At 46.2% G+C, this 57,671-nt stretch carries 55 protein-coding genes, 1 tRNA gene and 1 pseudogene (1 of these 57 only partly in view); 35 read left to right on the plus strand and 22 right to left on the minus strand.

Annotated elements, in window-relative coordinates; genetic code table 11:
• From purL to FTT64_RS08415, 3 genes are all read left to right on the plus strand, one after another.
• A protein-coding gene (purL, locus tag FTT64_RS08405; RefSeq protein ID WP_168381678.1) for a phosphoribosylformylglycinamidine synthase crosses the window boundary here: on the plus strand, window positions 1–1,923 show its 3' portion. It extends 1,911 nt beyond the left edge of the window; only the last 1,923 of its 3,834 coding nucleotides appear in the window; its start codon lies beyond the left edge, outside the window; its stop codon occupies window positions 1,921–1,923.
• Window positions 1,924–2,049: 126 nt separating this feature from the next.
• Window positions 2,050–2,916: a carboxypeptidase-like regulatory domain-containing protein gene (locus FTT64_RS08410; RefSeq protein ID WP_180103844.1), complete on the plus strand. Its 867-nt coding sequence runs from the start codon at window positions 2,050–2,052 to the stop codon at window positions 2,914–2,916.
• 274 nt (window positions 2,917–3,190) lie between these two features.
• Window positions 3,191–3,508, plus strand: coding sequence for a hypothetical protein (locus tag FTT64_RS08415; RefSeq protein WP_005176621.1), 318 nt, complete (start codon window positions 3,191–3,193; stop codon window positions 3,506–3,508).
• 111 nt (window positions 3,509–3,619) lie between these two features.
• Here FTT64_RS08415 and FTT64_RS08420 read toward each other — a convergent pair whose 3' ends face one another.
• Both FTT64_RS08420 and FTT64_RS08425 read right to left on the minus strand, forming a co-directional pair.
• Window positions 3,620–4,411 (minus strand): nitroreductase family protein, encoded by a 792-nt coding sequence (locus FTT64_RS08420; protein ID WP_160243417.1) that lies wholly within the window; start codon window positions 4,409–4,411, stop codon window positions 3,620–3,622.
• Window positions 4,412–4,505: 94 nt separating this feature from the next.
• Entirely contained in the window at window positions 4,506–5,306 is an 801-nt protein-coding gene (locus FTT64_RS08425; RefSeq protein ID WP_104498629.1) for an enoyl-CoA hydratase, read from the minus strand.
• Between the two features lie 100 nt (window positions 5,307–5,406).
• Between FTT64_RS08425 and FTT64_RS08430 the strand changes: the two genes are divergently transcribed.
• Both FTT64_RS08430 and FTT64_RS08435 read left to right on the plus strand, forming a co-directional pair.
• On the plus strand, window positions 5,407–5,976 hold the full coding sequence (locus FTT64_RS08430) for a nicotinate-nicotinamide nucleotide adenylyltransferase (RefSeq protein WP_180182275.1): 570 nt from the start codon (window positions 5,407–5,409) through the stop codon (window positions 5,974–5,976).
• A 59-nt stretch (window positions 5,977–6,035) separates the two neighbouring features.
• Window positions 6,036–6,620 carry a YceI family protein gene (locus FTT64_RS08435; protein WP_180182276.1) on the plus strand — a complete coding sequence of 195 codons (585 nt, stop codon included), beginning with the start codon at window positions 6,036–6,038 and terminating at the stop codon, window positions 6,618–6,620.
• A gap of 75 nt (window positions 6,621–6,695) precedes the next feature.
• Here FTT64_RS08435 and FTT64_RS08440 read toward each other — a convergent pair whose 3' ends face one another.
• The 5 genes from FTT64_RS08440 to dapD form a co-directional block, all read right to left on the minus strand.
• Complete coding sequence (locus tag FTT64_RS08440; protein ID WP_104471274.1) at window positions 6,696–7,157, minus strand: peroxiredoxin; 462 nt, start codon at window positions 7,155–7,157, stop codon at window positions 6,696–6,698.
• A gap of 156 nt (window positions 7,158–7,313) precedes the next feature.
• Window positions 7,314–7,727, minus strand: a complete 414-nt coding sequence (locus FTT64_RS08445) for a hypothetical protein (protein WP_005176638.1) — start codon at window positions 7,725–7,727, stop codon at window positions 7,314–7,316.
• A gap of 16 nt (window positions 7,728–7,743) precedes the next feature.
• The gene (gene queC / locus FTT64_RS08450; protein WP_160241482.1) at window positions 7,744–8,412 is read right to left on the minus strand and encodes a 7-cyano-7-deazaguanine synthase QueC; all 669 of its coding nucleotides are present in this window, start codon (window positions 8,410–8,412) and stop codon (window positions 7,744–7,746) included.
• 98 nt (window positions 8,413–8,510) lie between these two features.
• Window positions 8,511–9,221, minus strand: a complete 711-nt coding sequence (queE, locus tag FTT64_RS08455) for a 7-carboxy-7-deazaguanine synthase QueE (protein ID WP_180182277.1) — start codon at window positions 9,219–9,221, stop codon at window positions 8,511–8,513.
• A 95-nt stretch (window positions 9,222–9,316) separates the two neighbouring features.
• The gene (dapD, locus tag FTT64_RS08460; protein ID WP_005176646.1) at window positions 9,317–10,138 is read right to left on the minus strand and encodes a 2,3,4,5-tetrahydropyridine-2,6-dicarboxylate N-succinyltransferase; all 822 of its coding nucleotides are present in this window, start codon (window positions 10,136–10,138) and stop codon (window positions 9,317–9,319) included.
• 303 nt (window positions 10,139–10,441) lie between these two features.
• Between dapD and carO the strand changes: the two genes are divergently transcribed.
• On the plus strand, window positions 10,442–11,170 hold the full coding sequence (carO, locus tag FTT64_RS08465) for an ornithine uptake porin CarO (RefSeq protein WP_075174740.1): 729 nt from the start codon (window positions 10,442–10,444) through the stop codon (window positions 11,168–11,170).
• Window positions 11,171–11,219: 49 nt separating this feature from the next.
• Here the strand turns inward: carO and FTT64_RS08470 are convergent, their stop codons facing one another.
• The 7 genes from FTT64_RS08470 to FTT64_RS08500 form a co-directional block, all read right to left on the minus strand.
• Complete coding sequence (locus FTT64_RS08470) at window positions 11,220–12,434, minus strand: OmpP1/FadL family transporter (RefSeq protein ID WP_180182278.1); 1,215 nt, start codon at window positions 12,432–12,434, stop codon at window positions 11,220–11,222.
• 273 nt (window positions 12,435–12,707) lie between these two features.
• Window positions 12,708–13,631 carry a CysB family HTH-type transcriptional regulator gene (locus FTT64_RS08475; protein WP_104471279.1) on the minus strand — a complete coding sequence of 308 codons (924 nt, stop codon included), beginning with the start codon at window positions 13,629–13,631 and terminating at the stop codon, window positions 12,708–12,710.
• A gap of 54 nt (window positions 13,632–13,685) precedes the next feature.
• Complete coding sequence (locus FTT64_RS08480) at window positions 13,686–14,747, minus strand: sulfate/molybdate ABC transporter ATP-binding protein (protein WP_005176652.1); 1,062 nt, start codon at window positions 14,745–14,747, stop codon at window positions 13,686–13,688.
• A gap of 11 nt (window positions 14,748–14,758) precedes the next feature.
• On the minus strand, window positions 14,759–15,652 hold the full coding sequence (gene cysW, locus FTT64_RS08485; protein WP_075167788.1) for a sulfate ABC transporter permease subunit CysW: 894 nt from the start codon (window positions 15,650–15,652) through the stop codon (window positions 14,759–14,761).
• Window positions 15,649–16,482 (minus strand): sulfate ABC transporter permease subunit CysT, encoded by an 834-nt coding sequence (gene cysT, locus FTT64_RS08490; protein WP_005176654.1) that lies wholly within the window; start codon window positions 16,480–16,482, stop codon window positions 15,649–15,651. The genes cysW and cysT overlap by 4 nt, the downstream gene beginning before the upstream one ends.
• 83 nt (window positions 16,483–16,565) lie before the next feature.
• Window positions 16,566–17,171, minus strand: a complete 606-nt coding sequence (locus FTT64_RS08495) for an alpha/beta hydrolase (protein WP_104472953.1) — start codon at window positions 17,169–17,171, stop codon at window positions 16,566–16,568.
• A gap of 47 nt (window positions 17,172–17,218) precedes the next feature.
• Entirely contained in the window at window positions 17,219–18,229 is a 1,011-nt protein-coding gene (locus FTT64_RS08500; protein ID WP_180103839.1) for a sulfate ABC transporter substrate-binding protein, read from the minus strand.
• A gap of 161 nt (window positions 18,230–18,390) precedes the next feature.
• On the opposite strand from FTT64_RS08500, the gene pabC reads away from it, so the two are divergent.
• The 5 genes from pabC to mtlD all read left to right on the plus strand — a co-directional run bounded on the left by pabC (window position 18,391) and on the right by mtlD (window position 23,871).
• Complete coding sequence (pabC, locus tag FTT64_RS08505; RefSeq protein WP_152342235.1) at window positions 18,391–19,203, plus strand: aminodeoxychorismate lyase; 813 nt, start codon at window positions 18,391–18,393, stop codon at window positions 19,201–19,203.
• 58 nt (window positions 19,204–19,261) lie between these two features.
• Window positions 19,262–20,263 (plus strand): endolytic transglycosylase MltG, encoded by a 1,002-nt coding sequence (gene mltG / locus FTT64_RS08510; protein ID WP_373685930.1) that lies wholly within the window; start codon window positions 19,262–19,264, stop codon window positions 20,261–20,263.
• A 2-nt stretch (window positions 20,264–20,265) separates the two neighbouring features.
• On the plus strand, window positions 20,266–20,877 hold the full coding sequence (tmk, locus tag FTT64_RS08515) for a dTMP kinase (protein ID WP_180182280.1): 612 nt from the start codon (window positions 20,266–20,268) through the stop codon (window positions 20,875–20,877).
• A 61-nt stretch (window positions 20,878–20,938) separates the two neighbouring features.
• Complete coding sequence (locus FTT64_RS08520) at window positions 20,939–21,358, plus strand: PaaI family thioesterase (RefSeq protein WP_045795123.1); 420 nt, start codon at window positions 20,939–20,941, stop codon at window positions 21,356–21,358.
• Window positions 21,359–21,726: 368 nt separating this feature from the next.
• Window positions 21,727–23,871 (plus strand): bifunctional mannitol-1-phosphate dehydrogenase/phosphatase, encoded by a 2,145-nt coding sequence (mtlD, locus tag FTT64_RS08525; RefSeq protein WP_180182281.1) that lies wholly within the window; start codon window positions 21,727–21,729, stop codon window positions 23,869–23,871.
• 105 nt (window positions 23,872–23,976) lie between these two features.
• Here the strand turns inward: mtlD and nadB are convergent, their stop codons facing one another.
• Window positions 23,977–25,623 (minus strand): L-aspartate oxidase, encoded by a 1,647-nt coding sequence (nadB, locus tag FTT64_RS08530; RefSeq protein WP_075174747.1) that lies wholly within the window; start codon window positions 25,621–25,623, stop codon window positions 23,977–23,979.
• Window positions 25,624–25,851: 228 nt separating this feature from the next.
• Between nadB and FTT64_RS08535 the strand changes: the two genes are divergently transcribed.
• The 11 genes from FTT64_RS08535 to FTT64_RS08585 all read left to right on the plus strand — a co-directional run bounded on the left by FTT64_RS08535 (window position 25,852) and on the right by FTT64_RS08585 (window position 35,098).
• Entirely contained in the window at window positions 25,852–27,237 is a 1,386-nt protein-coding gene (locus FTT64_RS08535; RefSeq protein WP_180006689.1) for a Do family serine endopeptidase, read from the plus strand.
• A gap of 115 nt (window positions 27,238–27,352) precedes the next feature.
• Complete coding sequence (locus FTT64_RS08540; RefSeq protein WP_163145962.1) at window positions 27,353–27,814, plus strand: thioesterase family protein; 462 nt, start codon at window positions 27,353–27,355, stop codon at window positions 27,812–27,814.
• A 174-nt stretch (window positions 27,815–27,988) separates the two neighbouring features.
• Window positions 27,989–29,806, plus strand: a complete 1,818-nt coding sequence (gene lepA / locus FTT64_RS08545; RefSeq protein ID WP_005176673.1) for a translation elongation factor 4 — start codon at window positions 27,989–27,991, stop codon at window positions 29,804–29,806.
• 23 nt (window positions 29,807–29,829) lie between these two features.
• Window positions 29,830–30,657, plus strand: a complete 828-nt coding sequence (gene lepB, locus FTT64_RS08550) for a signal peptidase I (RefSeq protein ID WP_180182282.1) — start codon at window positions 29,830–29,832, stop codon at window positions 30,655–30,657.
• A gap of 25 nt (window positions 30,658–30,682) precedes the next feature.
• A complete protein-coding gene (locus FTT64_RS08555; RefSeq protein WP_005176678.1) occupies window positions 30,683–31,054 on the plus strand; it encodes a DUF4845 domain-containing protein in 372 nt (123 codons plus the stop codon).
• A complete protein-coding gene (rnc, locus tag FTT64_RS08560; protein WP_005176685.1) occupies window positions 31,026–31,727 on the plus strand; it encodes a ribonuclease III in 702 nt (233 codons plus the stop codon). The genes FTT64_RS08555 and rnc overlap by 29 nt, the downstream gene beginning before the upstream one ends.
• Complete coding sequence (gene era, locus FTT64_RS08565) at window positions 31,724–32,752, plus strand: GTPase Era (RefSeq protein WP_016660033.1); 1,029 nt, start codon at window positions 31,724–31,726, stop codon at window positions 32,750–32,752. Before rnc ends, era begins: the two co-directional genes overlap by 4 nt.
• A gap of 21 nt (window positions 32,753–32,773) precedes the next feature.
• On the plus strand, window positions 32,774–32,962 hold the full coding sequence (locus FTT64_RS08570) for an NF038104 family lipoprotein (RefSeq protein WP_005176688.1): 189 nt from the start codon (window positions 32,774–32,776) through the stop codon (window positions 32,960–32,962).
• A 17-nt stretch (window positions 32,963–32,979) separates the two neighbouring features.
• On the plus strand, window positions 32,980–33,690 hold the full coding sequence (locus tag FTT64_RS08575) for a DNA repair protein RecO (RefSeq protein WP_016660035.1): 711 nt from the start codon (window positions 32,980–32,982) through the stop codon (window positions 33,688–33,690).
• A 13-nt stretch (window positions 33,691–33,703) separates the two neighbouring features.
• Window positions 33,704–34,429 (plus strand): pyridoxine 5'-phosphate synthase, encoded by a 726-nt coding sequence (pdxJ, locus tag FTT64_RS08580; RefSeq protein ID WP_016660036.1) that lies wholly within the window; start codon window positions 33,704–33,706, stop codon window positions 34,427–34,429.
• Between the two features lie 15 nt (window positions 34,430–34,444).
• A complete protein-coding gene (locus FTT64_RS08585; protein ID WP_005176696.1) occupies window positions 34,445–35,098 on the plus strand; it encodes a tRNA-(ms[2]io[6]A)-hydroxylase in 654 nt (217 codons plus the stop codon).
• 260 nt (window positions 35,099–35,358) lie between these two features.
• Here FTT64_RS08585 and FTT64_RS08590 read toward each other — a convergent pair.
• Window positions 35,359–35,434 (minus strand) — tRNA-Asn (locus tag FTT64_RS08590).
• A 236-nt stretch (window positions 35,435–35,670) separates the two neighbouring features.
• Between FTT64_RS08590 and FTT64_RS08595 the strand changes: the two genes are divergently transcribed.
• On the plus strand, window positions 35,671–36,129 hold the full coding sequence (locus tag FTT64_RS08595; RefSeq protein WP_168414577.1) for a hypothetical protein: 459 nt from the start codon (window positions 35,671–35,673) through the stop codon (window positions 36,127–36,129).
• A gap of 97 nt (window positions 36,130–36,226) precedes the next feature.
• Here FTT64_RS08595 and FTT64_RS08600 read toward each other — a convergent pair whose 3' ends face one another.
• A complete protein-coding gene (locus tag FTT64_RS08600) occupies window positions 36,227–37,462 on the minus strand; it encodes a pyridoxal phosphate-dependent aminotransferase (protein WP_005176698.1) in 1,236 nt (411 codons plus the stop codon).
• A 219-nt stretch (window positions 37,463–37,681) separates the two neighbouring features.
• On the opposite strand from FTT64_RS08600, the gene FTT64_RS08605 reads away from it, so the two are divergent.
• The gene (locus FTT64_RS08605) at window positions 37,682–37,864 is read left to right on the plus strand and encodes a hypothetical protein (RefSeq protein ID WP_005176699.1); all 183 of its coding nucleotides are present in this window, start codon (window positions 37,682–37,684) and stop codon (window positions 37,862–37,864) included.
• A 46-nt stretch (window positions 37,865–37,910) separates the two neighbouring features.
• Here the strand turns inward: FTT64_RS08605 and FTT64_RS08610 are convergent.
• A pseudogene (locus tag FTT64_RS08610) lies at window positions 37,911–39,359 on the minus strand (diguanylate cyclase domain-containing protein).
• Between the two features lie 160 nt (window positions 39,360–39,519).
• Window positions 39,520–40,299, minus strand: a complete 780-nt coding sequence (locus FTT64_RS08615) for a hypothetical protein (protein ID WP_045795109.1) — start codon at window positions 40,297–40,299, stop codon at window positions 39,520–39,522.
• 309 nt (window positions 40,300–40,608) lie between these two features.
• Between FTT64_RS08615 and uvrB the strand changes: the two genes are divergently transcribed.
• The 6 genes from uvrB (at window position 40,609) to FTT64_RS08645 (ending at window position 47,701) form a co-directional block, all read left to right on the plus strand.
• Window positions 40,609–42,630 (plus strand): excinuclease ABC subunit UvrB, encoded by a 2,022-nt coding sequence (uvrB, locus tag FTT64_RS08620; RefSeq protein ID WP_045795108.1) that lies wholly within the window; start codon window positions 40,609–40,611, stop codon window positions 42,628–42,630.
• 124 nt (window positions 42,631–42,754) lie between these two features.
• Window positions 42,755–43,342 (plus strand): lipocalin family protein, encoded by a 588-nt coding sequence (locus tag FTT64_RS08625; RefSeq protein WP_005176705.1) that lies wholly within the window; start codon window positions 42,755–42,757, stop codon window positions 43,340–43,342.
• 133 nt (window positions 43,343–43,475) lie between these two features.
• Window positions 43,476–44,405 carry an EamA family transporter RarD gene (gene rarD, locus FTT64_RS08630; protein WP_180103836.1) on the plus strand — a complete coding sequence of 310 codons (930 nt, stop codon included), beginning with the start codon at window positions 43,476–43,478 and terminating at the stop codon, window positions 44,403–44,405.
• Window positions 44,406–44,673: 268 nt separating this feature from the next.
• Window positions 44,674–46,131, plus strand: coding sequence for a glyceraldehyde-3-phosphate dehydrogenase (locus FTT64_RS08635; RefSeq protein ID WP_180103835.1), 1,458 nt, complete (start codon window positions 44,674–44,676; stop codon window positions 46,129–46,131).
• Window positions 46,132–46,303: 172 nt separating this feature from the next.
• Window positions 46,304–47,014, plus strand: coding sequence for an MFS transporter (locus FTT64_RS08640; RefSeq protein ID WP_373686614.1), 711 nt, complete (start codon window positions 46,304–46,306; stop codon window positions 47,012–47,014).
• Window positions 47,015–47,026: 12 nt separating this feature from the next.
• On the plus strand, window positions 47,027–47,701 hold the full coding sequence (locus tag FTT64_RS08645) for a hypothetical protein (RefSeq protein ID WP_180182284.1): 675 nt from the start codon (window positions 47,027–47,029) through the stop codon (window positions 47,699–47,701).
• Between the two features lie 13 nt (window positions 47,702–47,714).
• Here the strand turns inward: FTT64_RS08645 and FTT64_RS08650 are convergent, their stop codons facing one another.
• A complete protein-coding gene (locus FTT64_RS08650) occupies window positions 47,715–48,563 on the minus strand; it encodes an SDR family oxidoreductase (RefSeq protein WP_180103832.1) in 849 nt (282 codons plus the stop codon).
• Between the two features lie 115 nt (window positions 48,564–48,678).
• On the opposite strand from FTT64_RS08650, the gene FTT64_RS08655 reads away from it, so the two are divergent.
• On the plus strand, window positions 48,679–49,053 hold the full coding sequence (locus FTT64_RS08655) for a helix-turn-helix domain-containing protein (protein ID WP_180103831.1): 375 nt from the start codon (window positions 48,679–48,681) through the stop codon (window positions 49,051–49,053).
• Between the two features lie 505 nt (window positions 49,054–49,558).
• On the opposite strand, the gene FTT64_RS08660 is transcribed toward FTT64_RS08655, so the two are convergent.
• Window positions 49,559–50,746 (minus strand): MFS transporter, encoded by a 1,188-nt coding sequence (locus FTT64_RS08660; RefSeq protein ID WP_180182285.1) that lies wholly within the window; start codon window positions 50,744–50,746, stop codon window positions 49,559–49,561.
• A 266-nt stretch (window positions 50,747–51,012) separates the two neighbouring features.
• Here FTT64_RS08660 and cgtA point away from each other — a divergent pair, with 266 nt between their 5' ends.
• Together cgtA and proB are read left to right on the plus strand one after the other, a co-directional pair.
• Window positions 51,013–52,224: an Obg family GTPase CgtA gene (cgtA, locus tag FTT64_RS08665; RefSeq protein WP_180103830.1), complete on the plus strand. Its 1,212-nt coding sequence runs from the start codon at window positions 51,013–51,015 to the stop codon at window positions 52,222–52,224.
• 29 nt (window positions 52,225–52,253) lie between these two features.
• Window positions 52,254–53,387 carry a glutamate 5-kinase gene (gene proB / locus FTT64_RS08670; protein WP_005176735.1) on the plus strand — a complete coding sequence of 378 codons (1,134 nt, stop codon included), beginning with the start codon at window positions 52,254–52,256 and terminating at the stop codon, window positions 53,385–53,387.
• A gap of 83 nt (window positions 53,388–53,470) precedes the next feature.
• Here the strand turns inward: proB and FTT64_RS08675 are convergent, their stop codons facing one another.
• The gene (locus FTT64_RS08675; RefSeq protein ID WP_180046740.1) at window positions 53,471–54,175 is read right to left on the minus strand and encodes an SIMPL domain-containing protein; all 705 of its coding nucleotides are present in this window, start codon (window positions 54,173–54,175) and stop codon (window positions 53,471–53,473) included.
• Between the two features lie 468 nt (window positions 54,176–54,643).
• Between FTT64_RS08675 and FTT64_RS08680 the strand changes: the two genes are divergently transcribed.
• Complete coding sequence (locus FTT64_RS08680; protein ID WP_005176742.1) at window positions 54,644–56,017, plus strand: diaminobutyrate--2-oxoglutarate transaminase; 1,374 nt, start codon at window positions 54,644–54,646, stop codon at window positions 56,015–56,017.
• 3 nt (window positions 56,018–56,020) lie between these two features.
• On the plus strand, window positions 56,021–57,553 hold the full coding sequence (locus FTT64_RS08685) for an aspartate aminotransferase family protein (protein ID WP_005176744.1): 1,533 nt from the start codon (window positions 56,021–56,023) through the stop codon (window positions 57,551–57,553).
• The last annotated feature ends 118 nt before the right edge of the window (window positions 57,554–57,671 follow it).

Below are 57,671 nucleotides of genomic sequence, written 5' to 3' on the forward strand. Positions count from 1 at the left end.
CCGACCGTTGCTTCTAAATCATTCCTGATCACCATTGGTGACCGTTCGATTACCGGTATGGTGGCACGTGACCAGATGGTTGGCCCATGGCAAGTGCCTGTAGCGGATGCTGCAGTGACAACCACAAGCCTGGTAGGTTATACCGGTGAAGCGATGGCCATGGGTGAACGTCCACCAGTGGCGTTGTTAAACCCAGCCGCGTCTGCACGTTTAGCGGTGGCTGAAGCAATCAGCAACCTGATGTCTGCAAAAATTGACCAGATTGGCGACATTAAACTGTCTGCAAACTGGATGGCTGCTGCAGGTCAAAAAGGTGAAGACCAGGCACTGTTCGAAGGCGTAAAAGCCATTGGTATGGAAATGTGTCCGGCCCTGGGCATTGCCATTCCAGTCGGTAAAGACTCACTGTCTATGCGTACCACCTGGAATGATGAAGGTGAAGACAAATCTGTCACTTCGCCAATGTCAGGCGTGATCACTGCATTTGCACCTGTGACCGATGTGCGTAAGACATTAACACCAGAACTGAAAAATCTTGAATCTGTACTGGTACGTATCGACCTGTCTAAAGGCCAATTCCGTCTGGGTGGTTCGATTCTGGCACAAGTGTACAAAGCCATTGGTTCAGTGACACCAGATGTTGACAGCTTCGATGACTTCAAAGCCTTCTTCGCATTGGTACAAGACTGGAATAACCGTGGCTTAATCAAGGCTTACCACGACATCGGTGATGGTGGTTTAGTGGCCACTGTTGCAGAGATGATGTTTGCGTCACGCTTGGGTGTGGCACTGGAAGAGCAATCAGTTGCAGGTCTATTTGCTGAAGAAATTGGTGCGGTGCTACAAATCGCCAAAGCAGATTGGGAAGCATTACAAGCTGAAGTTGCAGCGTCGACATTGAAAGATGCAATTACGGTTGTCGGTACAGTCAACAACTCTGACCAGTTGGCCGTAAACGGTTTAGTGCTGGAACGTACTGACCTGCAACAGGCATGGGCAGAAGTGTCTTATCAGATCCAGCGTTTACGTGACAACGTTGAAAATGCCGATCAGGAATTTGCCTTAATTGCAGATAAAGCCCATCAGGGGATTATCGCACAGCCAACTTATGACCTGAACGAGCCGGTTGAAGCACCGTACATCAACACCCGTCGTCCAAACATGGCGATTCTGCGTGAGCAAGGTGTTAATGGTCATGTTGAAATGGCGGCTGCGTTTGATAAAGTCGGTTTCAACACCGTTGACGTACACATGAGTGACCTGCTGGCCGGTCGTATCAGCCTGGATGACTTTGAAGGTCTGGTCACCTGTGGCGGCTTCTCTTACGGTGACGTTTTAGGTGCCGGCGGTGGCTGGGCGAAATCGGTGCTGTTCAATGCCAAACTGCGTGACCAGTTCGAGAAATTCTTTAACCGTCAAGAAACTTTCAGTGTGGGTATCTGTAACGGCTGTCAAATGCTGTCACAACTAGCACCACTGATTCCGGGTGCAGAGCATTGGCCACGTTTCCATCGCAATACCTCTGAAGTGTTTGAAGCGCGTACTGTGAACGTGCGTGTAGAAAAATCAAACTCGATTTTGTTTGATGGTATGGAAGGTTCAATTCTGCCAATCGCGGTTGCGCATGGTGAAGGCCGTGCTGTGGCTAGCGCTGAAGACTTTGCCGCATTAAATGCGGGTAACCAGATCAGCCTGCGTTATGTCGACAGTCAGGGCAATGTGACCCAGCACTATCCACTGAACCCGAACGGTTCTCCAGAAGGGATTACCGGTGTGACCTCTAAAGATGGTCGTGCCACGATTATGATGCCGCACCCGGAGCGTAACTTCCGTGCCGTACAACATTCCTGGAAACCTGAAGAATGGACTGAAGATGGTGCATGGTTACGTATGTTCCGTAACGCACGTAAATTCATTGGTTAATTGACCTTATTTTGAAAAGCCACCTTCGGGTGGCTTTTTTATCGGCGTTTCATCCCAAAATGGGGATAGCTGATTTTGCCCGGCACCGTACAATAAACAGCATAATTATAAAAGTGGATAACAAAAATGCAGATGCGAACGGTCATTCCTATTTTTACCAGCTTGATTATGCTGAACGGTTGTGGTGGTGAGAGTGCCAAGATTCAAGAGTCTGTCAGATATGCTCAGCTACTACATTACAGTTTAACCCAGTCCCAGTCTGGTACGCAGCCACAAGGCGAAAAGTGGTCAGTTTCAGGTCAGGTATTTGATGCCAGCGGACAGCCTATCGCCCAAGCCAAAATCTATGTGCAGCTGGGCGAACACAACTATTACACCCATTCTCAGGCCGATGGCCGCTATACCTTATATCTGCCTCGTGAATATGATTATCCAGATCATATTGCCGGCACCGTCTGGATGGAGGGTTATCAACCGGAAATCCTGTTGCTGTCCTATCAGAACCAGCATTTATATATTGATCAGCATAGCCATCTGGTCCAGCTCAAACCTTTAACCGAAGCGCATGTGGTGTTTCAGCAGGGGCTACATTTAATTCATCTGGGTGATGATTCACTGGTGAAAAACCCGGAAACCCGAATTCAGACCGCGCCACAAGGACTGGTCTGGAGTGATGGTTTTCAGTATACGCAGGCACTGCAAAAACAGTATAACCAGCTCTGTATCCAGTTGTATGGCAAGGGTATTCAGAGCCAGTATGCCAATCAGGATAAAATTTCCATCTCCAGAAAAAATGACCTGCGTTTAAGTATTACCCAATTGCTGTCGGACAGTCCGAGTTCGGGCGCCTATAGTGCCAATGAGCACCGTTTTCCGTTAAGGCATTTTCAGGTGAATGATCATATTCAGGTGCAAATTAAGTCACATACCCTGGACACCGATCAGGATAATTTCGAGATGCTGAATATTGTAGGCGTCTTAAGAAAAATTTAAAGTAGATTACCTTGCTGAGATAAATAATGAGCTCAATGGAATAGCCTAAGCAAATAAAGGATCTGATCGATTTTGAAGATTCAATAATTCTAGCTATTCCATTGCCATGTTTCATCCAAACCCATAGCTAAAGCTGGGCAATTGTTTGGGATCAGTACTGTATCTATTCAAACAGATGTAGCGCTATTCAGGATTTAGGTCATTTCTTGCAAACAGCAGATGACAACAGGCCAGTCAATACGGTATGAAAGATAGATCAATACCGGGAGTGACTATGCTAAAACTGATTTTTTATGTGCCTGAATCGCATCTGGAAGCCACCAAAGCTGCTGTATTTAAAGCCGGTGGTGGGGGAATCGGCGATTATGAACACTGTGCCTGGCAGGTGCTGGGCACCGGGCAATTTAAACCCTTACGTGGCGCAGATCCGTATATTGGGGAAGTCGGCACGCTTGAAAAAGTAGAGGAATGGCGGGTGGAAATCATTGTACCGGAAGATAACGCAGCAAATGTAGCCCGTGCCTTAAAAGATAGCCATCCTTATGAAGAACCGGCATTCGAGTTTATTCAGATGATAGATGTGCAGTTTTAATTATTGAATATTGGAATATCTGACAGAGAGGGAGAGCCTTTTAATCAGCTCTCCCTTGTGCAGCAGTCCCGCTTCTCTCTTAAAGAAAAGTGGGACTTTTTTACATCTTGTTTAAACTTTCTGAATAAACAACTCCCGGTCAAACCGGTATTGCGGGAAGAACACGCCATCTTTCGCACGTTCACCGGCAGCAATTACCATCACCACATATTGCTGTTCATTCAGCTTTAAGATTTTACGCACCATTGGCTCATCAAAACCTTCCATCATACAGCTGTCAAAGCCATAAGCGCGTAAGGCCAGCACCAGATTTTCACAGGCCAAAGCGGTAGTTTTCGAGGCCCACAGTTTGGCATCGGCCGGATGAAATGCCGACACTGGCAATTGCTTGTCCAGGCTACGTGCCACTTTAAAGGCCACTTTTTTGAAATGACCGAAGGCATTGAAATAGCCAGTTTTATAATTATAGGGAATAAATTTATAGTATTTTTTTACCGGAGCCGGCGCTTCAGGAAACGGGAACTCGGAAATATTGAGTTTGGCCATTTCATCAATGCGGTCGGTGCGTGCTACACAAACAATCAGCTCGGCCGCAGTTTTGGCTGCCAGTTGACTCAGACAGGCTTTGACCAGCTGCTTTTTCTTGGCCGGATTCTGGACCACATAAAAGGTCCACGGCTGTAAATTGGAGGAGTTCGGTGCCAGTAAGGCTAAATCCAGGCAGGCATCTAAAATATCCGCTGGAATGGGCTTGTCGGTAAATTTACGTACCGAACGGCGGCTGGTGATGACTTTACGAAAGTTTTCGACATCAATATCTTGTGGTGCCGGTTCGTAATAGCGTTTTTTCTCGGTTGAAGATGATGCAGAGTTTAAAGATGAGGGATCTGACGAATTTGACATGGGAACCATCACAAAAGAGATAAAAAAAAGAGAAAACAGCTAAACCATAAAAACGTAGGTACAGTGACTGCACCTACGTTGATGAGCATAATACTTAATTAAACTGGGTAAAGTCAGGTTTACGTTTTTGCATAAAAGCCTGTACAGCTTCCATCATTTCTGGCGAGCCGACCCGTTTCATAAAGATTTCCGCTTCATGATCAATACAGTCAATAATTTCATCCAAATTGTGTTTCATTAGCGCTTTGGTCTGTTTGAGAGAGGCCAGTGGCAAGGCTGCCAAAATGTGCGCCTGTTGCTGGGCAGTGGCATATACCTCCACTTCAATGCTATTGACCAGACCGGCACTGAGCGCTTTGTCACTGTTAAACTTCTGTGCAGTCAGCAGCAATTCTGCGGCTTTATGGAAACCGGCTTGCTGTACCAGCAGTTTGCTGGACGCACCTTCTGGGGACAGGCCGAGGCTCACAAATGGAATCTGGAACAGGGCAGTGTTGTCGCTATAGACTAAATCTGCATGTAATAACAGCGTGACCCCGATGCCAATGGCTACACCACGCACCGCAGCAATTAGCGGTTTGGAAAAACGTGCAGCAGCTTTTAGCAATACAAAGGGTGGCGTATCGCCGGCTTTGCCTTGCAATGGTGTTTGAATAAACTTCATGAAGTCCTGCATGTCGTTACCGGCACTGAAATCAGCATCGGCTCCGCGTAAAATTACTACGCGGACGTCTTTATTCTGATCGGCTTCGTCCAGTGCCTGCGCAATCCAGAGATACAGTTCACCATACAGGGCATTTTTGGCTTCCGGGCGCTGAATGGCTAAGGTCAGTACGCCATTGTCTAAATTCGCATTCAAATGTGGATGGGGTTGTTGAATACAGCTCAGTGTCATCGTACTATCCTTGCTTTCAATTAATTTGAATTTATGGGCTTATTATGGCGAAAATTATTGTTGACGCCACAACTGGTGAGTTCATAAAAGTTGATGTGCTATGAATTATAAATTTGATTATCTTGTGTTTATTGGCCGCTTCCAGCCTTTTCATCTGGCACATATGCAGACCATTTTAATCGCGCTGGAGCAAAGTGAAAACGTGATTTTGGCACTGGGCTCTGCACAAGATGAACGCAATATCAAAAATCCGTTTACTGCCGCTGAACGCCAGCAGATGATTCTGTCCAACTTTAGCTCAGAGCAGCAGCAGCGGATCAAATTTGTGCATGTGGTCGATGTATATAACGATGAAAAATGGCAGAAACTGGTGAAAATGCTGGTGGCCACGGTGGCCGGACCAGAAGCCAAAGTCGGTTTAATTGGCCATTTTAAAGATGAGTCTTCCTATTATCTGCAATTTTTCCCGGAGTGGGAGATGGTCGAACTCGACAGTCTGGAAGGTGCCATGTCTGCTACACCGGTACGTGAAGCCTATTTTCGTGGAGAAATCTGGACTGATGCTTTCCCGCCGGGCACAATCAAATTTTTACAGAATTTTCAGCACACGCCGGTTTATCAACAATTACAAGACAAATATCATGCACAAGACCGTAGTAATCTCACCTAAGCTCGCCAGCTCCATCTTGTTAACAAGATAAAGCCAGTTGCGCCGCAAGGAGATAAGCGATGAACTTGAACCCGTCACATGTAGCAAGGTCAAAGACCAAATGCTTACTGGGTGCGGCTATTATGCTGCTGGGTATCAGCCCGGCCTATGCCGAGCGCTGGATCCTGACCTCAAAAAGTGAAGTCGGTTTTGAGATTAAATCAATGGGCGTGCAACTGGTTGCAGGGCAGTTTAAGCAGGTGCAGTCGGTCATGCATTTTGATCCAAAAGCACCGCAGCAGGCCTCGACCCAATTTGTGCTAAATGTGGACAGTCTGCAGCTGAGTAAACCCTCTTTAAGACATATGATTCTGGGCGAGGACTTATTCCATGCCCAAAAATATAAAACCGTCAGTTTTAAAAGCACGCGTTTTACTGCTTTAGGCCCTGATCAATATCGTATTGCCGGTAATTTAACCCTACGCGGCGTGACGCGTCCGGTTGTTTTTCATACCAGTTTAAAACCGAATACAGGAAACCCGAAATTGCTGGATGTGCAATCATCAACCCAAATTCAGCGCAGTGATTTTGGTATGAAAAAGGCGATGGGTGGTGTTGGAGAAAAGGTCAATATTCAGCTTAAAGGTCAGTGGCGTGTTCAATAATGAGATAACAATAGACGTGATGAGTGAATTAAAAGCCCGAGCTTACCTCAGGCTTTTTTCCGATCCAGCAATTGTTTAACTGTTGGCTTGTAAGGCTTTTAAATCTTCCAGTACCTGCTCGGCATGTCCTGCAGCCTTGACTTTACGGTATTCCTTGACCAGCTGGCCGTTATGGAAAATAAAGGTAGAGCGCTCAATTCCCATGACTTTTTTGCCATACATATTTTTTTCTTTAATCACATCAAAATGCTGGCACAGCACTTCTTCCTTATCACTGATCAGATCAATCGTCAGGTTCTGTTTGGCAGTAAAGTTCTGATGTGCTTTCACCGAATCACGCGACACGCCAAGAATGGTCGCACCCAATGCCTCAAACTGATCTTTCAGGCCAGAAAAATCTACCGCCTGCGTGGTACAGCCTGGAGTGGAATCCTTTGGATAAAAATACACAATTAACCATTCCGCCTGTAGTTCAGCCAGATTGATTTCCGCCGTGGTGGTCGGAAAAGTCTGATTCGGTAAGTTCAAGTCGCTCATGATATCGTCCTTTTACATTATGTTAGTTTTTAAATTGCCTCTATCATACCGAATTTCCTGCGTTTTCTCACAAATTACCGGTAGAGAAAAATGAACGCAGCAAACTGGGTAAAAAAAAGCCTGCAATGGATGCAGGCCTTTGGAGGAAATATATGATTATTTCTTTTGCTGCGCTTGCGCGGCTTTCATGGCTTCTTCAGTTAAGGTTTTTAATTTACCGGTTAACTGAGGACCAAAACATGCCTGTAAGTCTTTGTTTTGTTTTTGGACAAAAGCAAGGGTACTTGGGCTTTTCTTCTGGTTAATGGTACTTTGGATTTCCCATTTTTGTGCATTGGTCAGCTTGCCATCGGCTTCAACCGCACAGGTACAGTATTTGCTGACTTCAGCAGCGCTTAACTTTTTACCTTTTGCAGTTTCTTCTTTACAAACATTAATCAGCGCCGATTTTACATTGGTGCTTTTATATGCCTGTTGCAATTTGTCTGTGTTGGCCTGAGCAGATGTTGCAAATACGGCTACAGTAGACACAATCGCAGAAAGGATAATGTTTGATTTTAAATTCTTCATAGATTCTACCTTGTCATTACGGTATATAACGTGTTGGATCAGCCACACCTGCGTCTAGGAAACCCTGTTTACGTAAACGACAGCTATCGCATTTTCCACAAGCACGTCCTTGGTCATCTGCCTGGTAGCAAGACACCGTTTGACTATAGTCTACGCCATGATCAAGACCTAAGCGAATGATATTTGCTTTGGATAAATGTAACAAAGGTGTTTCAAATTTGAGTGATTTTCCTTCTACGCCCACTTTGGTCGCCAAACGCGCCATATTGGCAAAAGCCTCAATAAACTCAGGACGACAGTCCGGATAGCCGGAATAATCCACCGCGTTAATACCAATAACAATGGCTTCTGCATCAAATACTTCCGCTGCTGCCAGCGCATAAGACAGGAAGATGGTGTTACGTGCTGGCACATAAGTCACCGGAATACCATCCTGTTCCTGCTCGGGTACCTCAATATTATGATCGGTCAGGGCAGAGCCACCTAAGTTACCTAAATCTATATTAATAACACGATGTTCTACACCCGCACGCTGGGTTAAGGCTTTGGCAGCGTCCAGTTCGGTCGTGGAACGCTGGCCATAACGAAAACTGAGGGCGATACATTCATAACGCGCTTGCGCCCACGCTAAACAGGTTGTTGAGTCTAAACCACCAGATAACAATACAATGGCACGAGGGCGCATCAGAATCTCCAAAATAATAAAAAGCAATTTGAGCCGTGTATAAAGCTTTGCGTTTCGCAGCTTAATTTTGCAAACAGAGCAATTATATAGCAGCCTGATTAACGACCAGTTTCGTCATTCCACAGCAGTTTGTGTAACTGTAGCTGAAAACGAACAGGGAGATGGTCTTCTAAAATCCATTGGGCCAAATCACGGGCCAGTTGTGGCATGCGTGCGACACCATTTTCAACTTCAAAGGCAGGGGAAAACCAGACGGTACTGACTTTTTTATGCAGGTGATATAACTCTACTTGCTGCTTCGACCATTCATAATCTTCACGGTTACAAATCACAAACTTGATTTGATCGTACGCAGTCAAATAGTCCAGATTTGAAAGCAAATTCCGTGCAACTTCCCCCGAAGTTGGGGTTTTTAAATCTAAAACTTTGGAAACACGCGGGTCTACCTTAGACACATCTAAAGCACCGCTGGTTTCCAGAGACACTTCACAGCCTAAATCTGCTAATCGCTGCATTAAAGGCAGGGCATTCGGCTGTGCCAGCGGTTCACCGCCCGTCACGCAGACATACGGTGTGTTAAAGTCCAGCGTGGTCTGAATAATTGCTTCAAGCGACTGACGCTCGCCACCTTCAAAAGAATAGGTAGTATCGCAATAAGTACAGCGCAGCGGACAACCGGTTAAACGGATAAATACAGTTGGCAGCCCTGAGGTATTGGCTTCGCCTTGTAATGAATAGAAGATCTCCGTAATGCGTAAACCCGCAGACGGATCAGAAACAGGAATAGCGGAAGATCGAAGCGTACTCATAACAAATTAACCACCGGGTAGAAAAACAAAAATCTCTACGATCATTGCTAACCGTAGAGATGAGGAGCGATAGCTCCGCTTAAACTAAAGAAAAATTAGTCTTCGCGTAATAAATCGTTCAAGCTGGTTTTCGCACGTGTTTGCGCGTCAACTTTTTTCACGATAATGGCAGCATATAAGCTGTATGTGCCGCATTTAGATGGCAGGCTGCCAGAAACAACTACAGAACCGGCAGGAACACGGCCGTAGTGGATTTCGCCAGTTTCACGGTCATAAATCTTGGTAGATTGACCAATGTAAACGCCCATTGAAATCACAGAACCTTCTTCAACAATCACGCCTTCCACGATTTCAGAACGTGCGCCGATGAAGCAGTTATCTTCAATAATGGTCGGATTGGCTTGGAGTGGCTCAAGTACACCACCAATACCGACACCACCAGACAAGTGTACATTTTTACCAATTTGTGCACATGAACCGACAGTGGCCCAAGTGTCGACCATAGTGCCTTCATCTACATATGCACCAATGTTGACATACGATGGCATCAGCACCACATTTTTCGCCTGGAACGAACCTTTACGTGCAACTGCAGGGGGTACTACACGTACGCCAGCCGCTTTAAACTGTTCTTCAGTCCAGCCTTTGAATTTGGTATCGACTTTGTCATAGAAACGAAGATCACATGACTCAATTGGTTTGTTGTCGTTTAGTTTAAAAGATAACAAAACGGCTTTTTTCAACCATTGGTGTACAACCCATTCACCGTCAATTTTTTCCGCTACACGCAGTGTACCGTTATCTAAGCCAGCAATAGCTTCCTCTACTGCCTGACGGATTTCAGCCGGGCAGTCTGCCGCGGTGAAATTAGCACGATCTTCAAACGCTTGTTCAATAATCGTTGAAAGCTGAGACATGATCTTCCTTCCAAAAAAATTTTCAAGATTTTACACTAAATTGAACATGGGTTAGATGAAAATTGGCACTAAGATCGAAATTAATAATAAAGAAAAATGTTTTCGCTCAATAGAAGAAACATCTGCTTAAACTTTCGCCTCAAAAAAGAGTTATCTTTCAAAAAGAAACATAGATTTGTATCAAAAAATAACAAAAAATGAGCAAAATGTGCATAAAAACTGTGCGGGAACTTCTTTATATTGTGCTTATCAACAATAGTACTAAACATGAAAAATAAGTTTTTATTTTGAGGAGCACATTACATGAAATCTTTACATAAAATTTTAGCCATTTCCGTACTTGCTACAGCAGCAGGTTCAGCAATGGCGGCAGATCAGACAGTCGTGACAGATGAAGGTGTTTCAACTTTCTCTTTCTTTAAACCCGCTGCAGTTCGTGCTGAAGTTGGTACAACAGGTTATGGTGGTGCGATTTCTTGGAGTGCAAACCCATACGTAGGTGTAACTTTAGGTTATAACGGCGGCGATATTTCCTGGTCAGATGACTTATCTATCAATGGCTCCAAATATGATCTAGATATGGATAATAACCTGACATATTTAAATGCTGAAATTCGTCCATGGGCGAACTGGTTCTATATGGCAGCTGGTGTAGCTTATATTGATAATGACTATGAAGTTGATCGCCGTATCCGTGATGGTGAAACTTTTAGAGTCAATGATGTAGAATTCCGTGCAGAAGGCGATGCTCGTATTAACGGTAAAATGTCTTACAAAAATAATATTGCCCCTTATGTAGGGATTGGTTTCTCTCCAGCAATTACTAACCGTTGGGGTGTATTTGGTGAGATCGGTGCCTACTATAATGGTAACCCAACAGTTGAATTAACTCCTTCAGGTACTGCTGTAAGTACGGATGGCGTTATTGCAGATTTTGGTGATCAAGTTGAGCGTGAAGAGCGAAATATTCGTAATGACAATGAATACGAATGGCTACCAGTAGCGAAACTGGGTGTCAGCTTCCGTTTCTAAGTTTTAGTTGCATAAAAAAAACGGGCTTCGGCTCGTTTTTTTTGTGCTCTTAGAAATGATGGCCAAATCTTAGTCCATATACCCAGGCATGATTGCCCCGATTGACCGAGGCTAGACTGGAAATTTGAGGGCCGGCAAAATCACTGGGTTGAATATGTGGTTGTTTAAACTTTAAATAATAGGCCCCTGCAGCCATAAAACTGTTGGGTCGAAAATAAAAGAGCTGGCCTAAGCCGAGGCTATAGTGCCCATCTGCCGGATTTAGGGTCGAGGCCGGATTGCCAATCCCGGAGTCCCAGCCCAGTTCTAACTGACTGATCCAGCGTGCATTCCAGCGATGTAACCCGCCCAGTTTGGCCGACCATTGATCTTTCTGATAATGAATTAATTTAAAGTCTTTAATTTCAGGAACGAATGTTGCGTAAGCATCAATCACGGCGCCAAATTGAGTCGGTTGTATATAAAAATCTTTCCAGTTAACCCAGCGTATACCCGCATAGAGCAGGTTATTGGCACTGATGCCGGTGTGCAAATCCAGATTCAGCGATTCGGGTGTGCGAACCGCGGTACTCTGGTCCGCCACAATCTGCAATTGGCCTTGTGGGGACTGTTCCTGTACCGCTAGCTGATGATGAATGGCCGAACGATAAGTTAGCGCCGCACTCATGGCATATTCAGGAATCTGGTAGCGTACCCCGGCCAGCCAGCCCCAAGCATCATCTTTAGGAAAATGGGCCTGATAGCCATGAAAAATATAATAATTTTGTCCCCAAAGCTCTAGATTCCCCTGAAAAGACTGATGACTGAGTCCTGCATAAAAAGTCCAGTGCGTATCTGGATGATACCCGACAAGCGCGCTAATATTTTCTGTTTTAAAGCGAATGTCGGCAGCTTCGACGTCTAATGGTTGACCATAAAAATCCGGGTTGTAGTTATAGTTAACCTTGACCCCAAAGGGCTGATCATAAAGCAGGGCAAAGGAAAACTCTGGATTCAGCTGCAGTTTAAAACCACCGAGCACAAAATGCTGCTCGGGTGCCAGGTTGCCGGTGGAATAGTCATAAATTCCTAACTCGGCCAGTGCAGCCTGATTTTCGACTTGTCCTGCGACATCGGCCTCTAAATGCACCAGGGAGATTTCGGCATAATGATCGGGCTGGAAAAAAATATGCATGGATTGTCCGGACTGCTCCAGCGCTGCTGCAGAGACAGCTTGCACTGGTAAAAGCAGGCTCATCGACACCCAGAAAAAATAGACCTTCATTGGCCGTCCTTTAATTTTTGGCTAAATTATAAATTTATAAAGTATTGATATTAAAAAATTATCTAGCTATTAAAACTGAATTTGCTGAAAAAATAAACAGGTTTAAGTGATCTTTATCCCATTTTTTAGGGATGCTGTAATGTAGTGCAAAATGAGCGTTAGCATAAAATTTAATAAGTGCGGATTGGGTTCATCTGCTTAGTAGATCAACTGGAGTGATATAAAAAAGAGGATGCTGATGCCATCCTCTTCATTTCCATTTTTTGTGGGTGTTTAATCTTCTGGATACGCGACTTTTTTCAGGGCTTTAATATCAGCTTCAGGTGAGCACAGGGAAATAAACTCATAGCCATAACCACGTAGTAAATGTCCTTTACGCACCGCCAGCCAGGTGGTATTCAGGCCAAAAATATCGGTTTCAATCTGCTTTAAACGATAATCCCGTTCCTGGTCATAAGCCACATTGTTGACCACACCCACGCCCATGCCTAATTCGACATAGGTTTTAATGACGTCGGCGTCCAGCGCAGACATCACGATATCAACATCAATGCCGGCATCTTCAAAGGCTTTATCAATTTTAGAACGGCCAGTAAAACCGCCGTGATAGGTAATAATCGGATATTCCGCCAAATCCTGAATGCTGATCTCGGCTTTATGGGCCAGCGGATGGTTTTGCGGGGTAATAATACTGTGCTGCCAAGTATAGTAAGGCACACTGGCCAGATTGCTTTCTGTGGTTAAGGATTCTGTTGCAATACCAATATCGGCTTCGCCTTGTAGCAGCATCTCGGTAATTTCAACCGGACTGGCTTGTTGCAGAATCAGATGGACTTTGGGAAATTCTTTTTTAAACAAATTCACAATGGGCGGTAGCACATAACGCGCTTGGGTATGTGTAGTCGCAATGGTTAGGGTGCCTTCATCCACTTTATTAAAATCATCGGCCAGACGTTTAATATTATCGGCATCCACCAACATGCGCTCAACAATACCGAGTAGGGCCTGACCAGGTTCAGTCAAACCGAGCAGGCGTTTGCCTTTACGGATAAACAGCTGCACACCCAGTTCATCTTCCAGGTCTTTAATATGCTTGCTCACCCCCGACTGGGAAGTATACAGCGCCGCAGAGGCTTCGGTTAAATTGAAGTTCTGGCGTACAGTTTCTCGAATAATTCTGAGCTGTTGGAAGTTCATGTCCTTTTTTCCCTCAAAAAAGGATGGGGCCTGAAATGCCCCATCGGTGCGCGGTTAAGCGACTTGATTTTCAAATAAATGTAATTGACTTGCTGTCAGCCAGACGGTCTGGTTTGGACGGAACTGATGCAAGCGTGCTTCTTCTGGGGTGAGGGAAATTTCAATTAAGTTCCCTTGACGGTCGTTCAGTTCTGCCAGTACTTTTCCGGCAATCCAGACTTCACGTAAGAAGGTGGCTTGAATGGCATTGTCCTGTGGCTGGGCATGAATGGTCAGCTCATCCGGGCGGGCAAAGGCAATGATCTCGCCCTGAGGCCCCTGTTGTGCGCTGGCCAGCTGAATACGGTCTTCACCCAGCTGAATCAGGCCATTGCTGTTCTGGCCTTCAAAGCGGTTGGCCTGACCCAGAAAGTCAAACACAAACGGCGTTGCCGGTTTTTCATAAACTTCACGAGGTGAGCCAATCTGCTCGATGTTACCTTTGTTCATCACCACGATCTGGTCCGCCACTTCTAAAGCTTCTTCCTGATCATGTGTCACAAAAATTGAAGTGATATGCAATTCATCATGCAGGGTACGTAACCAGCGGCGTAGTTCTTTACGCACTTTGGCATCCAGCGCACCAAACGGTTCATCCAGCAGCAGGACACGTGGTTCAACGGCTAAGGCACGCGCCAGGGCAATACGCTGACGCTGACCGCCAGACAATTGTGCTGGATAACGGTCGGCCAGAAAGCCGAGTTGCACCAGATCAAGCAGGCGGGTCACGCGTTTTTTAATTTCAGCTTCCGATGGACGAGTGGCACGCGGACGTACACGTAAACCAAAGGCAATGTTGTCAAAAACGGTCATGTGACGGAACAGCGCATAATGCTGGAAGACGAAACCGACCTGACGCTCACGCACGTGGACATCGGTGGCATCCTGACCTTCCAGAATCACCTGACCGCCATCGGCAGATTCCAAACCGGCAATAATCCGCAGCAGGGTGGTTTTACCACAGCCCGATGGACCTAGGAGAGCCACCAGCTGGCCATCTGGAAAATCGAGGGAGATATTGTTCAGTGCATGGAATGCACCAAAGTGTTTTTCAATATTTTTAACTTGAATACTCATGAGGTCATTCCTTAAGAAACTGTTGAATCTTCATTACGTTTGTCCTGCTTTTCCTGACGGATTTCGACCCAGGTTTTCAGGATCAAGGTCACAATCGCCAGCAGGGCCAGCAGGGATGACACCGCAAACGCAGCACTGAAGGTATATTCGTTATAGAGAATCTCAACGTGTAAGGGCAAAGTATTGGTTTCACCGCGAATGTGTCCAGACACGACTGATACCGCACCAAACTCACCCATCGCCCGGGCATTACACAGAATGACACCGTAAATCAGGCCCCATTTAATATTCGGCAAGGTAACTTTCCAGAAGGTTTGCCAGCCAGAGGCACCCAGTACAATGGCCGCTTCTTCTTCTTCGGTGCCTTGTGCTTCCATAAGTGGAATCAGTTCACGTGCCACAAACGGTACGGTAATAAAGATGGTGGCAATGACAATCGCTGGCACGGCATACAAAATCTTGATGTCGTTGTCCATTAACCAGTTGCCCATCCAGCCCTGGGTACCAAAAATCAGTACCAGCATCATCCCGGCAATGACGGGAGAGACCGAGAACGGCAAATCAATGATGGTGGTCAGAATTGATTTACCCGGGAAGTTAAACTTGGCCACCGACCAGGCTGCGGCTACACCAAACACCACGTTGAGTGGAACGGCAATGGCCGCGGTGAGTAAAGTCAGTTTGACCGCAGATAAGGTATCTGGATGTACCAGCGCCTGGGTATACACGCCCACGCCTTGTTTAAAGGCTTCAACGAACACCAGAATTAACGGCAGAATCAGGCAGCTCAGGAAGAAAATCAGGGCAATGGCCAGTAAGGTGTAGCGAACCCAGGTCGGTTCACGGGTGGCATCACGCGATTGCAGCTTGTCGGCCAAAGCATTGCTGTTGGTATTTAAACTCATCGGGCTGTTCTCCCTGTACGACGGCTGGCCCATGCTTGTAACAAGTTAATTAGGAACAGCATCACAAATGAAATCAGCAGCATTACCACCGCAATAGTGGTTGCACCGGCATAATCATATTCTTCTAAACGGGAGATAATCATCAGCGGGGCAATTTCAGTTTCAAAAGGCTGGTTCCCGGCAATGAAGATTACCGAACCATATTCACCCACGCCACGGGCAAAGGCCAGGGCAAAACCAGTAATTAATGCCGGCAGTAAAATCGGGAAAATCACTTTGGTAACAATCTGCAGACGGTTTGCGCCCAGAGCAGATGCCGCTTCTTCCAGCTCGGTTTCCAAATCGCTGAGTACCGGCTGTACGGTACGCACCACAAATGGAATACCAATGAAGATCAGGGCCAGGGTAATCCCGATAGGGGTATAGGCCACCTGAATGCCTAAAGGCTCCAGATACTGACCAATCCAGCCGGTAGGTGCATATAAAGAGGTCAGGGCAATACCGGCCACGGCGGTCGGTAAGGCAAAAGGTAAATCGACCAGCGCATCAATCAGGCGTTTGCCCGGAAAGCGGTAACGCACCAGACACCAGGCCAGCAATAAACCAAAAACGACGTTCACCAGCGCTGCGATCAGCGCAGCACTAAAACTTAACTGCAAAGATTTTAAGATACGTTCAGAACTTAAAATTTCCCATAAACCTTCCCAGCCAATGTCCAGCGATTTTAAAAATACGGCAGACAAAGGAATCAGAACGATTAATGATAAATACGCTAGGGTAAAGCCTAGAGAAAGACCAAATCCTGGCAGCACTCGGGACCGCTGCGACATGATTACTCCTCAAAGAGAGAATGCGGGCTGAAATCAGCCAGCGAAAAATAAATAAATTTCGGCACAAGCATAATTTGCGAGGGTTAAATTGCAAATTTAAATAAATACTTGCTGTCATCAGTAATACTGATATGCTGCATAGCCTTTTCTGAAATCAGGTAGTTCCAGAGTTCAGGAAAAGGACCAAAACCAGAGGCGACATTAATATGCCCGACATGGCCCAAGCTTACCGGTTCTAATTGCCAGGACTGCGCCAGTTCCAGTGCATGTTCGGCATTTAACCAGGGATCATTTTCACTGATTAGCATGCTGGCCGGAACCTGAACTTGCAGCTGATGAAAATAGTCCTGATAGTCATGCTGGCTGTCACGGGCAAAACCGGCTTCACCAAAACGGCCCGGGTTGGCCGGCGCCACCAGTACCAGATTCTTGACCTTGCGTTGCAGCGCCGGGTATTGCGCCAGAGCGGCTACGGTAGTCAGGCAGCCAAAGCTATGCGCCACAATTTGCAGCGGTGCATCAATAGCCGCCACGGTGCTTCGGAACTGTTCTACCCAAGTTTTGAGTACCGGGGCATTCCAGTCCTGCTGCTCGACGCGGGAGCAGGACATGAGCTGTCGTTGTAACCAGGATTGCCAGTGGCCATATTCACTGCCACCCACGCCCGGAACAATTACGGTATGAATCATGTCGATGCTCCTTTGCTTACCCTACAGTTGCTGATGCTACAGCTGAATTATTTCGCGCTATTGGCTTTTACAATTTGGTCGAAAATGCCGCCATTTTCAAAATGTGCAGACTGGACTTTGGCCCAGCCCCCAAATTCCTGATCTACCGTGACCAGCTTTAAGGGCCTGAACACCTGGCTGTATTTCTTTAATGCTGCTTCGCTACGAGGACGATAATAATGTTTGCCGGCTAAATCCTGTCCGAGTGGGGAATACAGGAAGTTTAAATAGCCTTGGGCCAAATATTTGTTGCCATGTTTTTCCGCATTTTTATCAACAATGGCCACCGGTGGTTCTGCCAGTACCGACAGGCTTGGGGTAATAATTTCAAATTTACCCGGCTGCTCACGAATGGCGAGATGCGCTTCATTTTCCCAGGCCAGCAGCACATCACCAATGCCACGCTCGGCAAAGGTGGTGGTTGAACCGCGGGCGCCTGAATCCAGAACTTTGGTGTTTTTATAAATTTTACGTACAAATTCCTGTGCAGTTTGATCATTGCCACCCGGCTGATGTTTAGCCCAAGCCCAGGCGGCCAGATAGTTCCAGCGTGCACCGCCTGAGGTTTTCGGGTTCGGGGTAATAATGCCCACACCCGGCTTGACCAGATCGCCCCAGTCCTGAATGCCTTTCGGGTTGCCTTTACGCACTAAAAATACAATGGTCGAGGTATAAGGTGTCGAGTTATGTGGTAATTTCTTTTGCCAGTCTGCCGGAAACAGTTTGGCTTTTTCCGCAATTACATCAATATCGGCGGCCAAAGCCAGTGTCACCACATCGGCACTCAGGCCATCAATTACGGCACGGGCCTGCTTGCCTGAACCGCCATGCGACTGTTTAAAATTAATTTTTTGTCCGGTCCGGCTTTCCCAGTATTTGCCGAACTGTTTATTCACATCATCATATAATTCACGGGTCGGGTCATACGACACGTTCAGAAAATCTTTTGCAGCAACACCAAAGGAGGATGCCGAAATTAATGCGGCCAGTACCCCAATTTTTAATTTTGTAAAACTCATGACTAACCTCAAATTTTTCGCTGTTTTGTAACATGAGGCAAGAATAGCGCTGGTCTTATTCCTAAAAAAATAATAAAAAATGAATTTTATATGAATAAAAAAGAAATATAAATAGATCTTCCATTCTTACACTAAAGCCAGCTCAAATGGATACTTGTTGTATGCAATGTTTTAAGAATGCTGAGGAAATATCGGCCGTTTCAGTGCTGGACCGTGCCTTTCATTATGGCGATGGCTGCTTTAGTACCGCGCGCATCCGCAATGGCCAGATTGAACTGGAGGCCTTACATCTGCTCCGGTTACAACGCGGCTGTGAGCGTTTGTATTTAAATGCCAATCTGGCGTTTATCCAGCAGTCGATTCAACAGCTGCAGCAGCATTATCCGCAGGTTAATGGCACCTTAAAAATCATCATCAGTCGGGGAGATGGACAGCGCGGTTATAGCCTGCCCGCACAAGATGCTGATGTCTGGGTCTTTTTTTATCCTAAAGCAGTGGATGATTTCCACTATGAAAAAATCGCCAGTGGTGTGTTGAAACAAGCGATGGGACTGAGTATGCCGCAGCTGGTCGGTATTAAAAGCCTGAACCGTTTAGAACAGGTGATACTGAAAAAAGAAGCCGATGCGCAGGGCTGGCCAGAAGCCTTGGTGACTGATGTGCAAGGCTCGGTTGTTGAAGGGGTGAGCAGTAATTGTTTCATTCTTATAAACAATGAATGGATTACGCCGGAACTTCGCTATAATGGCGTCCACGGCGTGATGCGGGCTGAAATTCTGGCCCGTATGCAGCAGCACGGCATTTCCTGTCGCCAGCGTTATGTCGATATGGAAGAAATTGCGCAGTTCCAGAGTCTGTTTTTCTGTAATGCGCTCAGTCCGATGAAAATCGTGACCCAGCTCGATGCACGCCTTTTAGATGTTCAAGCCTGTATTGAACTGTTTAATCGTCTTCAATTGAATCAGATGCATTAATATGTCTTCATCCCGCTCTAAAACGAAAAAGAAAAACAAGCCTCGCTCCCCATTACCGATGAAAGGTATTTTAACCCTGTTATTGGGCGTACTCCTCATTGTCGTGGTGATGCTCTGGTCCAGCCTGTTTAAAGACTATCCGGTAAAAGGCCAGAAAGAATTACTGGCCATTGGCGATGGCGATACCTATTCCGGTTTTATTGATCGTCTGGAAAAAAATGATCAGGTCAGTTTCCCGATTATTTTGAAGCTGTATCAGAAAATCATGATTCATGATTCGATGAAAGCCGGGGTTTATGAAATCCAGCAGGGCATGAGCATCCGTGAAGTCATGGAAATGATCTCCAATGCGGAAAATGCGCAGATGAACCGGATTCTGGTCATTGAAGGCACCACTTTTAAACAGCTGGTACAGCGTCTGCAAAAGGATGAACTGGTGACTAAAGAAGTCAGCCATCTTCCGACCGATCAATTATTAAAAGCGCTGAATATTCCGTTTGAGCATCCAGAAGGCCTGTTTGCGCCAGATACCTATTTCTTTGCCAAGGGCGAATCGGACCGTAAAATTCTGACCGATTTATATCAGCGTCAGATGAAAGCACTGGATGAAGCCTGGGCCAACCGTGCACCAGATTTACCGTACAAGAATAAATATGAAGCGCTGGTGATGGCGTCGATTATTGAAAAAGAAACCCATGTCGATAGCGAACTGCGTCAGGTCTCTGGCGTATTTGTGCGCCGTTTAAAGATAGGCATGCGTTTACAAACTGACCCAACCGTCATTTACGGGATGGGCGACAAATATCAGGGCAATATTACCCGTAAGGATTTACGCACCCCAACCCCGTACAATACCTATACCATCTATGGTTTGCCGCCAACACCAATTGCACTGCCAAGCAAACGCGCGATTGAAGCAGCAATGCATCCGGATGATTCCGACAATCTTTATTTTGTCGCCACCGGTGATGGCGGGCATAAATTCAGTACCAATCTGCAAGATCATAACCGCGCAGTTCAGGAATATCTGGCGGTCATTCGTGCGAAGAACAAGGAGTGAGCATGTTTATTAGCTTTGAAGGCACCGAAGGGGTAGGTAAAACCACGCTCATCCGTCGTATTTATGAACATTTGCAGGCTCAAGGCAGTGAAGTAGTGCTAACCCGTGAACCGGGTGGCACCCCGATGGCCGAGCAGATTCGCAGTCTGCTGCTTTCAGTCAATCATGACGAGCAGATGTGTAATGATACTGAATTACTGCTGATGTACGCAGCGCGCGCCCAGCATCTGGCGCAGGTGATTCTGCCTGCACTGGCAGCTGGCAAAACGGTACTCTGTGACCGCTTTACTGATGCCAGCTTTGCCTATCAGTGTGCTGGGCGTGGCCTAAACCGGGAAAAGTTGCAATTGCTGAACCAGAATTTTGTTTCGCACATGCCGGCTCTGACTTTCTGGCTGGATGCACCGATTGAACTGGGCATGTCCCGTGCGCGTGAACGTGGTGCGCTGGACCGTTTTGAACAGGAAAAAGTCACCTTTTTTGAAAAGGTGCGTGCTGGTTATCAGGAGTTGTGGCAGGCAGAACCAGAACGGATTAAACGTTTAGATGCCACCCAAAGTCCGGGTCTGGTCTTTGCCGAGGCGCTCAAATATTTACAGACAGTCGCTGCTTAAATTTGGGTCAAGACTAAAAATCTTCTATAGTAGCGTGATGATAGAGGATTTTTTGATCACAATGAAAAGTAACCGTGCTGAAATTATTGAATTTTTACAACAAGAATTTCCCCAGAGCCTGGAAAAATGCGAGATTGATGCGGTCACGCCCATGGGTGCCTGCTTGACCTATCGGGTTGGGGAAAGTGAATTACGTCCGGGCGGCACGATCTCTGGTCCGACCATGATGACAGCCGCGGATCTGGCTTTATATGTGGCGATTCTGGGCCAGATTGGGATTGTCGGGTTGGCGGTTACCACCAACCTGAATATCAATTTTTTACGCAAACCGGCCGGTGGACAAAACCTGCGGGCGGAATGCCGGCTCATGAAACTGGGTAAAAGTCTGGCCGTGGGTGAAGTCTGGATTTATTCAGTCGGGCAGGAGGAACCGGTGGCGCATGTGACCGGAACCTATTCAATTCCACCCCAAGTGGCTTGATTCTCAGGTCACTTGTTCTTTTGATCTGGCTCGCTTGATTTTATCCTTTTCTTACTCGTCTTAATTTTGCTTGCTTCAGTTTCTTCGCCAATCTGATGCTTCCAGCTTTTTATTTTTTGAAGCCTATTTAATTCGCCGAAAAGCACCCTCCGAATTATTTAAAACTTATCCTTATATTTCAGCAAAATCGCTTTATTGATTTACATGATGTTACTTATTAATTACTCAAAGTTACATATCTTAAATCTTACTCCAATCAAGTGGTTAATTTTTAACCTTAAATATTTCATTCTTTGTCTAAGGTGTTGTTCCCTCAAAAATTGCTCTAGGCTCTAGGCCTGTTGAAAAATGATCAAATGAGGGGGGAAATGCTTAAATTTAAAAATAAAATGATCCAGGGCGCAATTTTCGATATGGATGGCACAATGTTTGATACTGAGCGTTTACGGTTTCAAACCTTGAAACAGGCATCTCGGGAATTGATTGGAGTCGAGTTCAGCGATGACTATTTAATGGGTTGTCTGGGCTTGAGTGCGCGGAGTGCCAAACAGCTGGCACAGGCTGAATATGGTGAAGATATTCCCTATACCGAAATTCGCCAGCGTGCCGATGAGCTGGAACTGGAAAGTGTGCGTCAGTTTGGCGTGCCGATTAAAACCGGTTTGCTACAGGTGCTGGAGCGCTTGCGTAAATCCGGGCTGCGCATGGCAGTGGCGACGTCCAGTCGCCGTGCCATTGCCGAAGAATATTTAATTAATGCCAATGTCTATAAATTTTTTGATGTACTGGTGTGCGGAGATGAAGTCCAACGTGGCAAACCGCATCCGGAAATTTTCCTGACCGCTGCGCAAAAGCTGAATCTCTCCGCCAGTGACTGTTTCATGTTTGAAGATTCAGACAATGGTGTGACCTCGGCCTATGCAGCGCAGGGCATTACCGTGCTGCTGCGGGACATTAAAGCACCAAATGAACAGATGCTGTCTAAGGCGCATTACTACTATGAAAGCATGGAAGATTATCTGGAAGATTTAAACCTGTATATTCCGGCCTTGGGCATGCCCAGCCTGCAGGAAGCCTTTCCACAAACCTTGAACCAGCTAACTGTCGGAATCCATGGTTTTGGTGCGATTGGTGGCGGTTATCTGGCGCAGGTATTATCGCATTGGGATGGTTATACCCGTCCGAAACGGATTTACGCTTCTACCCGTAACCAGCTGTATCGCTCTGCGGTGAATGCTTTTGGCACCTATTGCATTCGTTATGGGCAAATGTCCTATGATGAACGTATTGAAAACATGAGCATTATTGATGCAGATAACCTGCAGCACATGCAGGAGATGTATATCGAATCCAGCTTGATTGCCTTATGTCTGCCAGAAAAAGCGCTGAGCAGCGAAGCTGAGGTGATTGCGCAAGGCCTGTATGCACGTTATCTGGCCCATCAGGACCAGCCGGCTGCGCCTTTAACCGTGCTGATTATTTTAAATAAAGTCGGTGCCAAGCAGTTATTGCTGGAGCATATCCGTAAAGCCCTGGTGGCCTTAAGTGATGTGCAGACCGCACAAGCCATTTTAGCGCAGCATTATTTCTGCGATACCGTGGTCAACCGTATGGTATCCAAACTGACTGACCAGAACCTGTACCGCCAGCTACGGATTAAATACAACATCTTCAAGCAGTCGCAAACGGAAGATGAAGCCGAGCCGGTTGAAATTGAGGATAACACCCGTTTGCAGCCGGAGCAGGAACGTCAGGCCAGCCTGTATGTGGAAGATTTGCGCCGTAATTTCCAGCCGAGTCATATTCTGCAAACGATGGATCTCATTCTGTTTAATGCAGAAATTGACATGCCAATTTATGTAGAAAATGCCAGCCCGTTACTACAAAAAATGCGGCAGATGATTCTGGTCGAAGACATCAGTGAAATCCAGCTGATTAAAAACCGGCTCTGGAACGGGGTGCATGCCATGCTTGCCTGGTATGCCAGCCTGCGTGGTCATCAAACCATTGGTGTGGCTCTGGCCGACCCGCAGATTGAACAGTTCATGCAGCAGTTGTTGCAGCAGGTTCAGCAGGGACTGGCGGTGGTGTTACCACACCGGCAACACGACCTGCATGTACTGGCACAAAGTTTTGCAAACTCCTGTGTCCATGCCTATAAAGACCCGTGTGCGCGGGTGGCGCGTGATCCGCTACGCAAGCTCAGTGCATCCGAGCGGGTGTTAGGTTCAATTGCCAGCAATGCCCAGGCCGGGTTGCCGTATCAGTTTTTGGCACAAGGTGCTTTATTGGGCTATGTCTATGCGGTGCAAACCCATCAGCTGACCGAGGCGCAGGCTTTGGCACATTTACAGACACAATTGCAGCAGCCACATTTCTCGGCACAAGTGGCACTGACTTTACGTAATTATGTGCAGACCTATCTGCCGCAATTGCTGTCCGGAGTGCTAGAACCTGAGCAGTTGCCATTATTAAAGCCAACCTCGAGTGCAGCGCAATATGCTTCAACTTGAGGAACCATTCGGCTGAAACCATTTTTGGCTGATCCCAAGAAAAAACCGAATCACATCCTGCGATTCGGTTTTTTATCTTTCAGAACTGAAGATGGCACAAGTGTTTTAAGCCGGCACATCCTCATTCACCAATGGCGTTTCTACCTGGAAGTTTGGCGGCGTGAGGACAGTTTTACGCAGCTCATCTGCCAGTTCTGGATAATCTAGGGTGTAATGCAGGCCACGCGATTCTTTACGCTGCATGGCACAACGCACAATCATTTCTGAAACCAGCACCAGATTACGCAGTTCAATCAGGTTTTTACTGACTTTGTAGTCTTGATAATACTCGGTAATTTCGCGTTTCAGCATTTCAATACGGTGCAGGGCACGTTGCAAACGCTTGGTGGTGCGGACAATTCCGACATAGTTCCACATGGTGGCGCGCAGTTCATCCCAGTTTTGTAGAATTACCACATCTTCATCGGGATGGGTCACTTGAGAATCATCCCAGGCCGGCACATTTGGTGATTGATAATCGGGCTTGAATTCAGCCTGAATATGTTCAGCAGCACTCATGCCATATACAAAACATTCTAAAAGTGAGTTACTGGCCATACGGTTAGCACCATGCAGGCCGGTATAAGACGTTTCACCAATGGCATACAGGCCGGCAATATCGGTCTGGCTGTGTTCATCAACCACTACACCGCCACAGGTATAATGCGCTGCCGGGACCACCGGAATCATATCTTTGGTGATGTCGATGCCCAATTCCAGTAAACGCGCATACAGGGTCGGGAAGTGTTCTTTAACAAACTCGGCCGGTTTATGGGTGATGTCTAGCCAGACATGACGAATCCCCAGACGCTTGATTTCAAAGTCAATCGCACGTGCCACAATATCACGTGGTGCCAGTTCGGCACGCTCATCGAAACGTAGCATAAAGCGTTCACCATCTGGCAGGCGTAAATAGGCGCCTTCACCGCGCATGGCTTCGGTAATCAAGAAGGAACGGGCTTGCGGATGGTATAAACAGGTCGGATGGAACTGGTTAAATTCCATATTGGCGACGCGACAACCGGCGCGGTAGGCCATGGCAATCCCGTCACCGGTGGCAATATCCGGGTTAGAGGTGTACAGATAGGCTTTCATGGCACCGCCGCAGGCCAGTGCGGTAAAGGGTGCCAGGAAGGTATCAATCTGGTCGGTGTTTTCATCCAGGGCATACAGGCCCAATGCACGATTGTTACCGGTTTGACCGAGTTTCTGTGTGGTAATCAGGTCAATGGCAACAAAGTTTTCAAAAATCTGGATATTCTGTTTTTCTCTGGCCCGCTGGACCAGTGTCGTTGAAATGGCACGTCCCGTGGCATCTGCTGCGTGAATGATCCGGCGCTGGGAGTGGCCGCCTTCACGGGTTAAATGCAGTTGTTCCTGTTCATCGAGGGTAAATTGAACGCCATGTTCAAGCAGGAAATCGACCGAAGGTTTACCGCCCTCTACAGTTTGTTGCACGGCATTCAGTTCACATAAATGCGCGCCTGCAATCATTGTGTCATCTATATGCTGTTGAATAGAGTCGGTTTCATCCAGTACGGCTGCGACCCCACCTTGGGCATAAAAGGTGCTGGCATCAGTCAGGGCCGACTTGGCCAGCACGGCAATTTTAAAATGAGCTGGTAATGACAGTGCCAGACTTAAACCTGCGCCGCCACTACCCACAATGATCACATCAAAATGATGAGTTGCATGTAAATTAGACATGTCCATTAGCTAATTTGAAAAAAGTCTGGTAATGACAACGCTTTTTAAAACAAAAGGCAAGGGTCAAGATGCTTATTAATGATGAGAAAAAGCAATAAAACTCCATTTTATAAAAAATGGCATAAGCACTTGTATCCTGTTGAGGAATTGAACATATTATTACGAAATCTTAAAAAGCGTTATGTTAAAAACAGAACATCACATTTTTATAAACAAATTGAGTGAATGCTATATATGAATAATCGCTACTTACAGAAGGGTCTCTATGCAGCTGTGTTCACTATGGCATCTGTTCAAGCACAGGCCTCTACTTCAGTAGATTTTTCCAACCTGGTTGAACAGGTCAGCCCCGGTGTTGTCAGTGTCAATGTAGTCAAACGTTTAAGCCAGGAAGAGCTGTTACAACAACAGGTTCCGGAACTGTTACGCCGTTTCTTTGGCGATGGGGTAGTGATTCCGCAGCGTCAGGCACCACAGGAAAAAACCGGTTATGGCAGTGCCTTCTTTATTAGCAAAGATGGCTACCTGCTCACTAACCACCATGTGATTGAAAATGCCTCCAAAGTCACCATTGTCCTGAATGATCGCCGTGAAATTGATGCCACCGTGGTCGGCAGTGATGAACGGACCGATGTGGCCTTGCTGAAAGTATCTGGCAGCAACTTCCCTGAACTGCGTACCGGTAATGTTGATCGCCTGAAAGTCGGTGAGCCGGTGCTGGCGATTGGTTCACCATTTGGTTTTGACTATTCCGCCTCTGCCGGTATTGTCAGCGCCAAAATGCGTAACATGATGGGGGAAACCTCGGTGCCGTTCATTCAGACTGACGTTGCCTTAAACCCGGGGAACTCGGGTGGACCGCTATTTAACCAGCGCGGTGAAGTGGTTGGAGTCAACTCGCGCATCTTTAGTGGAACGGGCGGTTATATGGGTCTGTCTTTCTCGATTCCGATTGATGTCGCCATGGAAGTGGCAGACCAGTTAAAACAGCATGGTAAAGTCACTCGTTCCTATTTAGGTGTGAGCCTGCAGGATATTGACCGGACGCTGGCAGAATCGTATCGGCTGGATAAACCGGAAGGGTCCTTAATTACCCAGGTGGCACCGGATTCTCCAGCCGCCAAAGCCGGCTTGCGTGCCGGTGATGTGATCTTAAAATACAATGGCACGCCAATTTCACGTACCAGCGAATTACTCAATTATCTGAACCGTACTGCCCCTAAACAGACCATCCAGCTGGAAATTTTACGCGATGACCGTCGCCGGAATATCTCAGCCACTTTAAGTACCGCACCAGATGACACCCCGGCCAAGAGCAATGTCACGCCAAGCCAGAATAAAGGTCCGGTACTTGGGGTCGCAATCCGGAATCTATCAGCAGCAGAAATGCGTCAATTGGAAATTAAAGGCGGCGTGCTGATTCAGGAAGTCCGTCCGGGCAGTATTGCAGCGCAGTCGCGCATTTTACCGGGTGATGTTATCGTGCAGCTGAACAATAGCCCAGTCACCGACAGCAACAGCTTTGTTCAGGCGGTTTCGCAGCTGAAAAAGGGCAGCGTGGCGCGCGTGACCTTAATCCGTCAGGGACAGCGTGCCATTGTCGGCATGCGAATTTCCTGATCTGAGTCAATCGAAAACCACAGCTTGCTGTGGTTTTTTATTTTTCAATTTATCTGGGGCCAATTTTCAGTAGACTAGGGGCTAAATACCCGATGCAACAGTACAGTAACAGAGCATGAGCAGTACATTTTTTGATTTAAAACTTCAGGTTCAACCCGAGCATATCGACAGTCTGGGCCATGTCAATAACGTGGTCTATGTGCAGTGGATGCAGGATGTGGCCAGCGCCCATATTGAAACCTTAGGCCTGGGCATGGCGCAGTTTCTGGAAATGAAACATGCCATGGTGGCGGTGGAGCATCATGTGCAGTATCGCAAGCCTGCATTTGCCGGTGAAGAGCTGATTTTAAGAACCTGGCTCAGTGAAATTAATGCGCTGTACCTGTTTCGCCAGTATGTGTTTTATCGTCCGCAGGACCAGAGCGTGCTGTTTGTCGCGCAGACCAAATGGGCCTGTGTGGAAATAGACAGCGGCCGTCCAAAACGCATGTCGCCAAGTTTTTCCCAGGCGTATCAGCCTATTCCAGCCGATCTGAATCCGATGGATTTTAACCAGTATCCGCCACAGCCGGCATAAGCATCGTCACTGGCCGGTTTGTATCGGATGATCTAAAACCGGCCGGGCCGAAAAGCTTTGCATTATTTTGGATACTTTAAAAAATCCATCTGCTATAATCCTTCGCAATTTCTATTCGGCTTTTGCTGTGCACTGAATCTGGTTTGCATAGCGCGTTATTTTTTAAGGTAGCCCATGGCGCAAGCTAAAAAATCTGTTGATATTAAAAACATTCGTAACTTCTCGATCATTGCACATATCGATCATGGCAAGTCGACCCTTGCGGATCGTTTCATTCAGACCTGTGGCGGTTTGCAGGATCGCGAAATGCAGGCGCAAGTACTGGACTCAATGGAACTTGAGCGTGAACGTGGGATTACCATTAAAGCGACTTCGGTGACCTTGTACTATACCCATCCGAATGGTCAGGAATACCAGTTAAACTTCATTGACACTCCGGGACACGTTGACTTTTCTTATGAAGTTTCACGTTCACTGGCAGCGTGTGAAGGCGCACTACTGGTGGTTGATGCTGCCCAGGGCGTAGAAGCACAATCGGTCGCCAACTGCTATACCGCGATTGAGCAGGGTCTGGAAGTGCTGCCAATTCTGAACAAGATTGACCTGCCGCAAGCAGAGCCTGAACGCGTGATTCAGGAAATTGAAGATATTATTGGTATTGAAGCAACCGATGCGCCGACCTGTTCAGCCAAAACTGGTCTGGGCATTGCAGGTGTTTTAGAGCGTCTGGTCGATGTCATTCCAGCACCAACCGGTGATCGTGATGCGCCATTACAAGCTTTAATTGTCGACTCATGGTTTGATAACTACCTGGGTGTTGTGTCTCTGGTGCGTGTGAAGCAGGGCCGTGTGCGTAAAGGCGACAAGATGTTGATGAAGTCAACCGGTCAAACGCACATCATTACCTCTGTGGGTATTTTCAATCCGAAACATACTGAAACCGATATTCTGGAAGCGGGCGAAGTCGGCTTCGTGATTGCCGGCATTAAAGACATTTTTGGTGCACCAGTCGGCGATACCATCACTTTGGCAACCACGCCAGAAGTGGAAGTGTTACCGGGCTTCAAGAAAGTAAAACCGCAGGTCTATGCCGGTTTGTTCCCGATTGATGCCAGCGATTTTGAACCGTTCCGTGAAGCACTGCAAAAGCTGCAAATCAATGACTCGGCGCTGTTCTTTGAACCAGAAAGTTCGGATGCGCTCGGTTTTGGTTTCCGCTGTGGCTTCCTTGGTATGCTGCACATGGAAATCGTTCAGGAACGTTTAGAACGTGAATACGATCTGGACCTGATTTCTTCTGCGCCTACGGTTATTTATGAAGCCGTAATGAAAAATGGCCAGACCGTGTACATCGACAGTCCATCGAAAATGCCAGACGGTTCCACTGTTGAAGACTTACGTGAACCGATTGCCGAATGTCACATTCTGGTGCCGCAAGAATACTTGGGTAACGTCATGACCTTGTGTATCGAGCGTCGTGGTGTGCAAAAAGACATGAAATTCATGAGTAATCAGGTATCCATTACCTTTGAAATTCCAATGGCCGAAGTGGTGATGGATTTCTTTGATAAATTGAAATCCTGCTCACGTGGTTTTGCATCACTAGATTACAACTTCGTGCGTTTTGAAAGTTCATCACTGGTGAAAGTCGATGTCTTGATTAACGGTGAAAAAGTCGATGCGCTGGCAATGATCTGTCACCGTCAGGATGCCCGTCACCGTGGTATTGCGCTGGTTGAAAAAATGAAAGACCTGATTCCGCGTCAGATGTTTGATGTCGCAATTCAGGCGGCCATTGGGGCGCAAATTATTGCCCGTTCAACGGTAAAAGCCATGCGTAAGAACGTATTGGCCAAATGTTATGGCGGTGACGTGTCGCGTAAGAAGAAACTGCTGGCCAAGCAGAAAGAAGGTAAGAAACGTATGAAGCAAGTGGGTAGCGTTGAAATCCCACAAGAAGCGTTCTTAGCTGTATTAAAAGTCGAACGCTAATAAGATTAGAAGGATAAACGCCCATGGATTTTGATTTTAATTTGATCCTCGTTCCTGCCACGCTGTTTTTTATTGCTGTGTGGTTGCTGGATAAATTTGTCTTCAAGCAAAGACAGACCAAAGGGCGGGGCAATGAAAATTTCATTATCACATGGGCGTATGACTTCTGGCCGGTACTGGCCGTTGTGCTGGTGCTGCGTTCGTTCCTTTATGAGCCGTTTAACATCCCGTCAGATTCAATGGTGCCGACCTTGGAAACCGGGGATTTTATTCTGGTAAATAAATTTGACTATGGCGTGCGTTTGCCAATCGTCAACAGAAAAATTATTGATACCGGTTCGCCAGAACGCGGTGATGTGGCGGTGTTCCGTTATCCGCCACAACCAAGCATTAGCTACATTAAGCGGATTGTGGGTTTGCCGGGTGATCATATTGTTTATGATCATGGCCAATTTACCATTAACGGCGAAAAGGTGCAGAAAGTTGCACTGGAATTTAGCCGTGAAAAAGACAGCCTCGATACACCCAACTCGATTTACCATCAGGAAACTTTAGGCAAGCATACTTTTACCATGCGTGAACTGGAAGGCGTAAACGTGGCGCGTCAGGCACCCTTTATTAATTATATTGAAAATGGTAAATATGCTTCTACAAATGGTTTATATTGGGAAGTCAAAGTTCCAGAAGGTCATTACTTCGCGTTAGGGGATAACCGCGATCAGAGTGCTGACAGCCGTTTCTGGGGTTTTGTACCTGAAGAAAACCTGACCGGCCGTGCCGTTTATATCTGGATGCACAAAGAGCCTGGTTTTAAATTGCCGTCTTTTAGCCGAAACGGCAGCATAGATTAAAATCATCCATTAGGAAAATAACAAAATGCGTCATCAACAAGGGGCATCGTATATTGCAATTCTGGTTGCAATTATTGGTTTTGCTTTTATGGCAAAAATTGCAGTTGCGGTTTGGGGACCGTATTTCGATGATCGAATGCTGGATAACCAGATTAAAGAGCAGTTGATTCATGGACCCAAAAACCTGAGTCCGCAAAAATTCATTGGGGAAATGGATAAGCGTTTAAGTATGAACAACATTCGTGATATTAAATTTGCGGATGTTGCCCAGGTCACCAATGTAGATGGTCTACAGGTGAAGAAAGACTATGAGATAAGAAAACCGTTCTTATTGAATATTGATATTGTCATGAAATTCGAGAAAAGTTTTGATCAAAGCTCAGTCCAAGCTCAATGAAACGCGTTTGGCCAGCCGCATCGGATACCAGTTTAAACAGCCGGATCTGCTCAAGCTGGCGCTGACGCATCGTTCGGTCAGTCACAAACACAACTATGAACGCCTAGAATTTCTAGGCGATTCACTTTTAGGGATGATTATTGCCAATTATCTCTACACCGCCTATCCGCAGGAAAATGAAGGGCGGCTGACCCGTATGCGCGCAACACTGGTGCGTCAGGAAGCACTGGGTAAAATCGCCAATGATTTAAAACTCAGTCAAAATTTAATTCTCAGTACCGGTGAATTGAAATCAGGCGGTCATCATCGTGAGTCTATACTTGCAGATGCAGTCGAGGCGATTATTGGTGCGATTTATATCGACTGTGGGGATTTAAACCTGCTACAGACGATTGTGTTAAAATGGTACGTGCCTTATCTGGATCATATTGAGCCAACCGATCAGCTCAAAGATCCGAAATCACGCCTACAAGAGTATTTACAAGCACGTAAAAAACCTCTCCCAGTTTACGAGGTTGTAGATATTCAGGGTGATGCCCCGAACCAGCATTTCAAGGTGGAATGCCGGGTCGATGCTTTACCGGTAATGAAAGGTGAAGGTTCTAGCCGCCGCTTTGCCGAGCAGGCAGTTGCCGCGGAAATTTTAAAACTCTTGGAGCAAACGTCTCAATGACAATCCATTCCGATCACAACGATGCTGATCACGAGTCGCAAAGCGACAGCCACGATTTAATCAATCAATTCTTCAGTTCACAAGGTCAGGAAATTCCATCGGATTACCGTAGCGGATTTGTGGCCATTGTGGGCCGGCCAAACGTGGGTAAATCTACCTTGATGAACCACCTGTTGGGTCAAAAACTGTCTATTACCTCGCGTAAGCCGCAAACCACCCGCCATAAAATTGTCGGGATTGATTCGCGTGAAAAATCTCAGGCGGTCTATGTCGATACCCCGGGGATGCACAAAAAAGAAGTGCGTGCCATCAACAAAATGATGAACCGTGCCGCGCACTCGGCGCTGCGAGATGTGAATCTGGTATTATTCGTCGTCGATGCACAAAAATGGACCCAGAACGATGAACTCGTACTGGAGAAATTGAAAAATGCAGACATGCCAGTCATTCTGGTGATCAATAAACTGGATACCTTCGAGAATAAAAATCAGGCGCTGCCGCTGATTCAGGAGCGTGCCAAGCTGATGAACTTTGCAGAAATTGTGCCAGTATCCGCGCTGCGTGGTGCCAATCTGGAACATCTGCGTGACACCATCGAGCAGTATCTGCCATTCCAGCCACCGTTATATTCATTTGATCAGGTTACCGACCGTTCCGAGCGCTTCCTGGCCTCTGAAATTATTCGTGAAAAAATCATGCGTCAGCTCGGTGAAGAACTGCCATATGATTTAACCGTACAGATTGAATCATTTAAAACCGAAGAGCCGGCTTTAAATGAAAAAACCGGTCGTATGAAACCGGCTTGTACCTATATTGATGCCACCATCTTCGTAGACCGTCCGGGCCAAAAAGCCATTGTGATTGGTGAAAAAGGTGCTAAGCTGAAAAAAATCGGGATGGATGCCCGTGTCGATATGGAAAAAATGTTCGAACAGAAAATCATGCTCACGCTTTGGGTGAAAGTCAAAGGTGGCTGGTCAGATGATGAACGTGCATTAAAAAGCTTGGGATATAGCGATATCTAAGCCATGAAACGAGGAACTGTAATGACCAAAATTGCTGTGATTTTAGCCTGCATGTTCATGCTGCAGGGCTGTATTCATAAGGTGGTTACAGTTCCGGTTAAAGTGGCCTATAAAACCACCAAAGGCGTGGTCAAAGGCACGGCTGCTGTGGTCGGTGCAGTCATTCCCGATGGGGATGAAGAAGATGAAAGCAAAAAGAAAGATGATTAGGCTGATATCCTGCCCGCATGCGTAATGAAGTCTTGCATGGCTACCTGATCCATCATCGTAAATACCGCGAGCGTAGTCATATTGTGCATCTGTTTACCCAGGAATATGGGCGGATTGATGGTATTTTAAGACAAACCCCGCCACCACAATATCAACCGATTAGCCTGCAGGCCTCGGGTAAATCTGAACTGAAAAATTTTACCAAACTGGAAATTATCAACCAGCCCGTATTTTTCTTTGGCGATGCCTTTTTCTCCGGTTTTTATCTGAATGAAATTTTGCTGCGTCTGTGTCCGCTCGAAGTCGAGATGCCCGAGACTTTTCTGCAATATGCCACGACTTTGCAGCAATTGCAGCAGCTGTCGAGCCATCCGCAGCCGAACAGCTTTTTAAGACAGATTCTGCGCCAGTTTGAGCATGTGTTGCTGCAAGAACTGGGTTATGCCATCGACTTTGAAGTGGATGCCAACCAGCAGCCGATTGGTGCAACGCAGCAGTACCAGTTTTTATTAAATGAAGGCTTTATGCCAACGGCGCAGGCTTCCCGTTCTGGCTTAAGTGGCGCGCAGATTTTGAGTATGCGTGACCATGAAAAGGGTAGGGATTTTAATCCAGAACAGTTACAATTACTGTCTAAATTATATCGGCAGATGATCAGCTCCCTGCTGGGAGATCGGCCGTTAAAAAGTCGTCAATTGTGGATACAGAACTCCCAAACACAATCGTAATTAGGAAAAGAGTATGGCTGCATTACTTGGTGTAAATATTGACCATGTTGCAACATTGCGACAAGCACGTGGCACCACTTACCCAGATCCGGTCAATGCCGCACTGATTTGTGAACAGGCTGGTGCAGAGGGTATTACCTTGCATCTGCGTGAAGATCGTCGTCATATTCAGGATGATGATGTGCGTCGTATGCGTCCATTGCTGAAAACCCGCATGAATCTGGAAATGGCGGTGACTGATGAAATGGTCGAGTTCGCCAAAGAAATCAAACCGCATCATGTTTGCTTTGTCCCGGAAAAACGCCAGGAAGTCACCACTGAAGGTGGACTGGATGTGGTCGGTAATTTTGCGGCGGTAAAAGCGGCAACGCAGGCTCTCTCTGTTCTGGGTTGTGATGTATCCCTGTTTATTGATGCTGACTTTGCCCAGATTGATGCCGCAGTTGCTTGTGGTGCACCAACCATTGAAATTCATACCGGTGCCTACGCCGATGCTGAAACCGCAGAGGCGCAGCAGGCTGAGCTGGAACGTATTGTGAAAGGTGCCGAATATGCCGCGGCCAAAGGTCTGGTGGTGAATGCCGGCCATGGCCTGAATTTAGATAACGTGACGCCGATTGCCGCAATTCCGCAAATTCACGAACTGAATATTGGTCACTCGCTCATTGCCGATGCGGTGTTTGTGGGTCTGGCCCAAGCTGTACAGCAAATGAAAGCAGCGATTAAAGCTGCACGATAATCCTGAAGTTTTTGTATGTCGACAATCAATTATGATGAACTCATGAAGCCGGTGATCGGCTTCCTGGGCTGTGAAACCCCGCAAGCCTGGCTGGATGAAGCGCTGAACAATCTGGAAATCCTGATGCAGGATCATGCCAACTGCGAGAAAAAAGCCGCCGGTACAGCCATGAACCTGATGTTCCGCTACAGCTTCTTTACTGATTTGCAGGTCAAACTGGCGCAACTGGTTCGTGAAGAAATGCTGCATTATGAACAGGTGCTGGAATTTATGAACAAACGCGGACAGGAGTGGAAAGGCTTGAGCGCAGGCCGTTATGCCGGCGGCTTACGCAAAGAAATCCGTACCTATGAGCCAGAAGCGTTAATTGATGTACTGGTGATTGGCGCCTTTGTAGAAGCGCGTTCCTGCGAGCGGTTTTATGCCTTGGCACCGCATGTTGATGAAGAGCTGGGGCGTTACTACCGCTATTTGCTGAAATCTGAATCGCGTCATTATGAAGATTATCTGGCACTAGCATTGGACGTTGCCAAAACTGCCAAGCTAAAAAATCCGGAAGAAGATATTCAGGGCCGGATTCAGCATATTCGTGAAGTGGAAAAAAATCTGATTTTAAGCCCGGATGATACTTTCCGTTTCCATAGCGGTGTGCCGGCGCAGGCAGCTTGAAACAGTCAATATTTTTTGAGAGAAAACGGGACTTCGGTTCCGTTTTTTTATGGCTGCGAGAAGGGGAATCAGGATTGATCTGCCTGTTTGAAGATAGAACTGATCTGCTGATGGACGTCTTGCTATTAGATCGCTCGGGAAGATGTCATCCTCTTTTGGCAGCCTTCAGATGTGAATCGCTGTGGGAATTAAAAAGATTGGAAGCTATAAATTTTGGCAATAAAAAGCCCAAGTCTTAAATGCTTGGGCTTTCTTGAATTTGGCTCTCCCACCTGGGCTCGAACCAGGGACCTGCGGATTAACAGTCCGTCGCTCTACCGACTGAGCTATGGGAGAATCTGAATGCGATTATAGAGGGATTTCAGCAGGGGTCAAGCGAAAACTGTCATCTTTTTTACATTTAAAGTTTATATGCTTTTTATTTGTGCAAAATAAAATAAAACACGAAAAAATCTTGCAAAGCAAAAAATCTGTTGTTAGATTAAATCCAGAAAGTCGTTTGACCAAATGGTTAAACAGTGTGGATTTAAACCAACTTGCCAGCACAAAAATGGCTAAATCGGAGACAGCGAATGAATACGCTCAGCATCCCTGAAATTTTTGCAAATCTCAATTTTTACAAAGACAACTACCTTTCTCTTATCAGCAATCCAGCAGATTATTATACGCCTGTTGCTTCGGCCTATATCAACATATGGCCAGTCGGGCATGTCGATCTGTATCTGGGTGATTTACTGCAGCTGTGGTTTAGTGAAAAATGGCTGATCAATGGGCCATGTTTCCAGCTTTCAGAGCATCCGGATCATGCGATCCGCACGCCATTACAGCGCAGCCAGGATTTATACCTGTATCAGCTTGCCGGCAGTGCCTTGTCGGGTAGTAACCGCTGCCGGGTCTGGTCGGCTTCTGAACAAAAAAAACTGCGGGTGAGTCTGGATAGTGCCTTTAAATATTACTGTATTTATAAGGGTACAGACCGTCCTGACATCTCACGCAGTCAGCTCATTCAGGCGCTGAAAAAGGCCATCTAACCGTTATCTATGGTCCGCTGAATTGAGCGTTTAGAGTTAAATCAGGCCATAAAAAAAACCGCGAACAGGTCGCGGTTTTTTTATTGCTCAGAAGAGATTATTGAGCAGCTTTTTCAGCTTCGATCGACGCAATCGCTTCATCAACGCCTTCGATTGAATCCGCCGCTTTCTTGATACGCGCTAACGCATCTACCAGCACTTCATCAGCCGTTGCATAAGAGATACGCATGAAACCGCCTAAACCGAATGCATCACCTGGAACCACGGCAACGCCCGTTTCTTCCAGTAACCATGCAGAGAATTCTGTGCAAGATTTTAAGCCTTTAGCACGAATCAGTGGTTTGATGTTGGCGTAAGCATAGAACGCACCATCTGCAGGTAAGCAAGAAATACCTTTGATGTCGTTCAGACCGTTTACCACCAGGTCATGACGGCGTTTAAACGCTTCAATCATTGGTTGTAGAACGTCTTGAGGACCGTTCAATGCAGCTTCTGCAGCTACTTGTGAAATAGACGTCGGGTTAGACGTAGACTGAGACTGGATTTTTTTCATCGCGCCGATCAATTTAGCAGGGCCCGCTGCATAGCCGATACGCCAGCCAGTCATGGCATAGGCTTTAGACACACCGTTTAACACGATAGTGCGGTCATACAGGTCTGGTGCAACAGTAGCGATGTTGTAGAACTCGTCATCCCAGCGGATTGGTTCGTACATGTCGTCAGATGCGATATACACTTCTGGGTATTTACGCAGTACTTCAGCCAGAGCTTCCAGTTCAGCTTTGGTGTAGATCATACCTGTCGGGTTAGACGGGCTGTTCAGTACCACTAAACGAGTTTTGTCTGTGATGGCTGCTTCTAACTGAGCAGGAGTGATTTTGAAGCGTTGTTCTTCGCCACATTTTACAATCACTGGCACGCCTTCAGCGATGATGACCATATCTGGATAGCTTACCCAGAATGGCGCAGGGATGATCACTTCATCACCTTTGTTTAACAGTGCAAGTGCCAAGTTAAAGAATGATTGTTTACCACCGCAAGACACCAGAATCTGGTTGGCTTGGTAGTCAAGGTTATTGTCACGTTTTAGTTTCGCAATAATGGCTTTTTTCAGGCCTGGCGTACCGTCAACAGCGGTATATTTGGTAAAACCGTTGTTAATCGCTGCAATTGCTGCATCTTTGATGTGTTGTGGTGTATCGAAATCCGGTTCGCCTGCACCCAAGCCAATTACGTTATGACCAGCAGCTTTCAATTCAGCAGCTTTGTTTGTCACAGCAAGCGTTGGGGACGGTTTGATGGCATTTACACGATCAGAGAGACGTACGTCCACGGCAGTATTCCTTCTTATAGGGATTAAAAAATAAAAAGCACACTATCTTAGCTCAAAAATAGTCACTTCGTCGTTTAAAATCTCAACAAATTAATAAAAAATCACGAAATTTGTGCTTCTGCGCCTCAAAATAAGGCATTTTTGAGAATAAAAAGCCGGAGGCTCGCTTCTGACTGCAAAAAACCTTAAAATAGCGCTAATTTGATTTGAGTTATCGTCATGAGTAAGCAGCAGCCTACTTCAAAAAAACCTGTGGTAAAACTCCCATTCCCAATGCCATCTGCGGAAGAAAAAGCCCAGATGGATGCCTTGCATAATCAGGTTCGTCCTAAAGATGAAGGTTATGCCGACAAGCTGTTTCCACCACCACGTGGGACCCGTAAATCTATGGGTAAACGCTAAGAAAAATGCCACGTTCTGTGGCATTTTTTATGGGCGCTTGATGGGTTTAATCCTGGGTTTCACGCCGGTCAAACTGGACATAATAGGCGCGTTTTTGGGTGTACATGGCCTGATCGGCGCGTTTTAGCATCTCTTCAATACTTTCCTGTGGTAGTGTGGTCGCAGACCCAATCGACAGATTCAGCATCTGATTACCATGAAACTGACTGTCAATTAACAGCAGTTCCTGCAAGCCTGCCAAACAGTTGTGCAGGGCAATCTCATCGGCACCCGGCAGCAAAATCACAAATTCATCACCACCAATGCGGCAGGCACTGTACTGGGTATTCTGGACAAGCTGATTCAGCAGTTCACCGGTGCGTCTGAGCAGATCATCACCGCTATCATGGCCAAAGGCATCATTCACAACTTTTAAGCCATTCATATCAATATAGATACTGGATACAGGCCGTAGACTGCTGCGCTCTAAGCGATTCACTTCTTCGCTATAATGCGAGCGATTCAGCAGCTTGGTCAGCACATCATGCTTGCCCAGATATTCCAGATAATTTTCGGCTTTTTTACGCGCGGTAATATCGGTCAAGGCCACCTGAACCGTGCTCCAGTCCTCTTCATAGCCGGGAAATACGGTAAATTGCAGCAATACATGGCGGATGCTGCCATCCAGCGCATAATTGATGGCTTCACGCTGATGGTGAATATTGCCGTTCCAGAGCTCGATCAGCTGTTCCCTGAACGTATGCTGCATTTCACCGGCAAAAATTTTATGAATATTTTGCAGCAGGGTGTTTTTGTCCGGGGCGCCAAATAAATCCAGCGTGGCCTGATTGACATCAATAATCAGTACATCGCGGATACATTGCTGGATAAAATCCGGATGCACATCTAAAAAGGTATTGAAATCATCTATGCCCAAATGGCGCAGCTGATCGAGCCGGCTTTTAATCCGGCTAAAATCTTCCACCCACAAGGAGGTGGGAGAATAGACAAAGCGCGATTCAGCCAGTAAACGCTGCTGATCTGCCTGCCGGCGCGCTGCGGTATAAGGGGTAATGTTTTCGGTACTGACCAGCACCAAAGACAGGTCATGCTCATGTGAAGGGACTACGGTGACGCGTAACTGGATATCCAGCCGTTTACCGTTCAGGCTGTAATTGACCGCCTGACTGGAAAATTCGGTTTGACCTTCCCACAAGCTGATCAGCTCATCAATATGGGTACTGGCCATATCACCTTTAAAAATCTGCTCCAGGTTGCTAATTAAATGCTGCAGATCTTGGGCTTCATACAGTTCCAGGGTTTTCTGGTTTACGCTCACAATTTTAATTTTACGGGCACATTCAATGACACGGCTTGGATCTTCCAGTAAATAGCCACGTAAATCCTGAATGCCTTATGCGCGCCACAGCTCAAACTGTTTTTTAATTTCACTAAAGTCTTCCAGCCACAGGGCAATCGGCGCAAGGGTAAAAACAGGCGTGTCCAGTATTGTCATAGTCTGAAGCTCGATTATTCTAGTGAATGAAAAATAGAATTATAATCAAGTTTTTTATTATGTGATAAGAATTGTTTTTATTTTTATAAATGTGATTTGCATCACTGAATTAAAAAGCAGCCGGCTCAGTGGCCGGCTGCTCTGGTATTAAAAAGAGGGATTATTTTTTGGCCCGATGCGCCGGACGCGGTGGGGTAATTTCACGTTGACCATGCCAGACTTCGGCAAAATCCTGTTCATTAATACTATACAGTTCCAGTAAGGCTAGAATCACCCCGCCAAACAGCATGGAACCTTCAGAGTTGCTTTGCCATTCGAAGACCTTGTCTTTCAGGCCATATAAAATATCTTCAATTTCAAAAATCCGGTCACGGCCATTGCTGTCGGTCGGGTACATCTGGGTATTCAGCAAAATTTTAGCCAGACTTTTTTCATTGTCATTTAAAGCCAGTACTTCAATCAGCTCATCCGGATTGCTGGCAAAAATCACCGGATCACGAAAAATGGTATGCAGAAAATGCTGGTTCAGTTTCGGTAAAGATTTCTCGACAAAAGGCCGGAAGGAGGCCGGGAAAATCACATTGTGGGAAATGCCTTTAAACATCGGGGCGATTTCCTCGACTTTATAACCGGCAATACCACAGCCAATTGAAGTCAGAAAATACTTCATTTTCGGATGATTTTTGGTATAGGTTTTAAAGTCATCTATATAGTGCTGAATTTGCGACAGCGGCATTTGCTGCAAATGCTCGTTCATGGTTGGAATGGCAAAGCTTTGTCCGGCCCAGCCACGCCCTACGCCGCGCACGGCGCCAAAGTGTTGCAGGGCAGTGCGCGCTGCACCGCCGGCATGATCACCCGCCAGATTACTGCCAAAGACAAAAATCGTATCTTCAGGCAAGCTTTTAATAATACTTTCATCATGATATCGGTAAGTCATTGTCATTAAATCTATGTGATCCCTTGTGTTCATGTTGCCCGTGAAGCGGGGCAGAATCAAGTGAAAAAGCACAAGACGAGGGTGTTTTTCTGTTTCACATGAAGATTTTGCTTTGATCTGGGTATGTCTGGTGAGAGTGTGCCAAACAGCAGCGGGTGAAGGTCTTTATTTCAGTTGCACTGCGGACTAAAAACAGAACCTTGCCGATGCTGCCGGTGACAAGAAAGTGTACAAAAATTACAATCTGAAGCCAGATAATAGGCTGAATCTGTTAGACTATTTTTTTCGATCTGTATGAGTACGCTATCCGTGAGTGATCATCAACCTTTTGAATTGGTTACCCATTATCAACCTGCTGGAGATCAGCCGCAGGCCATTGAAAAGCTGGTGCGGGGAATTCAAAAGGGCATGCATGATCAGTTGCTGCTGGGGGTAACCGGTTCCGGCAAGACCTATACCATGGCCAACGTGATTGCCCAGTTACAGCGGCCAACTATTGTGATGGCGCATAACAAGACTCTGGCGGCCCAGCTCTACGGCGAATTTAAAGCCTTTTTCCCGCATAACTCGGTTGAATATTTTGTCAGTTATTATGACTACTATCAGCCGGAAGCCTATGTGCCATCTTCCGATACCTTTATTGAAAAAGATGCTGCCATTAATGATCACATTGACCAGATGCGACTGTCGGCGACGCGGGCATTACTGGAACGTCGTGACTCGATTATTGTGGCATCGGTATCGGCTATTTACGGTCTGGGTGATCCGAATGCCTATATGAGCATGTTGCTGCATGTGGTGCAGGGCGACCGGATTCAACGTGAAGACATCATCCGCCGGCTGGTAGAAATGCAATATAGCCGCAATGAACTAGAGTTTTTGCGCGGGACCTACCGGATTCGCGGTGAAATTATTGATATTTTCCCGGCAGAATCAGAGCAGAATGCCATCCGGATTGAACTATTTGATGATGAAGTCGATTCGATCCGCTGGTTTGATCCGCTGACCGGCAAAATGATCCGCAAAGTGCCACGCGTCACCATCTACCCGAAAAGCCACTATGTCACGCCTAAAGACCATCTGCAGCGCGCCATTGAAACCATTCGTGAAGAACTGAAAGAGCGTTTAGGCTTTTTCCGTGCACATGACAAGCTGCTGGAAGCACAGCGTATTGAGCAGCGTACCCGTTATGATCTGGAAATGATGCAGCAGCTCGGCTATACCAATGGCATTGAAAACTATTCCCGTCATTTATCCGGTCGTCCGGCCGGTGAAGCGCCACCGACCCTGTTTGACTATGTGCCGGATGATGCCTTGCTGATTATTGATGAGTCGCATGTTACCGTGCCGCAAATTGGTGCCATGTATAAAGGGGACCGTTCGCGTAAGGAAAACCTGGTCAATTATGGTTTCCGTTTACCAAGCGCGCTGGATAACCGGCCAATGAAATTTGAAGAATGGGAACGGATTATTCCAAGCACCATTTATGTCAGTGCCACACCGGCGCAGTATGAACTGGAAAAAGCCGAGCAGATTGTCGAGCAGGTGGTGCGTCCAACCGGTTTGATTGATCCGGAAATTGAAATCCGCCCAGTGCTGACCCAGGTCGATGATGTCCTGTCGGAAATTAACCTGCGTAAAGATAAAAACGAACGGGTTCTGGTCACGACCTTAACCAAGCGCATGGCCGAAGATTTAAGTTCCTATTTAAAAGAATACGGCATTAAAGTGGCCTATCTGCATTCCGATATTGATACGGTCGAGCGGGTCAAGATTATTCATGAGCTGCGTACCGGAATTTATGATGTGCTTGTGGGGATTAACCTGCTGCGTGAAGGTCTGGATATGCCAGAAGTCTCGCTGGTGGCGATTCTGGATGCCGACAAGGAAGGCTTCCTGCGTTCCGAACGTTCGCTGATTCAGACCATTGGCCGGGCCGCGCGGAACATTGCCGGTAAGGCAATTTTATATGCTGACCGGATAACCGATTCCATGCAAAAAGCCATTGATGAAACTGAACGTCGCCGTGCCAAGCAAATTGAATTTAACCAGCTACATGGTATTACTCCGCGCAGTGCTGTGCGTCAGGTCATTAAAGAAATTGATACCGGCGAGGTGCTGGAAGAAGACGTAATTGATGAGCAGATGGCAGCCCAAACCTTGGCCTTAACCGCGGATGAGCGGCATATCGTGTCGGACCCGAAACTGTTTGCCAAGCATGTGGCCAAGCTGGAAAAAGAGATGCTCAAAGCCTCAAAAGAATTGCAGTTTGAGCAGGCCGCACGTCTGCGTGATGAAATTATTCGTTTGAAGGCACAAATGCTGCAGTAAAGAAAAGTGTGGGAACTGTTAAAAAACTCCTTACATAACACAACAGTAAATACCTGAATTTACCGTTAATTTAGCCAAGTATGCTGAGAACTCCAGAACAATATTGAAGCTATAAGGTGACCTGATGAAAACGAATAATCTCCCTAAAGCGAGTTATAAATTGGCAAAAATTGCCGTAGGCGGGGCAGTGCTGGTCGGTTTAGGGCTGGCCACCATGGCTTATGCCCAGAAAGAACCGTTGCCGACTGTTGAAAAAGTAGAATTGGACCGCTACCTAGGGGTCTGGTATGAGGTGGCACGTAAACCGATGTCCTTTCAGAATAAATGTGATCGGGATGTCACGGCGACCTATACCTTAAATGAAAATGGCAACATCAAGGTCGATAACCGCTGCATCACCAAAAATGGTGAACAAACCGTTTCTATTGGTGAAGCCTTTGTACAAAATGCGCCGTTTAATACCAAACTGAAAGTCAGTTTCCTGCCAGAATTTATCCGCTGGATGCCAATTGGTCGCGGTGATTACTGGGTGCTAAAACTGGATGAAGATTATCAGACCGTGCTGGTCGGTGAGCCACATCGCAAATATATGTGGGTGTTGTCGCGTACCCCGCAGGCCAATCCCGAAGTGATCAATGAATATCTCGAATATGCCAAATCTTTAGGCTATAACTTGGATGATATTATTCACACCAAACAGACAGCCCGTTAAAGCAATCTCCTACTAAAAATACACCATGCTCCGGCATGGTTTTTTATTTTTCGGTCAATAATTCATGCACGAACAGAGTTTTCCGGAGATGAACTGAGTATAATCAGCGCTCGGCAAAGATCAGGAGTGAAAGATGTATAAAGGCGTTGCTTTGTCTGTATTGGCATCCGTCACTTTTGGTGTGCTGTATTTCTATACCCAGTTTCTGCAACCTTTAGACAGTGAAGAAACTTTTGCCTGGCGCATGCTGTCCACCTTGCCTTTTATCACCCTGTTTATGTGGTGGAGTGGTGATTTAAAGCATGTGGCCGAGATTTTCAGGCGGGTGCTACAACAGCCGCTTTTATTGCTGTGGCTGCTGATCAGTTCGTTCTTATGTACCACGCAACTGTGGCTGTTTTTATGGGGGCCAATTAACGGCCGTGGTCTGGAAGTGTCGCTCGGTTATTTCCTGTTGCCACTGGTGATGGTGCTGGTTGGCTGTGTGCTGTATAAGGAAAAACTGTCCAGCTGGCAAATGCTGGCGGTGGCGCTAGCCGTACTGGGCGTCGGACATGAAATCTGGCGCATTGGCAGTGTGGCCTGGGAAACTGTGTATGTGGCGCTGGCTTATCCTTTGTATTTCTTTTTACGCCGTCAGTTTAAAACCGATAACCTGGGCGGTTTCTGGTGGGATCTGTTCCTGATTTTACCAGTCGCGTTTTATCTGGGCTTTGTTTATAGCGACAGCATGGCATTGCTGTTGAATTACTCGCATCTGATCTGGGCTGTGCTGGGACTGGGCTTTTTAAGTGCCTTAGGTTTGGGCAGTTATATTCTGGCCAGCCGTTATTTGCCTTTTGTGATTTTTGGTTTGCTTAGCTATCTGGAACCGGTGTTGCTGGCTTTCGCCTCAATGATGCTGGGCGAGCGTGTTGAAGCCGATGAATGGCTGACCTATATTCCAATCTGGCTGGCGGTATTGCTGCTGGTGATTGAAGGTGTACTGCATGTACTGAAACAGAAACGGCAGGAACGGGCCTTGCAAAAAAATATCGAGAACTATCAGGACCGGCTGGAATAGCAAAAAATATTGTTATCAGTCGGTAAAATTTGTCTGATAAAGCAACAAACAGATAACTTGCTATTTTTTATATGAAAAATAGCGGTTTTTAAAGATTTAGGTGCGAAATCATAAAAATAATTACAACTATTTTGCAAATTTATACTGAATATATAGAAAAATAGAGCGGTCTTAGACAGCTTTTGATTCAATCTTGCCGCCAATTCCATTACAATTGTCGGGTTTTGAATTTTATGCCTAGATATACAATTAATTAGAGGACGTATCTGTGAGCAAAGAGACTATCATCGCCCTACACGCAGAGCACCAAGGTCGCTGGAAAAACCGTGAAGAAATCGCGGAAAAAATGATCGCTTTGATCGGTAAGCTGTACCGTGAGAAAAATATTGTTGTTTCAGTATTTGGACGTTCTTTAGTTAACCGTTCAGTGATTCAGATTTTAAAAGCACACCGTTTCACGCGTATGATGGACGTTGAGCTTTCAGTTGTACACACTTTCCCGATTCTTGAAGCATTAGCAAAAGTTGAAAACATTGGTACTGCTGAAATCGACCTGGGTAAACTTGCGGTTGCCTTTAAAGAGCAAGGCGGCGATGCAGATGCATTTGTAGCAGCTGCAGTCAAAGCGGTTGAAGGTCGTCCAACTTCTGTAGAAGGCCGTGATGTTGTACTTTACGGTTTCGGTCGTATTGGTCGTATCCTGGCACGTTTAATGATTGGTCAGTCTGGTCTGGGCCGTGGCTTGAACTTAAAAGCCATCGTAGTGCGTAAATCTGCAGATGGTGATCTGGAAAAACGCGCGTCTTTATTACGTCGTGACTCGATCCATGGTCCATTCTCTGGCACCATTTCTGTTGATGAAGAAAACGAAGCAATCATTGCGAATGGTCAGTTCATTAAAGTGATCTATGCTTCTAACCCGTCTGAAGTAGATTACACTGCATACGGTATTAACAATGCACTGGTAATCGACAACACCGGTAAATGGCGTGATGCTGACGGTCTGGCTCAGCACCTGCAATGCCCAGGCGCAGCACGTGTCATTCTGACTGCACCTGGTAAAGGTGACATGAAGAACGTTGTTTATGGTGTAAACCAGGGCGACATTCTGGATGAAGATGCCATCATCTCTGCAGCAAGCTGTACTACAAACGCAATCACGCCAACCTTGAAAGTGTTAGACGACAAATACAAGGTGCTTAACGGTCACGTTGAAACAGTTCACTCGTTCACTAACGACCAGAACCTGATCGACAACTACCACAAAGCTGACCGTCGTGGCCGTGCTGCGACATTGAACATGGTAATTACTGAAACTGGCGCAGCGAAAGCAGTGGCGAAAGCACTTCCAGCGCTGAAAGGCAAGTTAACCGGTAACTCTGTACGTGTTCCAACACCAAACGTATCACTGGCAATTCTGAACCTGACGCTTGAGAAAGAAGTTGAGCGTGACGAAGTGAACGAATACATCCGTCAAATCTCAATCAGCTCGAACCTGCAAGGTCAGATCGGTTATACCAACTCGACTGAAGTGGTATCTTCTGACTTCATCGGTTCACGTACTGCAGGTGTATTTGACGCGCAAGCAACCATCACTTCAGGTAACCGTTTAACGGCTTATGTATGGTACGACAACGAAGTGGGCTATAGCTGCCAGGTCCTGCGTATCGCTGAACAGATGGGCGGCGTAAGCTATCCAAAAGTTCCTGCTGAAACAAATGCTTAATTTGTAATGCAGACCAGAAAGAGCCTCATTTGAGGCTCTTTTTTATCTTTCATTAAAATAATAAGCAAAGACGCTATACAAAAAATTGCAAACCGTATCACGGTTTTTGGGCACAATTTCTGTCGAGAAAAACAAAAATGACAGATAGGATAAACCGTTGCCAAACAGATTGATGCTCCGCGGCATAATCTTGATGGTGCTGGCAGCCATGGTAGGTGTAGCAATTGCCTTATGGATTTTTCGGCATTTTCAGATTTATATTCCGCTCGAAAACCAGCAGGTCAATATTGATTTGCAGGAAGCACTCCAAGCCGAAGTTAAAATTCATGATGCACTGGATGTCGATGTCAGTGGCCGCGTCAATGCGGTTATTCCCATTCAGGAAAATCTGGATATTCCGCTGACCCAAACCTTAAATCCACGGGTGTATTTTGATACGCATGTGCCAATTCATACCACCATTCCGGTGCGGGAAACCCTAAAAATTAACCAGCCCTTGGCGGTTGATACCCAGGTCAAAGTCAGGTTAATGGGTAAAGACATCAGTTTGCCGCTCAAAGGCACCATTCCCATTGTGCTGGATGTCCCCATTTATATGGATGTGCCGCTGGCGCAAAAAGTCCATTTAAAATTTAATGCGCCGGTAAAAACTGTATTAAAAGAAAACCTGAATATTCCATTAAAAACCACACTGAATACCCAGATTCCGGTACAAGGTCATTTAAATGTGCCAATTCAAACCGCGCTGAAGGCCTCGGTGGATGTAAAAAATACCTTGCCAATTAAGATTGAGCAGGGTGAGCTGAATATTCCTTTAAACAGTATTCGTCTGGCGACGGCCGAAACGGCGCAGCCACAGACTACTGTACAAATGGTCGAGTAGAGGAGCGTGTAGATGTTTTCTTCACTTCGCCATCAGCTTGTGTTGGGCTTGATTGTGGCTGCGCTGGTCGCACTTCTGTTCTGGCTGTATTTAAATATTCAGGCCTCGATGTATGTCAATGCCCAAAAATCACGGCTGTTGTTACCGGAAGATTTACCCACTCATATTGAGGTCGGCAATTATTTACAGGCGCATACCCAAGGCCATTTAGATACTGAAATTCAGCTGGATCAGCAGGTGCAATTGCCGTTAGAAGGCAAATATCCGGCCAATCTGCAATTTGTGGTCACCACACCGATTGATGTAAAAGTGGACTATAAAACCCATATTCAAATTGATCAGCTGATGCCATTACAGACCAGCACCGATTTAATCTATCAGAATCCGTTATTGCCCAAACTGCCGTTACAGCTGGATATTCCAATTAAAATGAGTGTGCCGTTTCATTTGCAGCGCACCTATCGGCTGCCAGTGAAGATTTTATTTAATGGCCCGGTCGGTCTGGAATTTCATGAGCTGTTAAAGGTCCGTTTGCTGCATCAATTTGCGCCGCAATTAAATCTGAATGATCCAATGACCTTGCAGAAAGTTTCCGGTTTTAATGCCACGATGCGTAATGTTGAGCGACGCACACATGCCAATCTGGATATGAAAATGGATCTGAAACTGAGCCAGATCCATCCATAAACTGAAGCTGACTTTAGATCAGTTTCTGCAAAATACTTGTGATACTTGCGGTTGGACGTCCCAGTAATGTTTGCAAATCCTGGCTTTGGCTATACATGACGCCATCTTGGGTTTGAGCATCGACATCCGCCAAGAAACTGGCAAAACCCTTGTCTAAGCCCACCTGTAGCAACAGTTGCTCAAAGGCTTCAGGGCTTAAGTTATTGTACTGCACTGGTTGTTGACTCACCTCGGAGATGGCTTGAGCAAGATCAGCCTTAGTAAAGCTTTGGCTTGATGCCAACTCATAGGTTTTATTCAGATGGGTATCCGTGAGTAATACACGTGCACTTGCTTCAGCATATTCGTCACGAGACGCGGCACTAATTTGACCATCCCCACTTGCACCATATATTGCGCCATGTTGGATCTCTTGGGTTAACGCACCCAAATAGTTCTCGATATACCAGTTGTTACGAAGCAGGGTATAGCTCAATCCACTTTCTTGAATCAATTTTTCAGTTTCACGATGTTCCTGCGCCAAGCCTAAACTGGAGTGATCTGCATTTAACAAACTGGTATAGGCAATATGAACCTGACTCGCCTGGGCGGCTTCAATTACAGCCTGGTGTTGTGCCGTACGACGACCAATTTCGTTGGCTGAAATTAAAAGTAACTTATCTACGCCCAATAACGCAATACTTAAACTGTCAGCTTTGTCGTAGTCGAAGTGGCGGATTTCGATGCCTTTCGGTAATTGTGCCTGGGCTTTTTCAATATTACGGACTAATGCAATAAGGTGATGTTCTGAACTTAAATTGAAAAGATGGTGGATCACCAATTGACCCAACTGACCGGTTGCACCTGTAATCGCAATATTCATATCTCACTCCTACATTGTTTGAAAAATAATCTTGATGGTTAAATACTAATCTGATAACTTACTAAATGTAAGTACGTACCAAAAAGTAAGTCTATTACTCACAGGAAAGATTTTTATGTCAGCTTATGAAACCAGTAAATTACTTGGTCAGGTTTTATCCACAGATTGTCCATCGCGTGAAATTTTGGAACACTTAACCAATAAATGGTCGGTATTGGTTCTGCGCTGTTTAAGTGATGGTGTACATCGTTTTAGCGAGTTAAAGCAGCGTATTGAAGGGGTGAGCGAGAAAATGTTAGCGCAGACTTTAAAAATGCTGGAACAAGATGGTTTTATATTAAGAACGGTTTATCCCGTTGTGCCACCAAAAGTAGAATATCAGCTGACGATTTTGGGTTCGCAAGCGTCTGAAAAGTTAAATTACTTGATTGGATGGGTAGAGCATAGTTTGCCTGAGATTTTAGAGAATAAAGCGCGCGTTTCAAAATAGACATTAAGTTGCGGGTGGGGAAGCAATAATGAAACCCTCTGAACATCTGGCCGCGTCACTTTTAGTGGTCTATGCCATTATTTTGACTTTTATTTCATAGCCGAATTCCATAACTTAAGCACAAACATGTTGGGCTCATTTTCAATTTCTGGAAGACACGACTGGAGATCAAAGCTTAAAGGAGAGGATTAAGCAATTTAATCATAAAAGCTTAGGATTATATTCAAGCTATTCGCGGAGGTTAACGTCGAAAAATATCGAGTTTATTGATTATCGAGTATCTAGGCTTGGAAAAGACATAGATCATATTTTTATCGAGCTACGGCAGGAGTTAATGCGCTATGCAATTGATCAAAAATAATAAAAAGAAATAATATTTTTATAAGCCATTTTAAACTTCTCATTTTGCATCAAATTCCCTCATCCTAGCCTTCTCCCAAAGGGAGAAGGAACTTGCAGGATTTATCTTATGAATGAGTCATGAGCAGTGATGAATCAAAATATTTTAAGCCTGTTTCATCTTTTTAAAATCAAAACGGTCAATCACTAAAATACCAAGCGCAAAGACTAGTCCAAGTGCCACACAGCCAATCCATTCAAAATGTTCCCAGGCATACACCGCACCGAGTGAACCAATGGCTGCCCCTGAAAAGTAAATGGTCATATATACCGCATTAATTCTTGAACGCGCTTTAATATCAATCCGATAGACCAGGTTCTGGTTTAATACGTGAAATGCGGTCAGGCCAAAATAGCTCATCAGTACCCCAATCGCGTAGACCACAATATTCTGCTGGGCAAAAAATAGCGGAATACAGGACAACAGCATCAGGGAAATACATAGCGTTGCAACCAGATTTTCCTTGCCTTGTCCCACCGTTTTCCCCGACCAGCTGGCCGAATAAATCCCGATCACGCCAAGTAAGCCAAACAGGCCAATTTCAAAATCACTAAAATGATAAGGCGCGCTGCCCAAGACAAAGGTCATTGAGGTAAAGACCATCGACAAAATGCCAAAGCCTAAGGCGCCGGCACAGGCACGGCGAATTAAATGCGGATGATGCTGCGCCAGTTTAAATAAGGAACGACAAATTCCCATCACCGTTAAACCGGATTGTGGCTCGGTATTCGGCAGTTTGTGCCACATCAACAGGGCAAAGCCCAAGGTCAGTATTCCGCTAGATAAATACACACCTTCCCATGACCAGTAAGTCGATACAAAACCGGCAAAGGTGCGCGACAGAATAATCCCCATTACCAGACCACTCATCAGTTTACCCACAATGGCAGCACTCGATTCCGGCGGACTAATGGTCGAGGCAAACGGAATTAACACCTGCGCAGAAATCGCACCAAAAGTGGCACATAAGGTAAAGAAATACAGTCCAGACAGGCTGCTGCTCAAAGACAGCAGGATTTGTGAAATTGCCGCGAAGACCATCAGACTAACAATTAGCTTGCGTTTATTGAGTAAATCACCCAGTGGCACCAATAGCATAAGTCCTAAACCATAACCAATTTGCGCGACTACTACAGCAAAGCCGGCTTGACTGGTGCTAATGCCCAGACTTTTTTCAATTGAATAAATGAGTGGCTGGTTAAAATAGGCAGAACCGGCACAGAGGCCACAGGCCAGCGCCATCAGTAATACAAATTGAGGGGACAGCACTGGCGTGGCGGTTGGGGAGGACATAACAATTTCTCAAGTCAGCGAGTAGCACACTATAGGTGTTGTGGACTGAAAATAGAAATAAGAAAAAACAATCATTTGATTGCTGAATATCATGCTTGGGAAAAAATAAGCGCTGCCGGGTTTTAGCTAGATTACGCTTTTTAGATGGCGACACACAAATTGTAAAAAGAATTGTGAGCACAATAGATTTGCTGCATAAATTATTCGAGAAATCCTTTAAAATATGGCAGAATAGGCGGTTTTAAAGTTTTTAGAGGATTGGCAAGATGCGCTTTGTTGATGAAGCAGTCATTACCGTAGAGGCTGGCGACGGTGGCAATGGCGTAGCCAGTTTTCGCCGTGAAAAATTCGTACCATTTGGTGGTCCAGATGGTGGTGATGGTGGTCGTGGCGGTAGCATTTATATTCAGGCCGATGACGACACCAGTACACTCGTAGATTATCGTTATACCCGTAAATTCCGTGCTGAGCGCGGTAAAAATGGTGCAGGCGCAAACTGTGCTGGCCGTGGTGGTGAATCTGTGGTGCTGAAAGTACCGGTAGGCACCACGATTGTAGATACAGATTCTGGTGACATTATTGCTGACTTGGTCGAAGACGGTCAGAAAGTACTGGTTGCCCAGGGCGGTGATGGTGGCTTGGGGAATACTCACTTCAAATCATCGACTAACCGTACCCCGCGTAAATTTACCACAGGTGTGAAAGGTGAATTCCGCGAAATCCGTTTAGAGCTGAAAGTGCTGGCAGATGTTGGCTTACTGGGTATGCCAAACGCCGGTAAATCAACCTTTATTCGTGCAGTATCGGCAGCAAAACCAAAAGTTGCAGACTATCCGTTTACCACCATGGTGCCAAACCTGGGTGTGGTCGATGCCGATCGTCATCGTTCTTTTGTGATGGCCGATATTCCAGGTCTGATTGAAGGTGCGGCAGAAGGGGCTGGTTTAGGGATTCGCTTCCTGAAACACCTGGCGCGTACCCGTATTCTGCTTCACATTGTCGATGTACAGCCAATTGATGGTTCAGATCCGGCACACAATGCCCGTGCCATTTTGAACGAGCTGGAAAAATTCTCGCCAACGCTGGCCAAACTGCCCGTAGTCTTGGTGCTGAACAAGCTCGACCAATTACAGGAAGATTCACGCGAAGAATGGTGTAAACATATTCTGGAAGAACTGCAATGGGATGGTCCGGTATTCCAGACCTCGGGCCTAATGTCTGAAGGTACCAAAGAAGTGGTGTACTACCTGATGGATCAGATTGAACAGCAACGCGAACGCGAAGTTGAAGATCCAGACTATGCAGCAGAAATGAAAGCCTTCCGTGACCAGCTTGAAGCTGAAACACGCGAGCAAACCATCGCCGCTAAAGAAGCTTATCGTGAAATGCGTCGTCAGCAACGTCTGGCGGGTCAGGGCGATGACTTCGATGATGACGATGAAGATGATGGCGAAATGGAAGTATATTACGTACGTTAAGCTCTTGATGAAGAGTAACTGAGGACAAGATGATAGAAGTGGTAGATGGGCAACGTCAGCTCCAGGGTTGTAAACGAATCGTTGTTAAAATCGGATCATCTTTACTCACAGCAAACGGGAAAGGCTTAGATCTGGATGCAATTTCGCATTGGGCGAATCAGATTGCAGATCTGCATAATGCAGGACACGAGATTATTCTGGTGTCCTCCGGTGCTGTGGCTGAAGGCATGGTTCGAATGAAACTAGAGAATCGACCCACTGATCTACCCAGTCTTCAGGCTTGTGCGGCCATTGGTCAAATGGGGCTGGTACAAACCTGGTCCAGCGTGCTGGAAAAACACGACATTAAAACTGCGCAAGTGTTATTAACTCATGATGACCTGGCAGATCGTCGCCGTTATCTCAATTCATGTGATGCCTTGCAGCACCTGATTGACTGGCGCGTGATTCCGGTGATTAATGAAAATGACACGGTTTCCACTGACGAAATCCGTTTTGGTGATAACGATACCCTGGCAGCTATGGTGGCCGGACAGGTACATGCGGATCTGTTGATTATCCTGACCGATCAGCAAGGCATGTTTGATTCTGATCCGCGCTCTAATCCGGATGCCAAACTGTTCCATACCGTACGTGCTTTAGATGAAAGCCTGTTCGATATGGCCGGTGGTGGTGGCAAGTTTGGCCGTGGCGGTATGCTGACCAAAGTCCGTGCAGCGCGTTTAGCAGCCAAATCGGGTTGTCCAACCTTAATTGCCAGCGGTGAAAGTGATAATGTACTGGCCCGTCTGATGGATGGCGAAATGCTCGGTACGCTGTTTATTACCGACAATGATCGTATCACCGCACATCAGCAATGGCTAGCGGCGCATCTGCAAACCGCAGGCCGTCTGGTATTGGATGAAGGTGCGGTAAAAGCCATCAAGGAAAATCATCGTAGCCTGTTACCGGTGGGTGTACGCGCCGTGGAAGGGCATTTCGAGCGTGGTGATGTGGTGGAATGTGTCGATCGTCAAGGCCATCGGGTGGCTGTCGGGCGGGTGAACTTTAGCTCGCGTTCAGCAGACATTATTAAAGGTCTGGCCTCGGACAAAGTGCATCAGGTATTGGGTGAAGCGCGTTCGCTGGAGATGATTCATCGCAATCATATGGCGATTTACTAAGCCATACAGATTCAACTTAAGAAATACAAAAATCCCGCTTCCGAGCGGGATTTTTTATTTTGGAAATAGAGGTAACGAGCAATTTACTTAAACTGAATCGTCCCGTTGGCATTCACCGTCATCTTCGATTCACCGGCAGCCATATCCGGTGCAGGTGCTGCTTCAGCCACTGCAAACTTGGCGGTATTGGCGCGCATTGCAATCGGGCGCGGGGTATAGTTATTGGTATTCATGTTCAGATTGACCAGTTGATAGCCTGATTTATTCCAGGCCTGGGTCAATAACTGTGCGCGTTGCTGGAAGTTTTTCGAAGCTTCAACTAGTAGCTCATTTTCGACTTTCTTACGCTGGCTATCTGACACACTAAAATGTACTGATTGAGTTTGCAGGCGCTGCTGCAGCTCGCCAATGAGCTGGCTGGCGGCTTTAAAGTCGGTACTTTCCAGATGAATTTCGGCACGACCGCGCCATTCTTTCAGTTTTTGACTGTCATTGTCATAAACCGGATAAGTCGACTGTGAACCACTTTCTACTTTAACCGTCGAATATTTTCGCGCTGTGGCCATCGCCTGATTCATAATTTGGGTGATCTGATTGGCTAGTTCAGAAGGCTGTTTATGACTGCGCTCGATATACAGCACCGCATTCATCTGGTCATTGGATACCTGACGGCTGGCTTCTGCCTGAACATTGATCAGGTTATAGTTCAGTTTTTCGGTGGTCTGCGCCAAGGCACTACCTGAAACTGTGGCGGCCAATAAGCAACTGGAGAGAGTAATAAAACGCATGATTTTGTCCTGTTTTATAGGTATTTATCTATCAAAACATATTAGCCAAGCAATATGGCTAATTTTTGCAGAGTTTGTGGTGGGATTGTAAAAAAAATAATAAAATCTGCTGACTGCAAATGGCTTAATTATTTGTTTAAAAACAGTATGTTATATTTAATATTGGGTTTAATTCTGCAGGCAACTTACATAGGGTTAAAAAAAATATCAAGAATGCGGTTTTCTTTCTGCTGTCACATTGTAAGATGATAATTCAATCTAATGGTTAGACCGATAGAACTTTTCGATAAAATTAGCTCGATAAAATGCCAAAAGCGGTTTATTTTCCTGAAAAATTAGGTATCATCGCGCTCCTAGTTATTGAATATTATCTAGATCATCTAACTAGATTTTTATAAAGCACCGAGTCAAAGGACCACAAGTCACCCGACTTATTTCTTCAACCCATATCAGAGATGGTAATTCGATATGAGCGTTACTTCTGTAAACCCTGCCACCAATTCCACAAACGAATACTACTTGACTCGCCAAAGTCAGATGGAATCGAATGTGCGTAGTTATCCTCGTAAATTACCGTTAGCGATAGCGAAGGCACAAGGTTGCTGGGTTACCGATGTTGAGGGTACGACGTACCTGGATTGTTTAGCTGGGGCAGGTACATTGGCTTTGGGCCATAATCATCCTGCGGTGATTCAAAGTATTCAAGACACCATCGCGAGTGGTCTTCCTTTACATACTTTAGATTTAACTACACCTTTAAAAGATGCATTTACTGAAGCGCTTCTTGCTTACCTGCCAGGTGGCAAAGAAGAGTATTGCTTGCAGTTCTGTGGTCCATCTGGTGCAGATGCAACAGAAGCAGCAATCAAGCTTGCAAAAACATTTACCGGCCGTAGCTCTGTAATCAGCTTCTCAGGTGGCTACCACGGTATGACTCACGGTTCGCTGGCAATGACAGGTAACCTGTCTGCCAAGAATGCCGTAAACGGTTTAATGCCAGGCGTACAATTTATGCCGTATCCACATGAATACCGTTGCCCGTTGGGTCTTGGCGGTGAAGCAGGTGTGGATGCACTGACTTACTATTTCGAAAACTTCATTGAAGATGTGGAAAGCGGTGTTACTAAACCGGCTGCTGTAATTCTTGAAGCAATTCAGGGTGAAGGCGGTGTGGTTACTGCGCCTACCAAATGGCTGAAAAAAATCCGTGAAGTGACTGAAAAACACAACATCGTGTTGATTCTTGACGAAGTTCAAGCAGGCTTTGCGCGTTCAGGCAAAATGTTTGCTTATGAACATGCTGGTATTGAGCCAGACGTAGTGGTTATGTCGAAAGCGGTTGGTGGTAGCTTGCCACTGGCGGTGTTAGGGATTAAACGTAAGTTTGATGCTTGGCAACCAGCAGGCCATACCGGTACTTTCCGTGGTAACCAGCTGGCAATGGGTACTGGTCTGGCGACAATCAACACCATTAAAGAACAAAACCTGGCGCAAAATGCGCAAGAGCGTGGCGACTTCCTGCAAGCTGAACTGAAAAAACTGGCAGTTGAATTCCCATGTATCGGTAACGTACGTGGCCGCGGTTTAATGATTGGTGTTGAAATTGTAGATGAGCGTCAGGAAAAAGACCGTTTAGGTGCTTATCCTGCAGATTCACAACTGGCTGCTGCAATTCAGGCTGCATGTTTTGACAACAAACTGTTGTTAGAAAAAGGTGGTCGTGGCGGTACGGTAATCCGTTTACTTTGCCCGCTGATCATTAATCAGGAAGAGTGTGTAGAAGTGATTGCTCGCTTCAAGAAAGCTGTGGCTGAAGCACTGAAAGCAGTACGAGGCGCATAATACATGGTAGATTTTGCAGAACATCGTAAAGCCTTACTCTGCAATGATGCTCAATCTATTGCTGACTATGAGTCAGCAATGGACCAAGCGACAAAAGCTGTCGCAGCATGGTTGCAAAACGATAAAATGTACACCGGTGGTAGCATTAAAGAGCTACGCAGTGCCATTTCATTCAATCCATCGAAAGAAGGTCTGGGTGTACAGAAATCTTTAGAGCGCATGGTCGAGCTGTTCCTGAACAAGAGCTTGAAAGTTCACCATCCGCATTCACTGGCGCATTTGCACTGTCCAACCATGGTGGCCAGCCAGATCGCAGAAGTGTTAATTAACGCCACTAACCAGTCCATGGACTCATGGGATCAAAGCCCGGCCGGTTCATTAATGGAAGTGCAGTTAATCGACTGGTTACGCCAAAAAGTCGGTTACGGTTCAGGTCAGGCCGGTGTATTCACTTCAGGTGGTACGCAGTCTAACCTGATGGGTGTACTGCTGGCGCGTGATGCCTGCATCGCGAAAAACTGGAAAGATGAAAACGGCAAGCCGTGGTCAGTGCAGCGTGATGGTGTACCGGCGGATGCAATGCGTAATGTCAAAGTTATCTGTTCTGAAAACGCACACTTCTCTGTGCAAAAGAACATGGCGATGATGGGCATGGGCTTCCAGTCTGTGGTGACCGTTCCTGTGAATGACAATGCACAGATGGATGTGGTTGCACTTGAGAAAACCATGGCACACCTTCAGTCTGAAGGCAAAATTGTGGCATGTGTGGTGGCAACTGCAGGTACAACCGATGCGGGCGCGATTGATCCATTAAAAGAAATTCGTGAAATCACCAACAAATATGGCGCGTGGATGCACATTGACGCGGCGTGGGGTGGTGCACTGATTTTGTCGAATGACTATCGTTCTATGCTCGATGGCATCGAATTGTCGGATTCTGTGACGCTTGATTTCCACAAGCATTATTTCCAGACCATTTCATGTGGTGCGTTCTTGTTAAAAGACGAAGCCAACTACCGTTTCATGCATTATGAAGCTGAGTATCTGAACTCTGCTTATGATGAAGAACATGGCGTACCAAACCTGGTATCGAAGTCACTGCAAACCACGCGTCGTTTTGATGCCTTGAAATTGTGGATGACAGTTGAAGCCTTGGGCGAAGAGCTTTATGGTTCAATGATCGATCATGGTGTGGATTTAACCCGTGATGTTGCTGCTTATATTAAAGCAACAGATGGTCTTGAGCTGCTGGTAGAGCCGCAATTTGCATCGGTATTGTTCCGTGTGGTGCCTGAAGGCTATCCGGCTGAATTTGTCGATGCCTTGAACCAGAACGTCGCAGATGAACTGTTTGCGCGTGGTGAAGCGAATATTGGTGTAACCAAAGTGGGTCAGGTTCAGTCATTGAAAATGACCACGTTAAGCCCGGTTGCAACATTAGACAACGTGAAAAACCTGCTGGCACTTGTGCTGGCAGAAGCAGAGCGTATTAAAGCTTCAATTGCAGATGGTACTTACACACCACCAATCGCTTAATCGCATGCTGCAAAGAAAGAGAGGCCTACAAGGCCTCTTTTTTTATCTCGGGTCATTGAATTGAAAAAAATGAAGATGAATGTCATGTATCTGTTAACAAGCCAAACGGGCCAAAAGA

This window comes from Acinetobacter sp. Q186-3, assembly GCF_013420655.1.
GTDB lineage: Bacteria > Pseudomonadota > Gammaproteobacteria > Pseudomonadales > Moraxellaceae > Acinetobacter > Acinetobacter indicus.

What these genes read in the sequence shown, in the direction of transcription:
- FTT64_RS08410 (WP_180103844.1), top strand. Translation starts at nt 2,050, where the DNA reads ATGCAGATGCGAACGGTCATTCCTATTTTTACCAGCTTGATTATGCTG.
- FTT64_RS08415 (WP_005176621.1), top strand. Translation starts at nt 3,191, where the DNA reads ATGCTAAAACTGATTTTTTATGTGCCTGAATCGCATCTGGAAGCCACC.
- FTT64_RS08420 (WP_160243417.1), bottom strand. Translation starts at nt 4,411, where the DNA reads ATGTCAAATTCGTCAGATCCCTCATCTTTAAACTCTGCATCATCTTCA.
- FTT64_RS08425 (WP_104498629.1), bottom strand. Translation starts at nt 5,306, where the DNA reads ATGACACTGAGCTGTATTCAACAACCCCATCCACATTTGAATGCGAAT.
- FTT64_RS08430 (WP_180182275.1), top strand. Translation starts at nt 5,407, where the DNA reads ATGAATTATAAATTTGATTATCTTGTGTTTATTGGCCGCTTCCAGCCT.
- FTT64_RS08435 (WP_180182276.1), top strand. Translation starts at nt 6,036, where the DNA reads ATGAACTTGAACCCGTCACATGTAGCAAGGTCAAAGACCAAATGCTTA.
- FTT64_RS08440 (WP_104471274.1), bottom strand. Translation starts at nt 7,157, where the DNA reads ATGAGCGACTTGAACTTACCGAATCAGACTTTTCCGACCACCACGGCG.
- FTT64_RS08445 (WP_005176638.1), bottom strand. Translation starts at nt 7,727, where the DNA reads ATGAAGAATTTAAAATCAAACATTATCCTTTCTGCGATTGTGTCTACT.
- queC (WP_160241482.1), bottom strand. Translation starts at nt 8,412, where the DNA reads ATGCGCCCTCGTGCCATTGTATTGTTATCTGGTGGTTTAGACTCAACA.
- queE (WP_180182277.1), bottom strand. Translation starts at nt 9,221, where the DNA reads ATGAGTACGCTTCGATCTTCCGCTATTCCTGTTTCTGATCCGTCTGCG.
- dapD (WP_005176646.1), bottom strand. Translation starts at nt 10,138, where the DNA reads ATGTCTCAGCTTTCAACGATTATTGAACAAGCGTTTGAAGATCGTGCT.
- carO (WP_075174740.1), top strand. Translation starts at nt 10,442, where the DNA reads ATGAAATCTTTACATAAAATTTTAGCCATTTCCGTACTTGCTACAGCA.
- FTT64_RS08470 (WP_180182278.1), bottom strand. Translation starts at nt 12,434, where the DNA reads ATGAAGGTCTATTTTTTCTGGGTGTCGATGAGCCTGCTTTTACCAGTG.
- FTT64_RS08475 (WP_104471279.1), bottom strand. Translation starts at nt 13,631, where the DNA reads ATGAACTTCCAACAGCTCAGAATTATTCGAGAAACTGTACGCCAGAAC.
- FTT64_RS08480 (WP_005176652.1), bottom strand. Translation starts at nt 14,747, where the DNA reads ATGAGTATTCAAGTTAAAAATATTGAAAAACACTTTGGTGCATTCCAT.
- cysW (WP_075167788.1), bottom strand. Translation starts at nt 15,652, where the DNA reads ATGAGTTTAAATACCAACAGCAATGCTTTGGCCGACAAGCTGCAATCG.
- cysT (WP_005176654.1), bottom strand. Translation starts at nt 16,482, where the DNA reads ATGTCGCAGCGGTCCCGAGTGCTGCCAGGATTTGGTCTTTCTCTAGGC.
- FTT64_RS08495 (WP_104472953.1), bottom strand. Translation starts at nt 17,171, where the DNA reads ATGATTCATACCGTAATTGTTCCGGGCGTGGGTGGCAGTGAATATGGC.
- FTT64_RS08500 (WP_180103839.1), bottom strand. Translation starts at nt 18,229, where the DNA reads ATGAGTTTTACAAAATTAAAAATTGGGGTACTGGCCGCATTAATTTCG.
- pabC (WP_152342235.1), top strand. Translation starts at nt 18,391, where the DNA reads ATGCAATGTTTTAAGAATGCTGAGGAAATATCGGCCGTTTCAGTGCTG.
- mltG (WP_373685930.1), top strand. Translation starts at nt 19,262, where the DNA reads ATGAAAGGTATTTTAACCCTGTTATTGGGCGTACTCCTCATTGTCGTG.
- tmk (WP_180182280.1), top strand. Translation starts at nt 20,266, where the DNA reads ATGTTTATTAGCTTTGAAGGCACCGAAGGGGTAGGTAAAACCACGCTC.
- FTT64_RS08520 (WP_045795123.1), top strand. Translation starts at nt 20,939, where the DNA reads ATGAAAAGTAACCGTGCTGAAATTATTGAATTTTTACAACAAGAATTT.
- mtlD (WP_180182281.1), top strand. Translation starts at nt 21,727, where the DNA reads ATGCTTAAATTTAAAAATAAAATGATCCAGGGCGCAATTTTCGATATG.
- nadB (WP_075174747.1), bottom strand. Translation starts at nt 25,623, where the DNA reads ATGGACATGTCTAATTTACATGCAACTCATCATTTTGATGTGATCATT.
- FTT64_RS08535 (WP_180006689.1), top strand. Translation starts at nt 25,852, where the DNA reads ATGAATAATCGCTACTTACAGAAGGGTCTCTATGCAGCTGTGTTCACT.
- FTT64_RS08540 (WP_163145962.1), top strand. Translation starts at nt 27,353, where the DNA reads ATGAGCAGTACATTTTTTGATTTAAAACTTCAGGTTCAACCCGAGCAT.
- lepA (WP_005176673.1), top strand. Translation starts at nt 27,989, where the DNA reads ATGGCGCAAGCTAAAAAATCTGTTGATATTAAAAACATTCGTAACTTC.
- lepB (WP_180182282.1), top strand. Translation starts at nt 29,830, where the DNA reads ATGGATTTTGATTTTAATTTGATCCTCGTTCCTGCCACGCTGTTTTTT.
- FTT64_RS08555 (WP_005176678.1), top strand. Translation starts at nt 30,683, where the DNA reads ATGCGTCATCAACAAGGGGCATCGTATATTGCAATTCTGGTTGCAATT.
- era (WP_016660033.1), top strand. Translation starts at nt 31,724, where the DNA reads ATGACAATCCATTCCGATCACAACGATGCTGATCACGAGTCGCAAAGC.
- FTT64_RS08570 (WP_005176688.1), top strand. Translation starts at nt 32,774, where the DNA reads ATGACCAAAATTGCTGTGATTTTAGCCTGCATGTTCATGCTGCAGGGC.
- FTT64_RS08575 (WP_016660035.1), top strand. Translation starts at nt 32,980, where the DNA reads ATGCGTAATGAAGTCTTGCATGGCTACCTGATCCATCATCGTAAATAC.
- pdxJ (WP_016660036.1), top strand. Translation starts at nt 33,704, where the DNA reads ATGGCTGCATTACTTGGTGTAAATATTGACCATGTTGCAACATTGCGA.
- FTT64_RS08585 (WP_005176696.1), top strand. Translation starts at nt 34,445, where the DNA reads ATGTCGACAATCAATTATGATGAACTCATGAAGCCGGTGATCGGCTTC.
- FTT64_RS08595 (WP_168414577.1), top strand. Translation starts at nt 35,671, where the DNA reads ATGAATACGCTCAGCATCCCTGAAATTTTTGCAAATCTCAATTTTTAC.
- FTT64_RS08605 (WP_005176699.1), top strand. Translation starts at nt 37,682, where the DNA reads ATGAGTAAGCAGCAGCCTACTTCAAAAAAACCTGTGGTAAAACTCCCA.
- FTT64_RS08615 (WP_045795109.1), bottom strand. Translation starts at nt 40,299, where the DNA reads ATGACTTACCGATATCATGATGAAAGTATTATTAAAAGCTTGCCTGAA.
- FTT64_RS08625 (WP_005176705.1), top strand. Translation starts at nt 42,755, where the DNA reads ATGAAAACGAATAATCTCCCTAAAGCGAGTTATAAATTGGCAAAAATT.
- rarD (WP_180103836.1), top strand. Translation starts at nt 43,476, where the DNA reads ATGTATAAAGGCGTTGCTTTGTCTGTATTGGCATCCGTCACTTTTGGT.
- FTT64_RS08640 (WP_373686614.1), top strand. Translation starts at nt 46,304, where the DNA reads ATGCTCCGCGGCATAATCTTGATGGTGCTGGCAGCCATGGTAGGTGTA.
- FTT64_RS08645 (WP_180182284.1), top strand. Translation starts at nt 47,027, where the DNA reads ATGTTTTCTTCACTTCGCCATCAGCTTGTGTTGGGCTTGATTGTGGCT.
- FTT64_RS08650 (WP_180103832.1), bottom strand. Translation starts at nt 48,563, where the DNA reads ATGAATATTGCGATTACAGGTGCAACCGGTCAGTTGGGTCAATTGGTG.
- FTT64_RS08655 (WP_180103831.1), top strand. Translation starts at nt 48,679, where the DNA reads ATGTCAGCTTATGAAACCAGTAAATTACTTGGTCAGGTTTTATCCACA.
- FTT64_RS08660 (WP_180182285.1), bottom strand. Translation starts at nt 50,746, where the DNA reads ATGTCCTCCCCAACCGCCACGCCAGTGCTGTCCCCTCAATTTGTATTA.
- cgtA (WP_180103830.1), top strand. Translation starts at nt 51,013, where the DNA reads ATGCGCTTTGTTGATGAAGCAGTCATTACCGTAGAGGCTGGCGACGGT.
- proB (WP_005176735.1), top strand. Translation starts at nt 52,254, where the DNA reads ATGATAGAAGTGGTAGATGGGCAACGTCAGCTCCAGGGTTGTAAACGA.
- FTT64_RS08675 (WP_180046740.1), bottom strand. Translation starts at nt 54,175, where the DNA reads ATGCGTTTTATTACTCTCTCCAGTTGCTTATTGGCCGCCACAGTTTCA.
- FTT64_RS08680 (WP_005176742.1), top strand. Translation starts at nt 54,644, where the DNA reads ATGAGCGTTACTTCTGTAAACCCTGCCACCAATTCCACAAACGAATAC.
- FTT64_RS08685 (WP_005176744.1), top strand. Translation starts at nt 56,021, where the DNA reads ATGGTAGATTTTGCAGAACATCGTAAAGCCTTACTCTGCAATGATGCT.